Source organism: Streptomyces sp. NPDC005962, assembly GCF_040629205.1.
Lineage (GTDB): Bacteria > Actinomycetota > Actinomycetes > Streptomycetales > Streptomycetaceae > Streptomyces.
The window spans coordinates 171190-228860 of the sequence record NZ_JBEXVE010000009.1 but is presented as its reverse complement, the minus strand read 5'-3'; the positions used below and the strand labels follow the sequence as shown (position 1 = coordinate 228860).

49 protein-coding genes and 1 pseudogene (2 of these 50 only partly in view) are annotated in these 57671 nt (G+C 70.8%); 37 read left to right on the top strand and 13 right to left on the bottom strand.

What is annotated here, in order from left to right:
* From ABZ370_RS17800 to ABZ370_RS17775, 6 genes are all read left to right on the top strand, one after another.
* On the top strand, positions 1–727 hold the 3' portion of the coding sequence (locus tag ABZ370_RS17800; protein ID WP_358621386.1) for an ABC transporter permease. It extends 272 nt beyond the left edge of the window; 727 of the gene's 999 nt are visible here — the last part of the coding sequence; the start codon falls outside the window, past its left edge; its stop codon occupies positions 725–727.
* Positions 724–1845, top strand: a complete 1122-nt coding sequence (locus tag ABZ370_RS17795; RefSeq protein ID WP_358621384.1) for an ABC transporter ATP-binding protein — start codon at positions 724–726, stop codon at positions 1843–1845. Before ABZ370_RS17800 ends, ABZ370_RS17795 begins: the two co-directional genes overlap by 4 nt.
* 77 nt (positions 1846–1922) lie before the next feature.
* Positions 1923–2993, top strand: coding sequence for a dipeptide ABC transporter ATP-binding protein (locus ABZ370_RS17790; protein ID WP_358621382.1), 1071 nt, complete (start codon positions 1923–1925; stop codon positions 2991–2993).
* A 41-nt stretch (positions 2994–3034) separates the two neighbouring features.
* Positions 3035–3694: a trimeric intracellular cation channel family protein gene (locus ABZ370_RS17785; RefSeq protein ID WP_358621380.1), complete on the top strand. Its 660-nt coding sequence runs from the start codon at positions 3035–3037 to the stop codon at positions 3692–3694.
* Between the two features lie 46 nt (positions 3695–3740).
* A complete protein-coding gene (locus ABZ370_RS17780; RefSeq protein ID WP_358621377.1) occupies positions 3741–4061 on the top strand; it encodes a metalloregulator ArsR/SmtB family transcription factor in 321 nt (106 codons plus the stop codon).
* Positions 4058–4933, top strand: a complete 876-nt coding sequence (locus ABZ370_RS17775) for an SRPBCC family protein (RefSeq protein WP_358621375.1) — start codon at positions 4058–4060, stop codon at positions 4931–4933. Before ABZ370_RS17780 ends, ABZ370_RS17775 begins: the two co-directional genes overlap by 4 nt.
* Positions 4934–5321: 388 nt before the next feature.
* Here ABZ370_RS17775 and ABZ370_RS17770 read toward each other — a convergent pair whose 3' ends face one another.
* Entirely contained in the window at positions 5322–6170 is an 849-nt protein-coding gene (locus ABZ370_RS17770) for an alpha/beta fold hydrolase (RefSeq protein WP_358621373.1), read from the bottom strand.
* A gap of 107 nt (positions 6171–6277) precedes the next feature.
* Between ABZ370_RS17770 and ABZ370_RS17765 the strand changes: the two genes are divergently transcribed.
* Both ABZ370_RS17765 and ABZ370_RS17760 read left to right on the top strand, forming a co-directional pair.
* A complete protein-coding gene (locus tag ABZ370_RS17765) occupies positions 6278–7447 on the top strand; it encodes a cysteine desulfurase family protein (protein ID WP_358621371.1) in 1170 nt (389 codons plus the stop codon).
* Positions 7448–7647: 200 nt separating this feature from the next.
* Positions 7648–9000, top strand: coding sequence for a hypothetical protein (locus tag ABZ370_RS17760; protein ID WP_358621368.1), 1353 nt, complete (start codon positions 7648–7650; stop codon positions 8998–9000).
* Positions 9001–9016: 16 nt separating this feature from the next.
* On the opposite strand, the gene ABZ370_RS17755 is transcribed toward ABZ370_RS17760, so the two are convergent.
* Entirely contained in the window at positions 9017–9676 is a 660-nt protein-coding gene (locus ABZ370_RS17755; protein ID WP_358621365.1) for an N-acetylmuramoyl-L-alanine amidase, read from the bottom strand.
* 154 nt (positions 9677–9830) lie between these two features.
* Here ABZ370_RS17755 and ABZ370_RS17750 point away from each other — a divergent pair, with 154 nt between their 5' ends.
* The 3 genes from ABZ370_RS17750 (at position 9831) to ABZ370_RS17740 (ending at position 13799) form a co-directional block, all read left to right on the top strand.
* Positions 9831–10742, top strand: a complete 912-nt coding sequence (locus ABZ370_RS17750) for a TIGR03619 family F420-dependent LLM class oxidoreductase (RefSeq protein ID WP_358621362.1) — start codon at positions 9831–9833, stop codon at positions 10740–10742.
* Between the two features lie 51 nt (positions 10743–10793).
* Positions 10794–11963, top strand: coding sequence for a tRNA 2-thiouridine(34) synthase MnmA (gene mnmA / locus ABZ370_RS17745; RefSeq protein WP_358621359.1), 1170 nt, complete (start codon positions 10794–10796; stop codon positions 11961–11963).
* Between the two features lie 381 nt (positions 11964–12344).
* Positions 12345–13799, top strand: coding sequence for a methyltransferase domain-containing protein (locus ABZ370_RS17740; RefSeq protein WP_358621356.1), 1455 nt, complete (start codon positions 12345–12347; stop codon positions 13797–13799).
* A gap of 77 nt (positions 13800–13876) precedes the next feature.
* Here the strand turns inward: ABZ370_RS17740 and ABZ370_RS17735 are convergent, their stop codons facing one another.
* The 6 genes from ABZ370_RS17735 to ABZ370_RS17710 form a co-directional block, all read right to left on the bottom strand.
* On the bottom strand, positions 13877–14305 hold the full coding sequence (locus tag ABZ370_RS17735) for a type II toxin-antitoxin system VapC family toxin (protein WP_358621354.1): 429 nt from the start codon (positions 14303–14305) through the stop codon (positions 13877–13879).
* The gene (locus ABZ370_RS17730; protein ID WP_358621351.1) at positions 14302–14580 is read right to left on the bottom strand and encodes a hypothetical protein; all 279 of its coding nucleotides are present in this window, start codon (positions 14578–14580) and stop codon (positions 14302–14304) included. Before ABZ370_RS17730 ends, ABZ370_RS17735 begins: the two co-directional genes overlap by 4 nt.
* Positions 14581–14651: 71 nt before the next feature.
* Positions 14652–15476: a hypothetical protein gene (locus tag ABZ370_RS17725; protein ID WP_358621348.1), complete on the bottom strand. Its 825-nt coding sequence runs from the start codon at positions 15474–15476 to the stop codon at positions 14652–14654.
* A gap of 267 nt (positions 15477–15743) precedes the next feature.
* Positions 15744–17180, bottom strand: a complete 1437-nt coding sequence (locus tag ABZ370_RS17720; protein WP_358621345.1) for a WGR domain-containing protein — start codon at positions 17178–17180, stop codon at positions 15744–15746.
* 55 nt (positions 17181–17235) lie between these two features.
* Positions 17236–17499 carry a DUF397 domain-containing protein gene (locus ABZ370_RS17715; protein ID WP_358621342.1) on the bottom strand — a complete coding sequence of 88 codons (264 nt, stop codon included), beginning with the start codon at positions 17497–17499 and terminating at the stop codon, positions 17236–17238.
* Positions 17496–18314: a helix-turn-helix transcriptional regulator gene (locus tag ABZ370_RS17710; protein WP_358621339.1), complete on the bottom strand. Its 819-nt coding sequence runs from the start codon at positions 18312–18314 to the stop codon at positions 17496–17498. Before ABZ370_RS17710 ends, ABZ370_RS17715 begins: the two co-directional genes overlap by 4 nt.
* A 102-nt stretch (positions 18315–18416) precedes the next feature.
* Between ABZ370_RS17710 and ABZ370_RS17705 the strand changes: the two genes are divergently transcribed.
* From ABZ370_RS17705 to ABZ370_RS17685, 5 genes and pseudogenes are all read left to right on the top strand, one after another.
* Positions 18417–18713, top strand: coding sequence for a hypothetical protein (locus ABZ370_RS17705; protein ID WP_358621337.1), 297 nt, complete (start codon positions 18417–18419; stop codon positions 18711–18713).
* A 10-nt stretch (positions 18714–18723) separates the two neighbouring features.
* Positions 18724–19251, top strand: coding sequence for a TIGR00730 family Rossman fold protein (locus ABZ370_RS17700; RefSeq protein WP_358621335.1), 528 nt, complete (start codon positions 18724–18726; stop codon positions 19249–19251).
* 146 nt (positions 19252–19397) lie between these two features.
* The gene (locus ABZ370_RS17695) at positions 19398–20681 is read left to right on the top strand and encodes an ATP-binding protein (protein WP_358621332.1); all 1284 of its coding nucleotides are present in this window, start codon (positions 19398–19400) and stop codon (positions 20679–20681) included.
* Positions 20678–21004: pseudogene (locus ABZ370_RS17690) on the top strand (hypothetical protein); the annotation flags it as partial. The gene ABZ370_RS17695 and the pseudogene ABZ370_RS17690, both read left to right, overlap by 4 nt.
* Positions 21005–21020: 16 nt before the next feature.
* Entirely contained in the window at positions 21021–21212 is a 192-nt protein-coding gene (locus ABZ370_RS17685) for a hypothetical protein (RefSeq protein ID WP_358621614.1), read from the top strand.
* A 42-nt stretch (positions 21213–21254) separates the two neighbouring features.
* Here the strand turns inward: ABZ370_RS17685 and ABZ370_RS17680 are convergent, their stop codons facing one another.
* On the bottom strand, positions 21255–21857 hold the full coding sequence (locus ABZ370_RS17680) for an SRPBCC family protein (RefSeq protein WP_358621329.1): 603 nt from the start codon (positions 21855–21857) through the stop codon (positions 21255–21257).
* A gap of 117 nt (positions 21858–21974) precedes the next feature.
* Between ABZ370_RS17680 and ABZ370_RS17675 the strand changes: the two genes are divergently transcribed.
* From ABZ370_RS17675 to gatB, 8 genes are all read left to right on the top strand, one after another.
* Positions 21975–22664: an SDR family oxidoreductase gene (locus tag ABZ370_RS17675; RefSeq protein WP_358621326.1), complete on the top strand. Its 690-nt coding sequence runs from the start codon at positions 21975–21977 to the stop codon at positions 22662–22664.
* A gap of 26 nt (positions 22665–22690) precedes the next feature.
* Positions 22691–23704, top strand: a complete 1014-nt coding sequence (locus tag ABZ370_RS17670) for a methionine synthase (RefSeq protein ID WP_358621324.1) — start codon at positions 22691–22693, stop codon at positions 23702–23704.
* A gap of 16 nt (positions 23705–23720) precedes the next feature.
* Positions 23721–25955, top strand: a complete 2235-nt coding sequence (gene ligA / locus ABZ370_RS17665; RefSeq protein WP_358621322.1) for an NAD-dependent DNA ligase LigA — start codon at positions 23721–23723, stop codon at positions 25953–25955.
* A 280-nt stretch (positions 25956–26235) separates the two neighbouring features.
* Positions 26236–28329: a bifunctional diguanylate cyclase/phosphodiesterase gene (locus ABZ370_RS17660; protein WP_358621320.1), complete on the top strand. Its 2094-nt coding sequence runs from the start codon at positions 26236–26238 to the stop codon at positions 28327–28329.
* A 206-nt stretch (positions 28330–28535) separates the two neighbouring features.
* Positions 28536–28832: an Asp-tRNA(Asn)/Glu-tRNA(Gln) amidotransferase subunit GatC gene (gatC, locus tag ABZ370_RS17655; protein ID WP_358621318.1), complete on the top strand. Its 297-nt coding sequence runs from the start codon at positions 28536–28538 to the stop codon at positions 28830–28832.
* 5 nt (positions 28833–28837) lie between these two features.
* On the top strand, positions 28838–30331 hold the full coding sequence (gene gatA / locus ABZ370_RS17650) for an Asp-tRNA(Asn)/Glu-tRNA(Gln) amidotransferase subunit GatA (protein ID WP_358621315.1): 1494 nt from the start codon (positions 28838–28840) through the stop codon (positions 30329–30331).
* Positions 30328–30567, top strand: a complete 240-nt coding sequence (locus ABZ370_RS17645) for a hypothetical protein (RefSeq protein ID WP_358621312.1) — start codon at positions 30328–30330, stop codon at positions 30565–30567. The genes gatA and ABZ370_RS17645 overlap by 4 nt, the downstream gene beginning before the upstream one ends.
* A gap of 14 nt (positions 30568–30581) precedes the next feature.
* Entirely contained in the window at positions 30582–32087 is a 1506-nt protein-coding gene (gatB, locus tag ABZ370_RS17640) for an Asp-tRNA(Asn)/Glu-tRNA(Gln) amidotransferase subunit GatB (RefSeq protein ID WP_358621309.1), read from the top strand.
* Between the two features lie 395 nt (positions 32088–32482).
* Here the strand turns inward: gatB and ABZ370_RS17635 are convergent, their stop codons facing one another.
* Positions 32483–33967 carry a M81 family metallopeptidase gene (locus ABZ370_RS17635; protein ID WP_358621306.1) on the bottom strand — a complete coding sequence of 495 codons (1485 nt, stop codon included), beginning with the start codon at positions 33965–33967 and terminating at the stop codon, positions 32483–32485.
* 196 nt (positions 33968–34163) lie between these two features.
* Here ABZ370_RS17635 and ABZ370_RS17630 point away from each other — a divergent pair, with 196 nt between their 5' ends.
* The 6 genes from ABZ370_RS17630 to ABZ370_RS17605 all read left to right on the top strand — a co-directional run bounded on the left by ABZ370_RS17630 (position 34164) and on the right by ABZ370_RS17605 (position 44548).
* Complete coding sequence (locus ABZ370_RS17630; RefSeq protein WP_358621304.1) at positions 34164–35936, top strand: peptide ABC transporter substrate-binding protein; 1773 nt, start codon at positions 34164–34166, stop codon at positions 35934–35936.
* Positions 35933–36883, top strand: coding sequence for an ABC transporter permease (locus ABZ370_RS17625; RefSeq protein ID WP_358621302.1), 951 nt, complete (start codon positions 35933–35935; stop codon positions 36881–36883). Before ABZ370_RS17630 ends, ABZ370_RS17625 begins: the two co-directional genes overlap by 4 nt.
* 32 nt (positions 36884–36915) lie before the next feature.
* A complete protein-coding gene (locus tag ABZ370_RS17620; protein WP_358621597.1) occupies positions 36916–37815 on the top strand; it encodes an ABC transporter permease in 900 nt (299 codons plus the stop codon).
* Entirely contained in the window at positions 37815–39896 is a 2082-nt protein-coding gene (locus ABZ370_RS17615) for an ABC transporter ATP-binding protein (RefSeq protein ID WP_358621299.1), read from the top strand. Before ABZ370_RS17620 ends, ABZ370_RS17615 begins: the two co-directional genes overlap by 1 nt.
* A gap of 138 nt (positions 39897–40034) precedes the next feature.
* Positions 40035–42152 (top strand): phosphocholine-specific phospholipase C, encoded by a 2118-nt coding sequence (locus ABZ370_RS17610; RefSeq protein WP_358621296.1) that lies wholly within the window; start codon positions 40035–40037, stop codon positions 42150–42152.
* Positions 42153–42313: 161 nt separating this feature from the next.
* Positions 42314–44548, top strand: coding sequence for an MMPL family transporter (locus ABZ370_RS17605; RefSeq protein WP_358621294.1), 2235 nt, complete (start codon positions 42314–42316; stop codon positions 44546–44548).
* Between the two features lie 67 nt (positions 44549–44615).
* Here the strand turns inward: ABZ370_RS17605 and ABZ370_RS17600 are convergent, their stop codons facing one another.
* The 3 genes from ABZ370_RS17600 to ABZ370_RS17590 all read right to left on the bottom strand — a co-directional run bounded on the left by ABZ370_RS17600 (position 44616) and on the right by ABZ370_RS17590 (position 47161).
* Positions 44616–44780 (bottom strand): DUF6191 domain-containing protein, encoded by a 165-nt coding sequence (locus ABZ370_RS17600; RefSeq protein WP_358621291.1) that lies wholly within the window; start codon positions 44778–44780, stop codon positions 44616–44618.
* 73 nt (positions 44781–44853) lie between these two features.
* The gene (locus tag ABZ370_RS17595) at positions 44854–46044 is read right to left on the bottom strand and encodes a PQQ-dependent sugar dehydrogenase (protein ID WP_358621289.1); all 1191 of its coding nucleotides are present in this window, start codon (positions 46042–46044) and stop codon (positions 44854–44856) included.
* Between the two features lie 118 nt (positions 46045–46162).
* Positions 46163–47161 (bottom strand): aldo/keto reductase, encoded by a 999-nt coding sequence (locus ABZ370_RS17590; protein WP_358621287.1) that lies wholly within the window; start codon positions 47159–47161, stop codon positions 46163–46165.
* A gap of 73 nt (positions 47162–47234) precedes the next feature.
* On the opposite strand from ABZ370_RS17590, the gene ABZ370_RS17585 reads away from it, so the two are divergent.
* The 7 genes from ABZ370_RS17585 to ABZ370_RS17555 form a co-directional block, all read left to right on the top strand.
* Complete coding sequence (locus tag ABZ370_RS17585) at positions 47235–48239, top strand: 2-hydroxyacid dehydrogenase (RefSeq protein WP_358621285.1); 1005 nt, start codon at positions 47235–47237, stop codon at positions 48237–48239.
* Positions 48240–48581: 342 nt separating this feature from the next.
* Entirely contained in the window at positions 48582–51503 is a 2922-nt protein-coding gene (locus ABZ370_RS17580; RefSeq protein ID WP_358621283.1) for an EAL domain-containing protein, read from the top strand.
* A 215-nt stretch (positions 51504–51718) separates the two neighbouring features.
* Entirely contained in the window at positions 51719–53572 is a 1854-nt protein-coding gene (locus ABZ370_RS17575; RefSeq protein ID WP_358621281.1) for an acetolactate synthase large subunit, read from the top strand.
* 36 nt (positions 53573–53608) lie between these two features.
* Complete coding sequence (gene ilvN / locus ABZ370_RS17570) at positions 53609–54133, top strand: acetolactate synthase small subunit (RefSeq protein WP_358621278.1); 525 nt, start codon at positions 53609–53611, stop codon at positions 54131–54133.
* Between the two features lie 75 nt (positions 54134–54208).
* On the top strand, positions 54209–55207 hold the full coding sequence (gene ilvC / locus ABZ370_RS17565) for a ketol-acid reductoisomerase (RefSeq protein WP_358621276.1): 999 nt from the start codon (positions 54209–54211) through the stop codon (positions 55205–55207).
* Between the two features lie 273 nt (positions 55208–55480).
* Positions 55481–57082: a phosphoglycerate dehydrogenase gene (gene serA, locus ABZ370_RS17560; RefSeq protein ID WP_358621274.1), complete on the top strand. Its 1602-nt coding sequence runs from the start codon at positions 55481–55483 to the stop codon at positions 57080–57082.
* A gap of 196 nt (positions 57083–57278) precedes the next feature.
* Positions 57279–57671, top strand: partial view of a helix-turn-helix domain-containing protein gene (locus ABZ370_RS17555; RefSeq protein ID WP_358621272.1) — the 5' portion only. It continues 351 nt past the right edge of the window; only the first 393 of its 744 coding nucleotides appear in the window; the start codon lies at positions 57279–57281; the stop codon falls past the right edge of the window.

Below are 57671 nucleotides of genomic sequence, written 5' to 3'. Positions count from 1 at the left end.
CGCGAGGCCCTGCTTCGGCTACTCCTTCCGCACCGAGCAGGCGGTGTGGCCGCAGCTGACCGACGCCATGCCGGTCACCCTCTCGCTCGCCGCGGGCGCGTGCGTGCTGTGGCTGGTCGGCGGCATCGCCACCGGCGTCGTCTCCGCGCTGCGCCGGGGCACCCTGTGGGACCGTACGGCGATGACCGCCGCGCTCGCCGGTGTCTCGCTGCCGATCTACTTCACCGGTCTGCTCTCGCTGGCCATCTTCAGTTACCAGCTGAAGTGGGTCGACGTGGACTACAAGGGGCTCGGCGACGACCCCGCCAAGTGGTTCGAGAGCCTGATCCTGCCGTGGATCACGCTCGCGTTCCTCTACGCCGCCATGTACGCCCGGCTCACCCGCGCCACCATGCTGGAGATCATGGGCGAGGACTACATCCGCACCGCCCGCGCCAAGGGGCTGCGCGAACGGGTCGTCATCGGGCGGCACGCGATGCGCTCGACCTGGACCCCGATCCTCACCCTGCTCGGGCTGGACCTGGGCGCGCTGCTCGGCGGCGCGGTGCTCACCGAGAGCACGTACAACCTGCCCGGCCTCGGCCGGCTCGCGGTCAACGCGATCAGCGACAAGGACCTCCCGGTCATCCTGGGCGTCACATTGATCGCCGCGTTGTGCATCGTGCTCGCCAACCTCGTCGTGGACCTCCTGTACGCCGTCATCGACCCACGAGTGAGGCTCGGATGACCGATCTGAACAAGCCCGGGACCGCCGCGGTGGAGACCGCGGTGGGCGAGGTGGCCGTGGCCGGTTCGCCCGCGCCGACGGCCTTCCTCGAAGTACGCGACCTGCGGGTCCACTTCCCGACCGACGACGGCCTGGTGAAGTCCGTGGACGGGCTCAGCTTCCGGCTGGAGAAGGGCAAGACCCTCGGCATCGTCGGCGAGTCCGGCTCCGGGAAGTCCGTCACCTCGCTGGGCATCATGGGGCTGCACACCGCCGGGCAGTACGGCCGCCGCAAGGCCCGGCTCTCCGGGGAGATCTGGCTGAACGGGCAGGAGCTGCTGGGCGCCGACCCCGACGAGGTGCGCAAGCTGCGCGGCCGCGAGATGTCGATGATCTTCCAGGACCCGCTGTCGGCGCTGCATCCGTACTACACGATCGGCCGCCAGATCACCGAGGCGTACCAGGTCCACCACGACGTCGCCAAGGACGTCGCCCGCAAGCGCGCGGTCGAGATGCTCGACCGGGTGGGCATCCCGCAGCCGGACAAGCGAGCGGACAGCTATCCGCACGAGTTCTCCGGCGGGATGCGCCAGCGCGCGATGATCGCGATGGCGCTGGTCAACAACCCCGAGCTGCTGATCGCCGACGAGCCGACCACCGCCCTCGACGTCACCGTCCAGGCGCAGATCCTCGACCTCATCCGGGATCTGCAGAAGGAGTTCGGCTCGGCGGTCATCGTCATCACCCACGACCTGGGGGTGGTCGCCGAACTCGCCGACGACCTGCTGGTGATGTACGCGGGCCGGTGCGTCGAGCGGGGACCCGCCGAGAAGGTCTTCTACGAGCCCCAGCACCCCTACACCTGGGGGCTGCTCGGCTCGATGCCCCGTATCGACCGCGACCAGACCGAGCGGCTGATCCCGGTCAAGGGCTCCCCGCCCAGCCTGATCAACGTCCCGTCCGGCTGCGCCTTCCACCCGCGCTGCCCGTACGCCGACGTCCCCGAGGGCGGGGTCACCCGCACCGAGCGGCCGGAGCTGCGCGAAGTTCCGGGCGGGGCCGGGCACTTCTCCGCCTGTCATATGGCGCAGGAGGACCGTACGCGGATCTGGACCGAAGAGATTGCGCCGAAGCTGTGACGACGGACTCCCAGGGCACGAAGACTCCTCAGGGCACGAAGACTCCTCAGGACGTGAAGGACGTGAAGGATCCGAAGATGACGGTCCCGGAGCAGGCGGCCACCACGCCCGAGCCGCTGCTCACGGTGTCCGGCCTGGTCAAGCACTTCCCCCTCAAGAAGGGGCTGCTGGGGCGGCAGAGCGGGGCGGTGCAGGCGGTCGACGGCCTCGACTTCGACGTGCGCCAGGGGGAGACCCTGGGCGTGGTCGGCGAGTCGGGCTGCGGCAAGTCCACCATGGGACGGCTGATCACCCGGCTGCTCGAACCCACCGCCGGGAAGATCGAGTTCCAGGGCAAGGACATCACGCATCTGGGCACCGCGCAGATGCGGCCGATGCGCCGCGACGTCCAGATGATCTTCCAGGACCCGTACTCCTCGCTGAACCCCCGGCACACCGTCGGCGCGATCATCAGCGCGCCGTTCCGGCTCCAGGGCGTCACCCCGGAGGGCGGCATCAAGGCGGAGGTGCAGCGGCTGCTGGAGCTGGTCGGCCTCAACCCCGAGCACTACAACCGCTATCCGCACGAGTTCTCCGGCGGCCAGCGGCAGCGCATCGGCATCGCCCGGGCGCTCGCCCTCAAGCCCAAGCTGGTCGTCGCCGACGAACCGGTCTCCGCGCTGGACGTCTCGATCCAGGCCCAGGTGGTCAACCTGCTGGACGACCTCCAGGACGAGCTGGGGCTGACGTACGTGATCATCGCGCACGACCTGTCCGTCATCCGGCACGTCTCGGACCGGATCGCGGTGATGTACCTCGGGAAGATCGTCGAGCTGGCCGATCGCCGGGCCCTGTACGAGACCCCGATGCACCCGTACACCACGGCGCTGCTCTCCGCGGTGCCGGTGCCGGACCCCCGGCGGCGCGCCCGGCGCGAGCGGATTCTGCTCAAGGGCGATGTGCCCTCGCCGATCTCGCCGCCGTCCGGCTGCCGCTTCCACACCCGGTGCTGGAAGGCGACCGAGGTGTGCAAGCGGGAGGAGCCGCCGCTGGTGGCGCTCGCCACCGGCCACCAGGTGGCCTGCCACCACCCGGAGAACGCCCCGGGCCAGGCGCCCGGTCAGGTCGCCGGGCCGGTGCGGAGCGCGACGAAGAAGACCGAGAGCTGAGACGGGGCGGGCGCGGCGGGCCCGTCGTTTAACAATGTCGGGTGCTCATCGAACTGGTCACCCCGTCCGTCCAGCACGCGCTCGAGGTCGTCGGGATCTTCGTCTTCGCGATATCCGGTGCGCTGCTCGCGGTGCGCAAGAACTTCGATGTCTTCGGCATGGCGGTGCTCGCCGAGGTCACCGCGCTGGGCGGCGGGGTGTTCCGGGACCTGGTGATCGGCGCGGTGCCGCCCGCCGCCTTCGTCGACCTCGGCTACTTCTTCACCCCGCTGATCGCCACCGTCATCGTCTTCTTCCTGCATCCGCAGGTCGAGCGGATCACCCGCGCGGTGGGCGTCTTCGACGCGGCCGGGCTCGGGCTGTTCTGCGTCGAGGGCACCGTCAAGGCGCATCAGCACGGGCTCGGCCTCACCTCGTCCGTCACCCTCGGCATGGCGACCGCGGTCGGCGGCGGCGTACTGCGCGACGTCCTCGCGAACGAGGTGCCCTCGCTGCTGCGCTGGGACCGGGACCTGTACGCCGTACCGGCCATCGTGGGCGCGTCCATAGCGGCGCTGCTCATCCACTTCGACGCGCTCACCGGGGCCACCAGCGCGCTCGCGGCCGTGGTGGCGTTCGCCGTGCGGCTGCTGGCGATGCGGTACGGATGGCGGGCGCCGAGGGCGTGGAACCGGCGCAGCACGGCGACGGAGGAACCCTAGCTATATCCCGTTGCGGCTATATAACCGCAGGGATATATTCAGGGACATGCCCATACCGTTCGACGTGCTCGCCGAGCCGAGTCGGCGCCAGATCCTGGACCTCCTCCTGGAGCGCCCCCGCCTGGTCGGCGAGCTGACCGATCAGCTGGGGCTGACCCAGCCCGGCACCTCCAAGCACCTGCGCGTGCTGCGCGAGGCCGGACTGGTACGGGTGCGCCGGGACGCCCAGCGGCGGTGGTACGAGCTGTGCCCCGAGCCGCTGGCCGAACTCGACGCCTGGCTGGCCCCGTACCGGCGGCTGTGGACGGACCGCCTGGACGCCCTGGAACGCCACCTAGACACCAGCGCCATGAAGGACACGCCATGAAGGACACCCTGAGCCAATCCGGCGGCGGCCGCTCCGCCCTGCGCCTGGAGCGGCGGATCGCCCACCCCCCGGAGAAGGTCTGGCAGGCCCTGACCGACCCGGCCGAGCTGGCCCACTGGTTCCCTTCCGAGGTCCGGGTGGACCTCAAGGTCGGGGGTCGCATGGGCTTCGTCTTCCCCGGCCGGGAGGCCCCCGACATGGAGGGCGTGGTCACCGAGCTGGACCCGCCGCACGTCTTCGCCTTCACCTGGGGTGACGACCAGCTCCGCTGGGAACTGCACCCCGACGGCGATGGCTGTCTGCTGACCCTCACCCACACCTTCGGCGACCGCTTCGGCGCCGCGAGCTTCGCCTCCGGCTGGCACGCCTGTGTGACGGCCCTGGCCGCGCGGCTCGATGGCGAGAAGGCCGCCCCGGGTGACATGGCCGAGCTGCACGAGTCGTACATCGAGGCGTTCGGCCTGGCCGAGGGCGCGGTGGAGACCACCGAGGACGGCGGCTGGCGGCTGCGCTTCGAGCGCCAGCTCGTCCGCCCCGCCGAGACGGTGTGGCAGGCCCTGGCGGGCCAGACCGGCGCGGCGGGCCTCGCACCCGGAAACCCCGTCCCTTTCGGCTTCCGCACGGACGGCGTCCCGGCGGGCCCGATCGCCGAGGTCGAGGCCCCCCGCACGCTGGCCTACGACTGGGAGCGCGCCGGACACCCCGCGGGCCGGGTCCGCTGGGAACTGTCCCAGGGCACGGGCCACGGCGCCCGCCTCATCCTCACCCAAACCGGCCCCCCGAACACCGACCCGGACCGCGCCCAATCCCTCACCGCCTGGCGCCGCCACATCGCCCTCCTGGCCGCCAAACTCCTACGAATGCGCGGCTGACGCCCACGCCGCGTGAGCCCGGACTCGGCTGCGGCGGCAGCGAGATTCCCCCACCCCGCCCCTTCCCGAAACCGGGGGCCAGCCCCCGGCCCCCACCGGCGCTCCGCCCCGGCCCCCACTGGGGCTCCGCCCCTGGGCCCAGTCGGGGTTGAGCCCCGGGGCTCTCACCGGGGTTGTGCCCCGGGTTCCTGCTGGGGTTCCGCGCCGGGGCCCTGCCGGGTCTTCGCCCCAGCCTGTCCGCACCACCCAGCCCGTCCGGCGTTTGAGGACCGGGGTCCGGGGGCGGAGCCCCGAAACTGGGGTCTGGGGCGGAGCCCCGGTGGGGGGCCGGGGGCTCCGCCCCCGGTTTCGGGAAGGGGCGGGGTGGGGGGCCCGCCGCAGGCGCACCTCACGGCTCCGCGAGGAACCCGGCCAGCGCCGCCGCCAGCTCCGCAGGAGCGTCCTCCTGCACCAGATGTCCGGCCCCCTCGATCAGCCGCAACCCCGCCGCCGGAATCCGGGCGGCCAGCTCATGCGCACGCTCGACCGGAATCCACGCGTCATCGGCGCCCCAGCAAACCAGCACCGGCAGCGTGATCTCCCCGTACCGCCCCTCGATCTCATCGGTGAAGCGCTGATCGTTCTGCGCGATTTGCCGATAGAACGCGGGCTGCTCGTCCGCCCCGCACCAGCCGTCGACGATCCTCTCCAGCACGTCCGGGTGCAGCCCCGGCGCACTGCCGGAGCGGATGTACTCGCGCACCAGTCCCCGGTGCACCTCCGGTGCCAGCCGCTCGAAGACCTCGTGGTGCGCGCCGATCAACCGATACGTGGGGGAGCCCCACGGCGCGAGCGCGACCGGATCGACCAGCGCCAGCCGCCGGTACCGCACCCCGCCCAGCAGATACGCCCGCAGCGCGACACAGCCACCGAAGTCATGCGCGACGACGGCCGGTTCCGTCCCGCCACCCGCCAGCCCCCAGTGGTCGAGCAGCTCGGCGAAGACCCGCCCCTGGGCGGCGAGCGAGACGTCCTGCCCGGCGCGCTTCTCCGACGCCCCATACCCCGGCATGTCCCAGACGAACACCCGATGGCGGTCGGCGAGCGCGCGGGCGAAGGCCCGCCAGACGTACGAGGAGAACGGCGTGCCGTGCAGCAGAACGACCGGAGGGGCGTCCGGCGCGCCGAACACGGCCCAGCGGACCTCACCGGAGGTGCTGTGGAAGGTGCGGTTCAGTTCCCAGTCGGAGTGTGTCATGAGTAAAACCGTAGACACTCCTTACCGAAGAAAAAAGGGGCCGTGCGGACTCCACACCCCCGCACCCGCTACACCGCCGCCCCACGGCTCGTAGAATCGGGCCCACCATGGTTTATCTCGACCACGCCGCCACCACCCCGATGCTTCCGGAGGCGGTGCAGGCGATGACCGCCCAGCTCGCCGTCACCGGCAACGCCTCCTCGCTGCACGCCGCCGGCCGGCGAGCCCGCCGTACCGTCGAGGAGTCCCGCGAATCCCTCGCGGACTCCCTCGGCGCGCGCCCGAGCGAGGTCGTCTTCACCTCGGGCGGGACCGAGGCGGACAACCTCGCCGTCAAGGGGCTCTACTGGGCCCGCCGCGACGCCGACCCGGCCCGTACCCGGGTGCTCGCCAGCCCCGTCGAACACCACGCCGTGCTCGACGCGGTCGACTGGCTCGCCGAGCACGAGGGCGCGCGGGTCGAGTGGCTGCCGGTGGACGCGTACGGGCGCGTCCACGCCGACGCGCTGCGCGAGGCGATCGCCCGCGACCCCGCGGACGTCGCCCTCGCGACCGTCATGTGGGCCAACAATGAGATCGGTACCATCCAGCCGGTGCGCGAACTCGCCGACGTAGCGGCGGAGTTCGACGTTCCGCTGCATGCCGACGCGGTCCAGGCGATCGGCCAGCTCGACGTCGGCTTCGCCGCCTCGGGCCTGTCCGCGATGACCGTCAGCGCCCACAAGATCGGCGGCCCGTACGGCACCGGCGCGCTGCTGCTGGGCCGCGAATACGCCCCCGTGCCCGTCCTGCACGGCGGCGGCCAGGAGCGCCAGGTGCGCTCCGGCACCCTCGACGTCCCCGCCATAGCGTCGTTCGCCGTGGCCGGTGCCCACGCCGCCCGGCACCGCGAGGAGTTCGCGCGCGAGATCGGCGTCCTGCGGGACGCGCTGATCACCGCCGTCCGCACCGCCGTCCCCGACGCGGTCCTCGGCGGCGACCCCGATCCGGCCGGGCGCCTCCCGGCCAACGCCCACTTCTCCTTCCCCGGCTGCGAGGGCGACTCGCTGCTCCTGCTGCTGGACGCGCGGGGCATCGAGTGCTCGACGGGCTCGGCCTGCACCGCCGGCGTCGCCCAGCCCAGCCATGTGGTGCTGGCCACCGGCACCGATACGGACCTGGCGCGCGGCACCCTGCGCTTCTCGCTCGGCCATACGTCGACCAAGGCCGATATCGAGGCGGTGGCCGAGGCGATCGGCCCGGCCGTGGAACGCGCACGCTGCGCGGGCCTCAGCTGACCGAAAGACAACCGAACAATAACTGAAGAATTCCCGCTGTCCTCCCGCCCATTTCAAATAACCCACGGAACACCAAGCTCCGCTTGAAATCGCAAAGAGCGGTCGGCAAGGATCTACCCCGTCAACAGGCCCGGCATGCGCATAAAAACGCAACCGCACGGGCCGCTTAACGGGGAAAACGGGGAAACGGGAGACATTTGATGTCGCAGCGTTCTGGCCGAGTGGTCATGGCGGCCGTGGCGGTGGGCGGTTTGGTGTTCCTTTCCGGATGCGGGGACAGTGACGACGGGGGGAAGGACGGCGGATCGTCCTCCGGGGCCGCCGAAGCGAAGACTCTCGGCAAGGTCGACATGCCGAAAGTCACCAAGGACACCAATGCCATGGGCATGTGGGTGACCGGTAAGAATTTCGTGAAGGGTGATATCGACAAGCTCGTCGGCTATTCCCCGGACGGCGCCAAGGCCCAGTGGACGATAGACCTCGGCGGGGAAATCTGCTGGGCCTCGCCGCACACCACCGAGGACGGCCGCACCGCCGTGCTGTTCAAGGACGGCAAGGGCAGCGACGCCGAATGCACCCAGGTCGGCCTGGTCGATCTGAACAAGGGCGAACTGGTCTGGCAGAAGGAAGGCACGGACACCGAGGGCAACGAGGGCGTCGACTTCGACGAGGTCACGATCAGCGGGAACACCGTCGCAGCCGGAGGCACCAGCGGCGGCGGCGCCTGGTCGCTCGACGGCAAGCCGCTCTGGAAGCCGGAATACATCGCGGACTGCGACGACGACGGCTACGCGGGCGGCGACGGCAAGCTCGTCGCGCTGCACGGCTGCAGCAGCGCGGACTCCAGCACCGAGAAGCTGGAGCTCCAGACCGTCGACCCCACCACGCGGAAGGTGCTGTCGTCGTACAAGCTCGACGGCGAGTTCGAGCGCGCGCACATCCTGTCCACCGCACCCCTCGTCGTGGCCGCCGACACCGGCGACTCCGACGGCGGTTCGGGGGTCACCGACATCCTGACCATCGACGACAGCGCCAAGCAGGGCAAGCTGGTCAACTCGATCGACGTCCTGGCCAAGGGCTTCCAGCCCGACTGCCCGGCGGTCAACGTGGAGGGCTGCAAGGACCTGGCCCTCGACAAGAAGTCGAGCACCGTCTACCTCTCCTCCGAGGTGGAGGTGGACGACGGCGGCCCCGGCGAGAAGATCACCGGCGTGAACTTCAAGACCGGCAAGCAGACCGGCCGGACGAAGATGGCCGAGAGCAGGTCGCTCACCCCCATCGGCACCGAGAAGGACGGCTCACTGCTCGCCTACCAGGGCAGCACCTACAGCGAGCCCGGCGGGGTCGTGCGCATCGACCCCACGTCCTTCGAGATCAAGGAGATTCAGCGGCACCCCGCCGCCATGAAGGACGTGGAGTCGGACATCGAAACCTACGGCGACGCCAGGATGCTCTTCACCGACGGCAAGCTCTACATCGGTGACGACACGGCCACCAGGCCCTCCAGCGACAGCAAGGGCCGCCCGCTCGCCGTCGTCCTCGGCACGGCGTAAGCGGTAACCACCGCGCTCACTTAGCGACCCGCACCGCCCGCACCAGCTCCAGATAGCGGTCCCAGTCCCAGTGGCGGCCGGGGTCGGTGTGGTCGGTGCCCGGCACCTCCGAGTGGGCCACGATGTGTTCGCGGTCCCGCGCCATCCCGTAGCGCTCGCAGATCGCGGCGGTCAGCCGGGCCGAGGACCGGTACATGGCGTCCGTGAAGTCTTGGGGCCGGGTGACGAACCCCTCGTGCTCGATGCCGACGCTGCGCTCGTTGTACGAGCGGTTGCCCGCGTGGAACGCCACGTCCAGCTCGCGGACCGTCTGCGCTATATGCCCGTCGCGGCGCACCACATAGTGCGCCGCGGCTTGGTGTCCGGGGTCCCGGAAGACCTTCAGCGCGTCCTCGTACGAGCCCTGCACGACATGGATCACCACCCGGTCCACCGTGTAGTCGTACGGCCGGTCGGCGCGCCGGTAGTTGGCCCCGGAGGCCGCCACCCAGTCCGCGCCCGGGTGGTCGACCGCGCCCTCCTCGCGCGGCTGCTGCGCCCCGGGTGCCCGCCACCACAGATGCTTCAGCTCGTCCCGCGCGGCGTATCCGGCCGCGCCCAGCCCGGCCGCGGTACCGCCCAGCAGCAGCGTGCGCCGGCTCACAGGGCGGCGCACGCCGCCGTTGGTTTCGCTCACGCAGGCTCAACGCACGGACCTACGCGCACGGTTCCGCCGCACGCGGATCATGGCGCGAACCGTACGCCGACGGGTAGCTGAATATTGAACTAACGGCGAGGATGCCCGCACCCCGAGGACGACGAGGACCACGGGAACCACGAGGAGCCGCCGTATGCGCATCGGGTTCACCCTTCCCCAGTTCGGTGAGCTGGCCCACCACCCGCAGCACGTCACCCACTTCGCCCGGCAGGCCGAAGCGCTCGGCGCGGACAGCCTGTGGGTCGGCGACCGGCTGCTCGCCCCGGTCGACCCGAAGGTCGGTTACGCCGGTACGGATGTGATCCCGCCGGAATTCCGGTCAGCCCTGGACCCGTTCGCCCTGCTCACCGCCGCCGCCGCGGTCACCGAACGCGTCCAGCTCGGCAGCAACGTCATCAACGCGCCCTGGTACCCGCCCGCGGTGCTCGCCCGCGCCCTCACCAGCATCGACCTGCTGAGCGCGGGACGGCTGCTGGTCGGCCTCGGCACCGGCTGGTCACCCGAGGAGTACGAGACGACGGGCATCCCCATGGCCGAGCGCGGCCGTCGGCTCGACGAATGCCTGGACGTCCTCACCGCCTGGTGGACGCAGAACCCCGTCGAGTACCGCGGCGCACACTGGACCGTGCCCGCCAGCCATATCGACCTCAAGCCCGCCGCCCGCCCCCGCCCGCCGGTCTACCTGGGCGCCTTCGCCCCCGCCGCGCTCGCCCGGGCCGCCCGGCGCGCCGACGGCTGGCTGCCCATCGCGCCCGTCGGCCGGAAGTACGCCGGGAGCGACCCCATCGCCGCCCTCACCTCGACCCTGGCCGGGCTGCGGGAGACGGCCGAGCGGGAGGGGCGTGATCCGGCCCGCTTCGACGCGATCCTCCGCGTCAACCCCGACGCCGACGCCTCGGTCGAGGACATCGCGGCCACGATCGTGCGCGCGGAGAGCGAGGCGGGCCTCGGGCACTGCTTCGTCGAGCTGTCCTATCTCACCAAGGACGTCGAGCACTCCCTCGACCTGGCCGGACGCGTGCTGGAGAGCGCCCGCGCGCGCTGAACGGCATACCCATTATTCGTTGCACCGATGGCGAATTATGCTGGCTGGGTTATGACTGACTTCCCCGGTGCGCCCACAGGTCCCCGCGACGGCCGTCGCCTGCGCGTCCTCGCCGCCATGTCCGGCGGTGTGGACTCGGCGGTCGCCGCCGCGCGGGCCGCCGAGGCGGGCCACGATGTGACCGGCGTCCACCTCGCCCTCTCCGCCAACCCGCAGTCCTTCCGCACCGGAGCGCGTGGCTGCTGCACGATCGAGGACTCGCGGGACGCCCGCCGTGCCGCCGACGTGATCGGCATCCCGTTCTACGTGTGGGACCTGGCCGAGCGGTTCCGCGAGGACGTGGTCGACGACTTCATCGCCGAATACGAGGCGGGCCGCACCCCCAACCCGTGCCTGCGCTGCAACGAGAAGATCAAGTTCGCCGCGCTGCTGGACAAGGCGCTCGCGCTCGGCTTCGACGCGGTGTGCACCGGCCACTACGCCACGGTCGTACGCGACGACAACGGCGCGCTGGAGCTGCACCGCGCCAGCGACATGGCCAAGGACCAGTCGTACGTCCTCGGCGTCCTCGACGAGCGGCAGCTCGCCCACGCCATGTTCCCCCTCGGCGACACCCTCACCACCAAGGACGAGATCCGGGCCGAGGCCGAGCGGCGCGGCCTGGCCGTCGCCAAGAAGCCCGACAGCCATGACATCTGCTTCATCGCGGACGGCGACACCCAGGGCTTCCTCGCCCGCCACCTCGGCACCGCCGAGGGCGACATCGTGGACGAGGGCGGCCATAAGCTCGGCACCCACGAGGGCGCGTTCGGCTTCACGATCGGCCAGCGCAAGGGGTTGCGTATCGGCCATCCGGCGGCGGACGGCAAGCCGCGCTACGTGCTGGACATCTCCCCGGTGGACAACACGGTCACCGTCGGCCCCGTCGAGGCCCTGGACGTCTCGGCGCTCGTCGCCATCAAGCCCCGCTGGTGCGGCGCCGCCCCCACCGGCCCCGGCACGTACACCGCCCAGCTCCGCGCCCACGGCGGCGAAACCGAGGTCAGGGCCGAGCCGGTGGGCGGCGCCGAGGGCGGCGGCGAACTGCGGGTAACCTTCGCCGAACCGGTCCGCGGAGTGGCCCCGGGCCAGGCCATCGTGCTGTACGACGGCACCCGCGTCGTAGGCTCGGCGACCATCGCGGCGACGGAGCGCTCCCGCCCGGCCGTACAGCAGGCATAACGGGGCCAAAGGGCCAAAAACCCGAATAACTCTCATTAAACGGTGTATTCCGGATTCGCCGGTCTGTGTCACTTTGTATTTACATACAATTTGGCATCACAGGTGGCATAGATCACGGGAGTTCGGGGAGGCGAACATCCGGACACGGGTGCCGTTGTCCGCTGTCTCAGCACCGGAGGTTTCGTTATTTCTGCGCGAGCGGTCCAGAAATTCGGAGACAATCCATTCGAGGTCAGGGACACAGATCACTACACCGAGGAGTATGTACCAAGCTTCGTTGAAAAATGGGATTCGCTCATCGACTGGGAAAAGCGATCAGATAGTGAGGGTACGTTCTTCATTGACCTCCTACGGGAGCGTGGCGTAAAAACGGTCCTCGATGTGGCCACGGGGACCGGTTTTCATTCGGTACGGCTACTGGAAGCCGGGTTCGAGACGGCGAGCGCTGACGGAAGCGCCGAAATGCTCGCCCAGGCGTTCGACAACGGACTCAAGCACGGCGAGCACATCCTCCGCGTCGTCCAGGCCGACTGGCGCTGGCTCAACCGGGATGTGCACGGTCCGTACGACGCCATCGTCTGCCTCGGCAATTCCTTCACGCACCTCTTCTCGGAGCGTGACCGGCGCAAGGCCCTCGCCGAGTTCTACGCGCTGTTGAAGCACGACGGCGTCCTCATCCTCGACCACCGCAACTACGACGCGATGCTCGATAGCGGCTACACCAGCAAGCACGTGTACTACTACTGCGGAGAGGACGTCGCCGTCGAGCCGGAGCACGTCGACGAGGGGCTGTGCCGTATGCGCTACAGCTTCGCCGACGAATCCGTCTACCACCTCAACATGTTTCCGCTGCGCAAGGACTACACGCGCCGGCTCATGCAGGAGGTCGGCTTCCAGCAGATCGAGACGTACGGCGACTTCCAGCACACCTACCGGGAGGAGCAGCCCGACTTCTTCATCCACGTCGCGGAGAAGGCGTACATCGCGACGGACGAGGCGGCTGCGGAATACTCCTCGGCCGTCGGCACCGCCCGCGACTACTACAACTCCACGGACGCCGATGAGTTCTACTGGCGTGTCTGGGGCGGCGAAGACATCCACATCGGTGTCTACGACCGGAAGGACGAGCCGATCCCCGAGGCCAGCAGGCGCACCGTCGCCCGCATGGCGGGTCGCCTCGACCTCAAGCCGGACTCCCGCGTCCTCGACCTCGGAGCGGGCTTCGGCGGCTCGGCGCGCTACCTCGCCGAGACCTACGGCTGCCACGTCACCGCGCTCAACCTGAGCGAGGTGGAGAACGAGCGGCACCGGGCGATCAACGCCGAGCGCGGGCTCAGCGAGACCATCGACGTGCTGGACGGCTCCTTCGAGTCCATCCCGCTGCCGGACAACAGCGTCGACGTCATCTGGTCCCAGGACGCGTTCCTGCACAGCGGCAACCGCCGCCGCCCCCTGGAGGAGGCCGCCCGCGTCCTGCGCCCCGGCGGCCAGATCATCTTCACCGACCCCATGGCGGCGGACGGCTGCCCGTCCGAGACCCTGCGTCCCATCCTGGACCGCATCCACCTCGACACCATGGGTTCTCCCGACTTCTACCGCCACGAACTGGCCCGCCTCGGCTTCACCGAGGTCGGCGGCGGTTTCGAAGAGCACCGGGAGCACCTGATCACGCACTACGCCCGGGTCCTGGAGGAGACCCGCCGCCAGGAGGCCGAAGGCCTGGCGGAACACGTCAGCGCCGACTACCTCGCCCACATGAAGAAGGGCCTCACCAACTGGGTCGAGGGCGGCAGGAAGAACCACGTGACGTGGGGCATCTTCCACTTCACCCGGTAGCCCGGTTCATCCGGTAACCCGGTACGGCCGGTGGCAGGCCCAGCCCGCCACCGGCCGCCCACATGGCGGGGGCTGGGCTATTCCAGCCCCTCCCAAGGATTGATGAGCAGAGCGCCGGTGCGCTTCAGGTGCTTGGTGTTGCGGCTGGCCACGGTCCAGCCGTTGGCGAGGGCAGTCGCAGCGATGAGGGCGTCCGGCGGGTCGATGCAGGTTCCGTTGGCCTTGAGCGACTTGTGTAAGGCGAGGTAGGCAGTCGCCTCCCGTTCGCCGATCTCGGCGACCCGGCCGTGATATTCGCTTCGCAGGTCTGCCAATGCCTGTGCGTACCGGGCTTGCCGTGCAGGGTCAGAGGCGGCTTCGACGCCCGCTTGGACTTCAGCCAACGTCATGACGCTGAGGTAGAGGCTGTGGGCTTGGAGCGACCGAGCCCACGCGACCACACTCGGGTCGGGCTTGGGCCTGACGCTGATTTCAGCGACGACATTGGTGTCGAGCAAGTAGATCACTCGTTGTCTGCCTGTTCATCGTAGGAGCGACCCCCGAACTCCAGTCCTTCGAACGGGGCCGATAGCAGGAAATCGAGGAACCCGTCGGTCCCGAGCGTCGCCCATCGGGTCAGCAACGCGGGCAACTCGTCGATGTCGGTTTCGGCGAGTTCCCTGTCGAAGTGGCCCAGTTGTTCCTCTGGCAGAGAACTGCGGATATCGCGGATCGTGCGTAGCGGATGCCTGCCCTGTTCTGTGGCAGTCGCTTGCGAGGCGTCGTCGGGTGGAGATGCCATGATCAACCCCTCTGCTGCTAGGCATGCCCTATGCATTCCTGCTCCTTTCCAGGCTAGAGGTTCTGTCGTGGTCAAGCGGCGAGCGGCGCCGGGTCGGCCGCTTCTCTCCGGCAGTCGCGGCAGCGGCCCGGGCGGGGGGCTCGCAAGGGGCGGTCGCAGCCGTCGCAGTCCTGGAACGGGATCGGACGGGTCGGCGTCGGGGCGTCGGCAGGCACGGGCGGGCGCAGGGCGGCCAAGCGGTAGGCGAGCAGCCGGGCCGGGCGGCGGTCGATGGGGTTGGGGAGCCCGGACGTCAGCGCCTCGGCGATCTCGTGCGGCCCGACCCCACGGTCGAGCCACTCCGCGACGGCCGGTGCCAGCGTGGCGGTCTCCCGCTCGGACAGGACCAGGCGGCGGTCACGGTGGCGCAGGGACCCGAGGACGGCGGCGGCCCGGGGATCGGGCGCGGTGCCGGGCCCGGGGCCCGGCTTCGGCTCCGGTTCTGGCTTCGGCTCAACCTCCCGGGCGGCAGGCACCTCGGCCGGGTGCCGCGCCTCGCGCTCCGCACCGCCCGGCGCGTCGTACACGAACGTCCGGGTGACGATCCGCCCGCCCGGCCCCCGCTCGACCCGCCGTTCCAGCCATCCCTCCGCCTCCAGCTCGTTGAGCGCGGCGGAGATCCGGGCCCGGCCCTCCTTGAAGTGGGCGCAGAGCGCGTCGATGCGGATGGATGCGCCGTCGGGCAGGGACAGGACGTACGCGGCGACGCCGACGGTCACCGCACTGCCCGCCCGCTGGGCGAGCCGGTTGGAGAGCACGGTGAAGTTGGCGGTGTGCCGGGTGCGGACGTGGATGACGCCGGACGCGGGAGCGTCGGCGTGAGCGCGCAGGGGCGCACTAGACTGCGAGTCAGCCATCGGGAAGGGGCAACTTCCTAGTTGGTCAGGCCCTCGTCTCGGGATGGCAGTCCCGGCGGGGGCCGACGTCTGTGTGCGGTTGTTGCGGCGAGACTAACCTGACCTTTGGCATATTCGCGCCCAAGTCACCCGATGGGGTGATGAGTTGGGTGGGGTGGGTGGGTGGGAGTTCTTTTCCAGGGTTCTTGGTTAGGGCGCGGCCCCACCGCCTGTCGGCCACCCGACACCTGGCCCCACCCCACCGGCAGTCGGCCCCCCGGCCTCCGGTCAGATCAGCCGTCGGATGTCGCCGCGGACGCGGTAGAACCCGCCCGCGGCCGCGTGCAGGGTCTCCACGACATAGCGCGCCCCGGGCTCCCGTATCGCGCGCGGGAATTGGACCTTCCAGGACGGCTCGTAGCCCTCCGACACCACGCGCACCCGGACGCGGCCACCGTCCTGGACGCACTCGACGACGACCGACCCGGCGGGGGCCTGGGCGACGGTGGTCACCGCGTCCACGGCCGTGGCGGGCACGTAGGTCGGCAGGGCGGCGGCGAGCTTGACGTCCCGCACGGCGGGCACCGTGCCCTGGTGCGCCGCCGAGATGGCCGCCTCGCTCGCGTCGACGCACACCAGTGAGCCGTCCGTGGTCACCAGGTACAGCCGGCTCTCGTGGTACTGCATGGACAGCGCCGACCCGCTGCCCGTGCCGAGCTTCCACAGGCGCGTGCCGTCCCGGTCGAAGCAGTACACGGATGACGCCGAGTCACCGGCGAAGACGAACCGCCCGCCGGGCGAGGTGGCGCACGAGTACACCGCGTTGTCGCAGGCGTAGGTGGCCTCGATCGCGCCGGTCGCCTTCGACAGCCGCTGGACCACGTGGCGCCCCGTTCCCGCGTACACGGTGTCGTCCTCCTGCCAGCCGAACAGGACGCCGCCCGTGGTGCGCGTGTGCCACAGCTCGCCGCTGCCGTCGGGCGCGTAGGCGGTGACGCCCTGGGAGTGGCCGTGGTAGGCGGCCCGGTCGTCGGCGCGGACCATCCAGCCGCCCCCGCCCTGGCTGCGGCGGGCCCACTGGTGCTCGTCCTCGTGGTCGATGACGGTGAGCCCCCCTTGCCCGTCCGAGACGTTCAGGACGCCCTCATGGATGTCCAGCCAGTAGATGTCGACGTTCGCCGCGATGTCGTACGCCGCGAACGGCAGCTTCGAGGACAGGTCGTAGACCTTGCCGTCGTCACAGCCCGCGTAGATCCAGAAGTCGTCGGCGACCAGGCACTTCACCCCGTCCGGGAGGCTGAAGCGGGCGAGGACTTCACCGTCGTGGCCCAGGTTGTAGACGTCCCCCGCCTGGTTGCCGACCCAGCACCGGTCGTCGTCGATGTGGATGCCGAACGCGGAGGAGCCGGTGCGGAACCGCCACAGCACGGGGGCGACGGCCCGCGCGGTGGAGGGGGCGGAGGTCACCTGGCGCCGCGTCACCCGGCGCGGGGCCCGCTGCCCGGGGACGGCCGGGGCGTACCCCTTGCGGACCTTCTCGCCGACCTTCTTCGCGGCGGCGGCCTTCGCCTTCTCCGCCGTGGCGAACGTCGACACCTGCGTCTGCCCGGCGGCGCCGATCCGCCCGTACCGCACCGTCACCACCAGGGCGTCGACAGCCACCTCGTAGAACTTGTGCGCGCCTTCGCCATCCTGCGACAGCTCCAGATACGTCGTCGTCGACACGACAGACCCCTCCCCAAGGGCGGACCCGCGGCCTTGTCCGCCGGGTCCCACTGCCTCAGACCGTAGGAGGGGCCACTGACAATCGGGCGGCGAAGCCGACGAAGGCGGCCCAGGCGGGGGCGGCGACGGTGAGGGCCGGTATCGCGGTGTCCTTGGAGTCGCGGACGTGCACGGCACCGGGGCACGCGGCGACCTCGACGCATGCGTTGCCTTCTGCGCCGCTGTAGTTGGACTTGCGCCATTCGACGGCGACTTCGACGCATGCGTTGCCCGAGCCGCCGCTGTAGCTGCTCTTGAACCAGGTCAGTTCGGTGCTCATTGCTCTCCTGTCAGGAGTCGTTCGATGAAGGCGACCGACGCTTCGGGGTCCAGGGCTTGCGACTGGATCGTGCCATACACGTGGTTCAGCTGGCTGATGTCTTCAGGGTCCGAGAGGAAGTAGCTGCCCCGCTGCCCCTCGACGTACCCGACAACGCAGTGGTTCGGAGTCTCCAGCAAGACCATGGGGCCGTCGACGCCAGCGTTGGTCTCACGGGAGGTTGGCATGACTTGTAGCTGCACATTGTGCAGGGCCGCGCACTTGAGGAGGTGGCGCAGCTGGCCCTCCCACACCTCCCGGCCGCCGATCATCTTCCGTAGTACGGCCTCTTCAAGGACGAACGCCAGCCTGGGGGCGGGCTTGCGGCAGAGGAGCTGCTGAGTCGCCAAGCGCCTTTGCACCGCTCGCTCCACCTCTTCCTCGTCCAAGCTGGGACGCAGCGACCGGAAGACCGCTCGGGCGAAGTCCTCGGTCTGGAGCAGTCCGTGCAGGATGTGGGTCGAGTACACATGCAGGGCCAGGGCTTCGGCCTCAAGCTCCAGATACTCCTGCGTCCACTCCGGCGGTCCGTCCTCCCACAGCAGCTTCGCCGCCTCCATCAGCAGCCCCTGAGCCGCAAGCGCCTCGTCCACCGCCACCACATACGGCGGCTTCGGCACCCTTTCCGCACGCTCGACCTTGGCGATCATCGATTCGGTGTAGGGGACCCGCTTCTCCAGGTCCTTCATCGTCCATCCGAGCCGTTCCCGCATCATGCGGGACTGCGCACCGAACACCTTCGCGGCCGGTGACGGCTTCTTCTTCCGCTGGGTCAACGCTGCCCCCTCGCATCGCACAGATCGCACAGTCGCGACGATGTCACGCACCGTCACGTCGATTCTGTGACCAGGCTAGACGTGACCTGTGACAGTAGGCACATGTCACGCGAAGTCACCTCACCGACCGGTCTCCGCTTGCTACCCTGGTCGACTCCCGACGGCCGTCCCTGCTATCTCTCCACCGACGGCGACGGCCCCGTGGCCGCCCTGGCGGACGAGGTCGAGGACATGCAGCTCTCCACCGGAGACGAGCTACTGACCCACGCCCGCGCGATGCTGGCCGATCCGAAGATCCCGCTCGGCGAGTTTCGTTTTCTCTCCGCCCGCCTCACCGAGGCGCTGCACGACGCGATCCGCGTGGCGCGGAGCCGTGAATGTCTCCGACCCGGCTCGTAGGGTGACCGCCATGAACATCTGCGTCTTCTGCTCTGCCGCCGACCTCGACGACCGCTACACCGCCCCCGCGCGGGAGTTCGCCGAGCTGATCGGCAAGGGCGGGCACACCCTGGTCTGGGGCGGGTCGGACGTCGGGCTGATGAAGGTCATGGCCGACGGGGTCCAGGAGCACGGCGGGCGGCTGGTGGGGATCTCGGTGGAGTTCCTGGCGAGCCGGGCCCGGGAGAACGCCGACGAGATGGTGATCGCCAAGGATCTCGCCGAGCGCAAGGCGCAGCTGCTCGCCCGGGCCGACGCGGTCGTGGTCATGGTGGGCGGGACCGGGACGCTGGACGAGGCGACCGAGATCCTGGAGCTGAAGAAGCACGGGCTGCACATCAAGCCGGTCGTGCTGCTGAACGCGGAGGGGTTCTACGACGGGCTGAAGCTCCAGTTCCAGCGGATGGAGGAAGAGGGCTTCCTGCCGCGCCCGCTGAGCGAGCTGGTGCACTTCGCGGAGAACGGCGCGGAGGCGATGGCGTACCTGGAATCGGTCTGATCCGGCTGTCGACGGCAGGTGCGTCAAGCCTGGCTGACGTTGTTCTGGCACATCCAGTAGTCGCGTCATAGGCTGTCTCATGCGGGTTTTCCGCACCAGAGAGCGTAAGGCGGCGATCTGGGCACCGCCTCACGAGGAGGATGGCCGTGCTGCTCAGCTTCCGGGTGGCCAATCACCGGTCGATTCGCGACGAGCAAGAGCTGTCGCTGGTGGCGACTGAGTTCAACGACGGTACGGGCCGAGAGACGAGCGCCCGGTTCGAGGGCAAGCCCGTGTCGGTGCTGCCCGCGATCGCGATCTTCGGAGCCAACGCTTCGGGCAAGTCGAACGCGCTGGAGGCCCTGCGATTCATGAGGAGGGCTGTACTCGAGTCCTTCGCCGACTGGGGCAAGGAGCCGGATGCTGTTCCCCGCGAACCGTTCGCGCTCGACCCCGCGGCCCGCGAGGAAACCAGTCTCTTCGAGGTCGAGCTGCTCCTGGGCCGCACCCCGACCCGTTATACCTACGGGTTCGAGGTATCCGACGAGCGCGTAGAAGCGGAATGGCTCCACGCCTATCCCTCCGGGCGTCGTCAGGTCTGGTTCGACCGGGAGGCAGGGAGGCCGGAGGACGAGGGCGGCGAATTCAAGTTCCCCGGCAGCGGGCTCCGCGGCCGTAAGGATGAAGCCACGGCCCTCACCAGGCCCAACGCCCTCTTCCTTACGGTCGCGGCCACCCTCAACCATCCGCAGCTCTCCGCAGTTCATCACTGGTTCGTCGACAACCTGTGGCTGGTCACTCCTCAGGATGATGTGCCCGTGCGCACCCACTGGACACGCAGAGAGCTCAGCCGCTCCGACGAGGAAGGGAAGAAGCTGCGGGAACGGCTGACAAGACTGCTCGCCGTGGCGGACCTCGGCATCACCGGGATGGACCGCGACCCCGAGAGTGGTGAAGTGCGCCTGCTGCACCGGACCCCGGACGGCGGCACGGCACCCTTGGACTTCTGGGAGCAGGAATCCCTGGGAACCCACGCCTGGTTCGCCTTTCTCGGCCCGCTCTTCCACATCCTGGACCAAGGCGGCTCTCTCCTCGCCGATGAGCTGGACTCCAGCCTGCACCCGCTGCTCGCGGCCGAGGTGATCCGACTCTTCCACGACGAGCAAGCCAATCCACGGGCCGCACAGCTCATCTTCACCACCCATGACGCGACCCTGCTCGGTAACGCGACCGCCCAGCGTCCGCTCGACCGGGATCAGGTGTGGATCACGGTCAAGAGCCGGGGTGGGGAGACCGAGCTGTATCCGCTGACCGCGGCGAAGGCCCGCAAGGAGGAGCCCCTTGAACGCCGTTATCTCCGGGGGCACTACGGGGGGATTCCTCAACTGATCACCGGAGAGATCGCGCATGAGCTGGCCCGGGTGGAGAAAGAGCTGAAGGCGACAGCGTGAGCAGGGGGCGGAGAGGTCAGCAGGACAGTGGCGGGCGGCGCAAGCGGAGGCGTGAACTGGGGGAGCCTCCCCGGTCTCCTCGCGGGCCGGTCGGCGCGTACGGGGACAGAGCCCAGCGGGTCGTCTACATCGCGCACGAGGGCGAAAAGACCGAGAAGGACTACCTTCAGATGCTGGAGCGCACCTACCGCGCCCGTGAGGGCAAACCGCCCTTCAGGCTTGCGCTGGTAGGAGAGGCGGGCGGCCTGCGGCCGATGGCGACCGTCGACCGGGTGCTGGAAGAGGCCGGGCCGCACGACGAGAAATGGGTCCTCTTCGACCGGGACGTCGCGGACAACCGTGACGCCGAGATCCCGCGAGGCCGAGGTCTCCGACGACAGCGGCCCCCTCGATGGGGAGCAGCCCCAGTCGTACGAGGAATGGACGAAGCACAGCGGCCATGTCGGCGGGTGCGATCCCCTCAAGCGTGACCCGTCCTCCGATGTGTGGCGGCTGCTCGCCGCGCTGGAGATCGACGGCGAAGACGACTGACGTCGGTGGTGGGTCGCTGAAGAAACACGGCCGGTCCGACGTTCAGCGGGCCTCGGCGGTGGCCTTCAGGTCGCGCAGCCACTGTTCGAGGCCCGCGCCGAGGGCCGCAGTCGCCGTGGGGGCGTCGGATTCGACCTGGGCGCCGGTCCACGTCTCGTCGGTGTGTACGCGCACGCCTCCCTTGGCCTTGGTGAACGTCCACAGGTGGACGCCCTCGTCGATGCGCAGCCCGTCACCGACCGCAGGCCCCTTCCACAGGATGCAGGAGCCGCGCCGGAGTTGGCGGACGGTGGACGTGATGTTCAGGGTGGTGGCGGGCGTCGTGGGGGTGGCCTGCGCCGGGGTGGTCCAGCGGAACCGCGAACCCTTCCGCAGGGGGCCCGGGTCGAGGCGCTTCATGGTGAGGACGGGCGGCTGCCAGGCGGGCCAGCGCTCCACATCGGTCTGCAGCTTCCAGATGGTGCTCAGCGGCGCCTTGATGACGGTGTCGGTCCGGTGGCGGATGAGCGCGCCGGGGTCGACGCCTTCGCCGCGGCAGGTGGACGGAGCGCCCGGGCTCGCGGCCTGCGCATGGGCGGGGGCGGCGATCCCGAAGACGCAGGCGACGGCGATGGCGGCGCGCGTTAACGGACGAATGCTCGGCATGAGACTCTCCAGAACGGTGAGGACTTCTTGTGTTCGTTAGAAGTTCTAACGCGAAGTCGGCCGGAGCGTCAAGAGGGTGATGCCGTGCGGCCGGAGAAGGTGCGGCAAGCTGGGGGCATGGGAACGCATCTGATCACTGGGGCAGGCTCGGGCATCGGCGCGGCGGTCACCGGGCGGCTGGCCGAGCGGGGCGACGAGCTGTGGCTGCTGGCGCGGGACGCCGGGCGGGCGAAGGAGCTGGCCGGGCGGTTCCCGGGGGCGCGTACGGTCGTCGGCGACCTGGGCGATCCGGAGAAGCTGTCGTGGGCGCTGAGCCACCAGTCGCTGCCCGACCGGCTCGACTCGCTGCTGCACATCGCGGGCGTGGTCGACCTCGGCGAGATCGGTGAGCTGACCCCCAAGGCGTGGAACCGGCAGCTCGCCGCCAACCTCGTCGCGCCCGCCGAGCTGACCCGCCTGCTGCTGCCCCAACTCCGGCTGGCGCAGGGCCATGTCATCTTCCTCAACTCCGGCGCGGGCCTGCGCGCCAACGCCCAGTGGGGCGCGTACGCGGCCAGCAAGCACGGGCTGAAGGCCCTCGCGGACGCGCTGCGCTGGGAGGAGAGCGGCAACGGCCTGCGGGTGACGACCGTCTACCCGGGGCGCACCGCGACGCCGATGCAGGTGAAGGTGCATCAGCAGGAGGGCAAGGAGTACGAGGCGGAGCGCTGGATCGCCCCGGAGACCGTCGCGACGAGCGTGCTCACCGCGCTCGACCTGCCGCGCGACGCGGAGATCACGGACCTCCAGATCCGCCCCCGCGGCTGATGACCGTCACCCCATAGGCTTTCGGGGTGAGCGAGAAGACCAACAAGCACAGCTGGGGCGCGGGAGCCGCGACCGGTATCGGGTCGATGCCGGGGGGCGACGCGCGGGAGGCCGCGAAGACCGTCACCGGGTCGCTGGAGGGCCTGCCGTATCTGCCGGAGCTGCCCGCGCGGGGGCCCGGCGCGGACATGATCGGGCGGACCGCCGGGATGCTCGTCGAGGTGTACGCCCATGTGGAGCCGAGCGGCTGGCGGATCAGTGACCGGCCGGGGCGGGACACCCGGCGGGGGCGGTCCTGGCTCGGCGAGGACCTGGACGCGCTGGAGGAGTACACCCAGGGGCACCGCGGGGCGCTGAAGGTGTCGGCCGTCGGGCCGTGGAGCCTGGCCGCGAGCCTGGAGCTGCGGAACGGGGAGGCCGCGCTGAGCGACCCGGGGGCCTGCCGCGACCTGACGGCCTCGCTGGCCGAGGGCGTACGCGCGCATCTGGCGGAGGTCCGCCGCAGGGTGCCCGGCGCCGAGGTGGTGCTGCAGCTGGACGAGCCGTCGCTGACGTCCGTGCTGACCGGGAGCGTCCGCAGCGCCAGCGGCTACCGCACCCACGCCGCCGTGGACCGGGGCGTGGTCGAGGGCGCGCTGCGGGATCTGGTGGCGGCCGCGGAGGCGCCGGTGGTGGTGCACTCGTGCGCGCCGAACGTGCCGTTCGGGCTGCTGCGGCGCGCCGGGGCGAGCGGGGTCTCGTTCGACTTCTCGCTGCTCACGGAGCGTGAGGAGGAGGCGATCGGGGAGGCCGTGGAGGGAGGAACGGCGCTGTTCGTCGGCGCCGTCCCCGGCACGGACGCCGCGTTGTCGGACCCTGCCGGTAGCGTCAGTGGTGTCAGGACGCTGTGGCGCAGGCTGGGGCTGTCACCGGGGACTCTCGCGGAGTCCGTGGTGATCACGCCGTCGTGCGGGCTCGCGGGCGCTTCGCCCGCGTACGCGCGCGCCGCGCTGGCCCACTGTGTCCGGGCGGCGAGATCGCTCGCGGACAACCCTGAGTAACTGGGAGGACGACACGGTGGCCGGCGAACAGCAGTCGACAGTGCCCGCAGAGGCACGGGATGAGCACGCCAAGCTCGCTGAGCAGGTCGAGGAGCACCGCTTCCGGTACTACGTGAAGGACTCCCCGATCGTCAGCGACGCGGAGTTCGACAGGCTCCTGCGCAGGCTGGAGGCGCTGGAGGAGGAGCACGCCGAGCTGCGGACCCCCGATTCGCCCACCCAGAAGGTGGCGGGGGCGTACGAGACGGAGTTCACCGAGGTCGAGCACCGCGAGCGGATGCTCAGCCTGGACAACGCGTTCGACGATGACGAGCTGGGGGCGTGGGCCGACCGCATCGCCAAGGAGCTGGGCACCGGCGCGTACCACTTCCTGTGCGAGCTGAAGGTGGACGGCCTCGCGGTCAACCTCACCTATGAGCACGGGCGGCTGACCCGCGCCGCGACCCGTGGCGACGGGCGCACCGGCGAGGACATCACGCCCAACGTGCGCACCATCGCCAAGATCCCCAACCGGCTGACGGGCGACCGCGTCCCGGCGCTGGTGGAGGTGCGCGGCGAGGTCTTCCTGCCCCGGAAGGCGTTCGAGGAGCTGAACGCGCGGCTGGTGGAGGCGGAGAAGCCGCCGTTCGCCAACCCGAGGAACGCGGCGGCGGGTTCGCTGCGCCAGAAGGACCCGAAGATCACCGCGAGCCGTCCGCTGGACATGGTGGTCCACGGGATCGGCGCGCGCGACGGCTTCGCCATCGAGCGGCTGTCGCAGGCCTACGAGCTGCTGCACGAGTGGGGGCTGCCGACCGCCGCCCACTTCCAAGTGGTGGACACGATCGAGAGCGTGCGCGAGTTCATCGCGCACTACGGGGTCAGCGAGCACCGCCATTCGGTGGAGCACGAGATCGACGGCGCGGTCGTCAAGCTGGACGAGATCTCGCTGCAGGGGCGGCTCGGCTCCACCTCGCGGGCGCCGCGCTGGGCGATCGCCTGGAAGTTCCCGCCCGAGGAGGTCAACACCAAGCTGGTCGACATCCGGGTGGGCGTGGGGCGCACGGGGCGGGTGACGCCTTATGCGGTGGTTGAACCGATCACAGTCGCGGGCTCGGAGGTCGAATTCGCGACACTGCACAACCAGGACGTAGTCAAGGCCAAAGGTGTGCTGATCGGTGACACCGTGGTGCTGCGAAAAGCGGGCGATGTCATTCCGGAGATCCTGGGTCCGGTCGCCGATCTGCGGGACGGCAGCGAGCGTGAATTCGTGATGCCCGCCGCGTGCCCGGAGTGCGGGACGGCGCTGCAGCCTGCCAAGGAGGGCGATGTCGATCTGCGGTGTCCCAACAGCCGGTCCTGCCCGGCGCAGCTGCGCGAGCGGATTTTCTATCTCGCGGGGCGGAAATCCCTGGACATCGAGAACCTCGGATATGTCGCCGCGGCCGCCCTCACCCAGCCGCTGGAACCCGCCGAGCCGCCGCTGCGGGACGAGGGCGATCTGTTCGACCTGAAGATCGAACAACTGTTGCCCATCCGCTCGTATGTACTGGACTCGGACAGCGGGCTGCCCAAGCGCGATCCGGAGACGGGCGAGGAGAAGGTCGTCACCTTCTTCGCCACCCAGAAGGGCGAGGCGAAGAAGAACGCCCTGGCGATGCTGGCCAATATCGAGGCCGCCAAGCAGCGCCCGCTGGCCCGGATCATCACCGGCCTTTCGATCCGTCATGTCGGCCCGGTCGCGGCCACCGCGCTGGCCCGGGAATTCCGCTCGCTGGACCGGATCGCCGAGGCCGGTGAGGAGGAGCTGGCGGCCACCGAGGGCGTCGGCGGAATCATCGCCACCTCGGTGAAGGAGTGGTTCGCCGTGGACTGGCACCGCGAGATCGTGGAGAAGTGGCGGCGCGCCGGAGTGCGCCTGGAGGAGGAAGCGGCGGAGGACGCGGGCCCGCTGCCGCTCAAGGGGATGACCGTGGTGGTCACGGGCACCCTGGAATCGCACACCCGGGACGGTGCCAAGGAGGCGCTGCAGAACCGTGGTGCGAAAGTCACTGGCTCTGTTTCGAAAAAGACCGATTTCGTGGTCGTCGGCGACAATCCCGGTTCGAAGTACGACAAGGCCATGCAGTTGAAGGTGCCCGTGCTCGATGACGACGGATTTGCCGTCCTCCTCGAACAGGGCCCCGACGCCGCACGCGAGGTCGCCGTCACACCTCCGGAGGAGTCCGAAGAGGAGACCAAGGAGAAGACCAAGGAGGAGTCCGAGGAGTAGTCAAGTCGCTCACGAGGAGTAGTCCGGACACCCGTCCGGCGCAGTAGTCCGGCCATCTTCGGTGCCGGAGCGCCGTAAAGCTGGCCGGAATACGACTGGGAGCACTTCCCGGGCACAGCCAGCGGGCATCACCCTTACAGCGCATACCAGAAGGCTATGGATCGTCGGGCGGCATTCGGGCAACCGCTGCCGATCGCCGCCCGCCATGCCCTTCTGCGGCCTACTGTTGAGGTGTGCGCCTGCCGTGGCGCTGGCACCGCCGGCTGTGAGAGGGACGGGTATGAAACCGACCGAAAGCGCCGCACCGGCGTCGCGGCTTCGCCGGGTTGTCCTGCCCGCACTGCCCGCCGCCGCGGTCGCCATGGCCGCTTTCGCACTCGGCATCGGAGTATTCCGAGTGCTCGACGCGGGCCATGCGCTCTTTCCCGACGGCACCGTGGGCTGGTCGCTCGCGGTCCTCACCGGAATCATCGTCGGCCATCTCGTCGCCCTCGGCCGGGACCGCTGGTGGGGCGGCACCGGCTCGGGCGCGGCGTTAACCCTGGCCGCGCTCCTGCTGTACGGCTGGATGCCCGCGATGCTCGTCAGCCTCGCCGTCGTGGTCCTGGTCGGCGCCGCCCGGCGGCACCGCTGGCGGCAGGCCGCCCTGCACGGCGCGGTCGACATCCTCGGCGTCGGCGCGGCCGCCCTCACCCTCGCCGCCTTCGGCACCACGCCGTCCGTCGAAGAGCCCTGGCACACCGACACCTGGCACGTCTCCGCCATCCCCCAGACGGTCCTGGCCGCCTTCGTCTACCTCGCGGTGACCCGCTCCCTGCTGTGGTACTCCCTCGCGCCGCCCGGCGCCGGCCTGCCCACCGTCGCCCGCACCGCCCTCTTCCGGCAGGCCCTCGTCGGCCTCGCGCTCCTCGGCATCGCCCCGCTCATCGTCGTCGTCGCCGGGGACACCCCGCTGCTGCTCCCGCTGTTCGCCGTGCCGCTGGTCGCCCTCGACTCCACGCTGTGGATCGCCCGGGTGCGCGCCGAGGAGCAGCTGCGCGACCCGCTCACCGGGCTGCCCAACCGCCAGTGGCTGCTGGAGCGCACCTGGACCGCGCTGGACGAGGCCGAGCGGGCCGGAGCCCGCACCGCGCTCGTCCTGCTGGACCTCGACCGCTTCCGCTCGGTCAACGACACCCTCGGCCACCTCGCGGGAGACCGGCTGCTGCTCCAGATCGCCGAGCGGCTGCGGCTGGCGCTGCCCCGAGGGGCCGAGGTGGCACGGCTCGGCGGCGACGAGTTCGCCGTCCTGCTGCCCACCACCGACTCGCTCACCAGCGCCCAGCGCAGCGCCCGCGTCCTGGTCGGCGACCTCGGCAACCCGCTCGACCTGGACGGGCTGACCCTGGTGCTGGAGGCCAGCGCCGGGGTCGCCGTCTACCCCGACCACGCGCTCGACGCCGAGGGGCTGCTGCGCCGCGCCGACGTGGCCATGTACCAGGCGAAGCGGGACCGCAGCGGCGTCGAGCTGTACGAGGCGCGGCGCGACGGCAACACCCCCGACCGGCTCGGCCTGCTGGGCGATCTGCGGCGCGCGCTGGACGCGGGCGACGTCGAGCTGCACTACCAGCCCAAGGTCGGCTTCGACGGACATGTCGCCGGTCTTGAGGCGCTGGTCCGCTGGGTGCACCCGGAGCGGGGGAAGGTGCCGCCGGACGAGTTCATCTCCATGGCCGAGAGCTCCGGGCTGATGCCCCGGCTGACCGAGTACGTCCTGGAGACCGCGCTCGGCCAGGTCGCGCGCTGGCGCGCCGACGGCCTGATGGTGCCGGTCGCCGTCAACGTCTCGCCGCGCGATGTGCACACCCCCGGCTTCGCCGGAGCCGTCGCCGGGCGTCTCGCCCGGCACGGGGTCCCGGCCGGGGCGCTCCAGCTGGAGATAACGGAGCACGTGCTGCTGGAGGACCCGCAGCGGGCCGCCGACACCCTCGCCGGGCTGACCGGGCACGGGGTGAAGATGTCCCTGGACGACTTCGGCACCGGGTATTCGTCGCTGGTCCATCTGCGGCGGCTGCCGGTGAGCGAGCTGAAGATCGACCGCTCGTTCGTGGCCCGGCTCGCCGTGGACAACGAGGACGCGGAGATCGTGCGCTGCACGGTCGATCTCGCGCATTCGCTGGGGCTGCTCGTCGTCGCGGAGGGTGTCGAGGACGACGAGACGTGGGAGCGGCTGCGGGATCTGGGCTGTGACGCGGTGCAGGGGTGGCTGGTGGCGGCCGCGATGCCGCCGGACGAGGCGACGGCGTGGCTGCGGGCGCGGGGGGAGAGCGGGTGGCACCGCGAGGAGCGGACGCCCGCTCCCGAGGAGAAGGACGCGGATCAGCCGGTGACGTAGGGCCCGTGCCCCTTGGGGTTTCGGGGCCGGGTGCGGGCCGGTGGGTGGGTTGTGCCCACCCGTCCCGCCCCCAGCTACCGCTGGGAGGTGCCCCCGGCGGAACGATGCCCACAACGCGTATGCGTCAAAGCGTTTCGCGCCTCGTGGTGGCGGCGCCATAGGATTGGGGCCGGAAAACACTTCACACTCACCCTGAGGATCGCTGCATGCCTGGCATCACGCGCGAGGAGGTCGCCCACCTCGCACGGCTGGCGCGTCTGGAGCTGAAGGCGGAAGAGCTAGACCACTTCGCCGGACAGCTGGACGACATCATCGGCGCGGTGGCCCGCGTCTCCGAGGTCGCCGACCAAGACGTACCGCCGACCTCCCACCCGCTGCCCCTGACCAACGTCATGCGGCCGGACGAGGTCCGTCCGTCGCTGACCCCGCAGGAGGCGCTCTCCGGCGCCCCGGCCCAGGAGCAGCAGCGTTTCAAGGTGCCGCAGATCCTGGGGGAGGACTGACCCGCATGACTGACTTGATCAGGCTCACCGCGGCGGAGATCGCCGCCAAGGTCGCTTCCGGCGAGCTCACCGCCGTCGAGGTCACCGAAGCCCATCTGGCCCGTATCGAGGCCGTCGACGAGAAGGTGCACGCCTTCCTGCACGTGGACCGCGAGGGCGCGCTCGCGCAAGCCCGCGCCGTCGACGAGAAGCGGGCGCGCGGCGAGGAACTGGGCCCGCTGGCCGGGGTTCCGCTCGCGCTCAAGGACATCTTCACCACCAAGGGGATTCCGACCACCGTCGGTTCCAAGATCCTCGAAGGGTGGATTCCGCCGTACGACGCGACCGTGACCCAGCGGCTGCGGGACGCGGACGTGATCGTCCTCGGCAAGACCAACATGGACGAGTTCGCCATGGGGTCCTCGACCGAGAACAGCGCGTACGGGCCCACCGGCAACCCGTGGGACCTCACCCGCATCCCCGGCGGCTCCGGAGGCGGCTCCTCCGCCTCCCTCGCGTCCTTCCAGGCGCCGCTGGCCATCGGCACCGACACCGGCGGCTCCATCCGCCAGCCCGCCGCCGTCACCGGCACGGTCGGCGTCAAGCCGACGTACGGGGGGGTCTCCCGGTACGGCATGGTCGCGTTCTCGTCCTCGCTGGACCAGGGCGGCCCCTGCGCCCGTACCGTGCTGGACGCGGCCCTGCTGCACGAGGTGATCGCCGGGCACGATCCGCTCGACTCGACCTCGATCGACGCTCCGGTTCCGGCGGTCGTCGAGGCCGCCCGCAACGGCAGCGTGCGCGGCATGCGCGTCGGCGTGGTCAAGGAGTTCGCGGGCGAGGGCTACCAGGCCGGTGTCATGCAGCGCTTCGCCGAGTCGGTGGAGCTGCTGCGCGAGCTGGGCGCCGAGATCGTCGAGATCTCCTGTCCGTCCTTCGACAAGGCCCTGGCCGCGTACTACCTGATCGCGCCGTCGGAGTGCTCGTCCAACCTGGCCCGCTTCGACGCCATGCGCTACGGGCTGCGGGCGGGCGACGACGGCACCAAGTCCGCCGAGGAGGTCACCGCGCTCACCCGTGCGGAGGGCTTCGGCGCGGAGGTCAAGCGCCGGATCATGCTCGGCACGTACGCGCTCAGCTCCGGCTACTACGACGCGTACTACGGCTCGGCGCAGAAGGTCCGCACCCTGATCACCCAGGACTTCGAGAAGGCGTTCGAGCAGGTCGACGTGTTGATCTCGCCGACCACGCCGACCACCGCCTTCCCGATCGGCGAGCGCGCCGACGACCCGATGGCGATGTACCTCGCCGACCTGTGCACGATTCCTTCGAACCTGGCGGGGAACGCGGCCATGTCACTGCCCTGCGGTCTGGCGCCGGAGGACGGTCTGCCGGTCGGACTGCAGATCATCGCTCCCGCCATGGCCGACGACCGGCTCTACCGGGTCGGTGCCGCGGTCGAGGCCGCGCTCACCGAGCGGTGGGGCCACCCGCTGATCGAGGAGGCACCGTCGCTATGAGTGCGATCAAGAAGGCCAAGGGCTTCAAGAAGTCCAAGCCCGGCACCTATCTGACCATCGCGACCTCGCTGTTCGGCGCGGTCAGCGTGTTCAAGCAGGCCAAGAAGGCCCGCTTCGAGAACGACAAGCTGCAGCTGGCCGACGCGGTGGTCTCCGCCGCCGCCATCGCCACCGGCGTCGCCCTGCTCGTCCGCGAGCTCAAGCGCATGGGCGACGACGACGTCCTCGCGGGTTGAGAGGTTAGTTTTCCGTGACCGTCACTGAACTGGTGTCGTACGAGGACGCCCTGGCCGCCTACGACCCCGTGATGGGGCTCGAGGTCCATGTCGAGCTCGGCACCAAGACCAAGATGTTCTGCGGGTGTTCGACGACGCTGGGCGCCGACGCCAACGCGCAGACCTGCCCCACCTGCCTCGGCCTGCCCGGCTCGCTGCCCGTCGTCAACGCGATCGGCGTCGAGTCCGCCATCAAGATCGGTCTCGCGCTGAACTGCGAGATCGCCGAATGGTGCCGCTTCGCCCGGAAGAACTACTTCTATCCGGACATGCCGAAGAACTTCCAGACCTCGCAGTACGACGAGCCGATCGCCTTCAACGGCTACCTGGACGTCGAGGTCGACGGCGAGATCTTCCGCGTCGAGATCGAGCGCGCCCACATGGAGGAGGACACCGGCAAGTCCACCCACGTGGGCGGCGCGACGGGCCGTATCCACGGCGCCTCGCACTCCCTCCTGGACTACAACCGGGCCGGGATTCCGCTCATCGAGATCGTCACCAAGCCGATCGTCGGGGCGGGGGAGCGGGCCCCCGAGATCGCGCGGGCGTACGTCGCCGAGCTGCGCGAGCTCATCAAAGCGCTCGGGGTCTCCGACGCGCGTATGGAAATGGGCCAGATGCGGTGCGACGTGAACCTGTCGCTGCGGCCGCACGGTGCCGACAAGTTCGGCACCCGCTCCGAGACGAAGAACGTCAACTCGCTGCGGTCCGTCGAGCGGGCCGCCCGCTTCGAGATCCAGCGGCACGCGGCGGTGCTCGGCGACGGCGGGACGATCATCCAGGAGACCCGTCACTTCCACGAGGAGGACGGCTCCACGACGTCCGGCCGGATCAAGGAAGAGGCCGAGGACTACCGGTACTTCCCCGAGCCGGACCTCGTGCCCGTCGCGCCCTCGCGCGAGTGGGTCGAGGAGCTGCGCGGCACGCTGCCGGAGCTGCCGCGGGTGCGGCGGACCCGGCTGCGGGAGGACTGGGGCATCTCGCACCACGAGATGCAGTCCGTCCTCAACGCGGGTGCGATCGATCTGATCACCGCGACGATCGACGCGGGCGCGGATGCGGGTGCCGCGCGCAAGTGGTGGATGGGCGAGCTGGCCCGCCGCGCCAACGAGGAGGGCACCGAGCTGGCCGCCCTCCCCATCACCCCGGCCCAGGTCGCCCGGGTGTGCGCCCTGGTCGAGGAGGGCTCCCTCAACGACAAGCTGGCCCGTCAGACGATCGAGGGCGTGCTGGCCGGTGAGGGCGACCCGGACGCGGTTGTCGCCGCGCGCGGCCTGAAGGTCGTCTCCGACGAGGGCGCGCTGGGTACGGCGGTGGACGAGGCGATCGCCGCCAATGCCGCTATCGCGGACAAGATCCGTGGGGGCAAGGTCGCGGCGGCCGGTGCCTTGGTCGGGGCCGTCATGAAGGCCACCCGCGGCCAGGCGGACGCGGCGCGCGTGCGCGAGCTGATCCTGCAGAGGCTGGGCGTCGAGGGCTAGCGGTTTCCGCTGGGTGCGGTCCGGCGGCGGGGTGCGTGGGTGCGCCCCGCCGCCGGTGTGTTTGCGGGGTGTGGTGCGCGGCTGCGGGTTTCGTTTCCGGATGCGGGCCGGTGGGTGTGCGGGGTGCGCTGCGGGCCCCGCGGGTCTCGTTGCCGGGTGCGGGCCGGTGGCCGGGTTGTGCCCACCCGTTCCTCCCCCAGCTACCGCTGGGAGGTGCCCCCCGGCGGAACGATTGCCCACAACCGGGGGCGGGGGGAGATGCTCCAACCCCCTAGCCCCTCCGGCGTTTGAGGAGCGGGGGTGTGGGGGGCGGAGCCCCCACCACGGGGGCCGGGGGCTTGCCCCCGGTTTCGGGAAGGGGCGGGGTGGGGGACTCCGCGCCGCAGGCGCCCCGGCTACAGCAGCACGGGGGTCAGGTCCGGCTCGGACATCTCCGTGTCGAACGGGTACAGCGGGCGCTCGACCCGGTGGTGGCCCAGCCGCAGAAGGTCCTGATCGACGCCGCCCGGCGTCAGGGCGAGGCGCCAGTCGGCCGCCATCTCGTACAGCTCCGGCTCCAGGTAGCCGATCTTCACCACGACCAAGTCGTACGTCCGCGGGTCCAGCGACCCGAAGTCGGCCAGCCGATGGAACGGCTTGCGGCGGCTGGTCAGCACCACGGTGACCCCGCCGCACCGCACCGCCGCGACATCCCCGCCCGCCTCGTCGTCCCGGCACACGGAGACCACCTCGCCGACCAGGTCGTACGGGCCACCGTGGGCCGTGGGCCCGCTGATGTGCCCGCCGACCGGGAGGGACACCGTCGCGCCGAGCCCCGCGGCGAGGCACCGCGCGACCGCCGCCGGATCGGTGATGCCGGGGTGGAGGGCGGTGGCGCGGCCCGAGGCCAGTTCCTCGTGGGCGAGCAGGCGGCGCAGCATGTACGCGAGGTCACCGGCGCCGCCCGCCGTCGGGTTGTCGCCGGAGTCGCTGATGAGGAAGGGGCGTTCGGGCGAGGCGAGGGCGTCGGCGACGCATTCGTCGGCGCCGCCGGTGGGGCCGACGAAGGCGAAGTCGCGGCGCACCTCCCAGTACTCGCGGGCCAGCGACCGCGCCTGGTCGACGACGAGCGCGGGATCGTCGCCGGTGACGACCACGGTGGCCCGGCAGCGCGGCTCGTCGGCCCAGGCGTAACCGACCCAGATCGCCGCGTCCACGACTCCGTCGAGCGCCTCGACGGCGGCCAGCCGCCCGTAGAGCGAGGCGGCGGGCTCCAGCCGGGTGCTGGTCTTCTCGCCGGGCAGCAGCACGGGGATCTGCACCCAGGCGACATGCGGGCGGCCCTTCCCGGAGGCGAGGCGTTCGACGAGCTTGCGGGCGGCGCGCTCACGCGTCTCCCAGGCGTCCTCGTGCGGGGCGAGCCGGTGCGCGGTGAGCAGGTCGAGGCGATCGGCGAAGCGGCGTGAGACGTTGCCGTGGAGATCCATGGCGGCGGAGATCAGCGCGTCGGGCCCGAGAGCGTCGCGTACCGCGTCGGTGAGGTCGGCCTCGGCGTCCTCCATGCCGACGACACTCATCGCGCCGTGGATGTCGTACAGCAGCCCGTCGAGGGGACCGGCCGCCCGGATACGGTCGGTGAGTTCGGCCTTGAGCCGGGCGTAGACGGCGGGCTCGACGGGCCCGCCGGGAAGCGCGACGGCGTGCACCAGCGGCACCCATTCGACGAGCCCGCCGAGGTCGCCGTCCGGCCGGGTCCAGCCGTAGCGGGCCAGCAGGTCAGCGCCGCGGGTGACGCGGAAGTCGTCGTATCCGGCGCGGTGCGGGCTGAAGGTGCTGGATTCGATGTGCATGCCGCCGATGCCGATCCGCAGACGGCGGCCTCGGGAGGTGGTGGGTGCCATGCTGCCTCGCTTCCGGTCGGTCCGCGCTCACCCTATGCGTGTGCCGGCGTGCGTTGGCCGAATGAAGACGATGTCACGGCGGGCCTTGGTGGTTACCATCCGTAAGTTGTCGCACCAGACGCGCCAGACGTACCAGAGAGCCCGTTGACCTCATGGAGGCGGTATGGGGCTGTCCGGCATACGCATACGCAGACGCTTGAGCAGACGCACCGTCATACCCGTCCTGCTCGCGGCCCTGCTGACCGGCGGCTGTTCGGCCGGTTCCGGGCGGGTCACGGACATCGGCGCGACCGGCGGGACCAGGGTCGAGGGCGGTACGGCGACCATGGCGCTGCCGCCCGCCGCCGGGCCCAACTGGATCTTCCCGATCGGCGCCCCCGGCTATCTGGCCTCGTACAACGGCGCCCTGCAGGGCCTGCTGTATCCGCCGCTGTACCAGCCGGTGCGCAGCGGCGGGAAGCTCACCATGGACAACCCGCGCAACCTCGCCGAGCCACCCCGCTACGGCGACGGCGACACGACCGTGACCGTCACCCTGAAGCGGGGCTACACCTGGTCCGACGGAACCCCCGTGACCACGGGAGACGTCAAGTTCTGGTTCGATCTGATCAAGGACAACAAGAAGGAGTGGGGCGGCTATTCGCCCGGCCTCCTGCCCGACAACGTCAAACGGTTCGAGACGGTCGACGACCGCACCTTCCGGCTCCGGCTCGTCCGTGCGTACAACCCCGCCTGGTTCACCGCCAACCAGCTCGGCCAGAACATCGTCCCGCTGCCGCGCCACGCGTGGAACCCGCGGAACGAAAGCCCCCGGAAGGCCTTCGCCCGGCTGATCCGGCACGCCAAACGGCTCTCGGCGTTCGCCACCGATCCGCTGTGGAAGACCGTCTCCGGACCCTGGACGATCGACCGGTGGAGCACCTCCGGTCAGGTCTCGCTCGTCCCCAACCGCCATTACACCGGCCCCGACAAACCCCACCTCGACCGCGTCGTCTTCAAGCCGTTCACCACCGCCGACTCCGAATTCAACGTGCTGCGCTCCGGCGGCGTCGACTACGGCTACATCCCGCCCTCGGTCATGGCCCAGGCCGGACGGTTCAAGGAGCTGGGCTATCGCGTCGACCCGTGGGAGGGCTGGGCGATCACGTACATCGTCCTCAACCTCAACCACCCCACCGCGGGCCCGCTGCTGCGCCAGACCTATCTGCGCCGGGCCCTCCAGTACCTGATCGACCAGCGCTCCCTCGCCCGGGTCGTCTGGCACGGCACCGCCGCCCCCACTCGCGGCCCGGTCCCGGACAGCCTGCTGGCCCGCGACCCGTACCCGTACGACCCGGCCAGGGCGCGGCGGCTGCTGGCCGCACACGGCTGGCGCGAGCGCGGCGGGGCGCTGCGGTGCGTACGGCCCGGGGCGGGGCCGGACGCCTGCGGGAGGGGGATCGGGGCGGGGCAGCGGCTGAAGCTGTCGCTGCTGTCCCAGTCCGGCTCGACCGAGACCTCCAACCAGATGCAGGAGATCAAGTCCTCGTACGACCGGGCCGGGATCGCCCTCGACATCCGGCAGCAGCCGCTCAACACCGTCCTCGGCACGACCGTCCCCTGCCGGCGGACCGAACCGCTGTGCTCGGCGTGGGAGCTGGGGTTCTTCGGCACGGCGGGCAGCTGGTACTTCCCGCCCGCCCCCAGCGGGGAACAGCTCTTCGCCACCGGCGCCCCCTCCAACATGGGCAACTGGACCGATCCGCGCGCCGATGAGCTGATCAAGGCCACCGAGTACTCCGGCGATCCGGCCGCCATGCGGCGCTACGGGGAGTACGTCGCCCGGCAGGTCCCCGTCCTGTGGACCCCCAACCCCGCCTACCAGGTCTCCGTCATCCGCAACGACCTGCGCGGCATCGACCAGAATCCGACGCTCACCCTGGCGCCCCAGGACTGGTACTTCGTCAAGGACGCGAAGGGGCGCCGATGATCCGGTTCCTGGCGCAGCGGACCGCGCAGGCGGCCGTCGTCCTGCTCCTCGTCTCCGTCATCGTCTTCGTGCTGCTGCATCAGCTCCCCGGCGGCCCGGCCCGCGCGATCCTCGGCCCCCGGGCCACCCCGCAGGCCGTCGAGCACTTCGACCACCAGCAGGGCTACGACCTCTCGCTTCCCCTCCAGTACGTCCGCTACCTGGGCCGACTGCTCACCGGCGACCTCGGCGAGTCGTACAAGCTCAACCAGACCGTCACCGCCCTGCTGGCCGACCGGCTCCCCAAGACCCTGGTGCTGACCGGGCTGTCGATCGCGCTCGCGGCCGTCCTCGCCGTTCCGCTCGGCGTCCTCCAGGCCGTACGCCGGGGCGGGATCGCCGACCATCTGCTCACCGGGGTCGCGTTCCTCGCGTACGCCACGCCGGTCTTCTTCCTCGGCCTCGTCCTCATCCTCGTCTTCAGCCAGCGGCTCCAGCTCTTCCCGGCCGAGGCCCCGCAGGCGGACACGGTCGGCGGCATCCTGTCCGCCCCGTCCGCGCTGGTGCTGCCGGTGGTCACGCTGGCGCTCGGCATCGTCGCCGCGTTCAGCCGCTACACGCGCTCGGCGGTGCTGGACAACCTGAGCGAGGACTACGTCCGCACCGCGCGCGCCAAGGGCCAGTCCAACGCCCGGATCATGGCCCGGCACGTGCTGCGCAACGCGCTCATCCCGCTCGCGGGCCTCCTCGGCCTCTACCTGCCGACGCTCTTCAGCGGCGCGCTCGTCGTGGAGTCGATGTTCAACTACCCGGGGATGGGGCTGCTGTTCTGGAACGCGGCCCAGGGCTCGGACTTCCCGGTGCTGCTCGGGGTGACGCTCCTCGTCGGCGTCGCCACCGTCCTCGGCTCGCTGCTCACCGACATCGCGTACGCCGCCCTCGACCCCCGGATCAGGAGCGTCTCGTGACCGCCGCGGGCTCCGTGAACGCAAGCGACTCCGTGAACGCAAGCGACTCCGTGAGCGCCGCGGCCGCCACCCCCGGCCTCGCCCGCCGCGCGCTGTCCGTCTTCACCCGCGACAAACCGGCCCTGACCGGCGCGGTGGTGCTGGTGGGGCTGATGGCGTTCTGCTTCCTCGGCCCGCTGATCCGCCCCACCGACCAGGTGCACACGGACCTGAGCCGGGCCAACCTCCCGCCCGGCAGCCCCGGCCATCCGCTCGGCACCACCGATCTCGGCTACGACATGCTGGGCCGGTTGATGACCGGCGGCCAGACCTCCCTGGAGGTCGGCCTCGCGGCGGGGCTGTTGGCCACCCTCATCGGCACCGTGTACGGCGCGGTCGCGGGTTACTTCGGCGGCTGGCTGGATGCCGTGATGATGCGGATCACGGATGCCGCGCTCGCCATCCCGGCGCTGTTCCTACTGGTCGTCGTGGCCACGATCGTCACCCCGAGCAAAGCCGTGCTGATCCTGATCATCGCCTCCGTCGCCTGGCTGTCCCCGGCCCGCCTCCTGCGCGGCGAGGCGCTGGCCCTGCGCGGCCGCGACTACGTCCACGCCATGCGGCTCATGGGCGGCGGCGGTGCCCGGGCCGTCTTCCGGCACATCGTGCCGAACGCCATCGGCACGGTGATCGTCAACGCCACGTTCCAGATCGCCGACGCGATCCTGTACGTCGCCTATCTGTCGTTCCTCGGGCTGTCCATCCCCCCGCCCGCCGCCGACTGGGGCTCCATGCTCAGCACCGGCATCACCTACACCCAGGTCGGCTACTGGTGGCTGATCTTCCCGCCCGGCATCGCGATCGTGCTCGTCGTCGCCGCGTTCACCTTCATCGGCGACGGCCTGCGGGACGCCTTCGACGTGCGGCTCCAGCGGCTCGGGAGGAACGGCTGATGACCGACTCCCTGTTGTGCGTCGACGACCTCCACGTCGAGATCCCGGACCGCGACGGCGACCGCCGCCGCACCGCGCACGCCCTCGACGGGGTCTCCCTCGACCTCGCCCCGGGCGAGGCGCTGGGCCTCGTCGGCGAGTCCGGCTGCGGCAAGACGATGACCGCGCTGAGCGTGCTGGGCCTGCTGCCGGGCGGAGCCCGTATCACCGGCGGTTCCCTCACCTTCGCCGGTACGGACCTGGGATGCGCGCCCGAACCGGTGCTGCGGGGCGTACGCGGCAACACCATCGGCATGGTCTTCCAGGACCCGCTCACCTCCCTCAACCCCACCATGACCATCGGCGCCCAGGTCGCCGAACCGCTGCTGCTGCACAAGGGCGTGGCGCGGGCGGAGGCGTGGCGGCGGGCCGAGGAGATGCTGCGGCTGGTCGGCCTGCCGCAGCCCGGGGAGCGGCTGCGGACCTATCCGCACCAGCTCAGCGGCGGTATGCGGCAGCGGGTCGCCATCGCCATGGCGCTGATCTGCGAACCCCGGCTGCTGATCGCCGACGAGCCGACGACGGCGCTGGACGTCACCACGCAGGCCCAGATCCTGGAGCTGATCGACGCGTTGCGGGCGCGGCTGGGCATGGCGCTGATCCTGGTGACCCACGACCTCGGGGTGATCGCCCGGCGGGTGGACCGGGTGGCGGTGATGTACGCGGGCCGGACGGTGGAACGGGCCGGTGTGCGCGCCCTGTTCGCCGCTCCGCGCCACCGCTACACCCAGGCGCTCTTCGCCGCCCTCCCGGAACGCGCCGCCGACGCGTCCCAGCCGCTGGCCACGATCCCGGGCCTCCCGCCGTCGCCCACGGCCCGGCTCACGGGCTGCCGGTTCGCGCCGAGGTGCGGGTTCGCGAGCGAGCGGTGCGAGACGGCTGATCCGCCGCTGGAGGGGGCGGACGGGGGCGCGCGTCGCGAGGCGCACGCCTTCGCCTGCTTCCATCCCGTAGCGGCCGATGCCGATGCCCATGCCGATGCCGATGCTCTTGCCGATCCCGTCGCCGAGGTGGTTCCGGCGGCTCCGGTCCGTGCCCCGGCCTCGGTTCGTACCGATGACGTCCTGCTGCGGGTCACCGGCCTGACCAAGGACTATCCCCTGCGCGGCGGCCCGTTCGCCCGCCGCCGGGGCGCGGTGGTGAGCGCGGTGGCGGGGGTGTCGCTCTCCGTGCGGAGGGGGGAGACGTTCGGGATCGTGGGGGAGTCCGGCTGCGGGAAATCCACCCTCGGCAGGCTCGTCGTCGGTATGGAGCCCCCGACCGCCGGTTCCGTCCGGTTCGGCGAGCGCGACCCCGCCACGCTGGACCGGCGCGCCCGCAAGGCGCACCGCCGCGAGGTGCAGCTGATGTTCCAGGACTCGTACGCCTCGATGGACCCGCGGATGCGGGTGGCGGCGATCCTGCGCGAGCCGCTGGTCATCCAGGGCATCGGGGACCCGGCCGGGCAGCGCGCGCGGATCGCGCGGCTGCTGGACGACGTGGGTCTGGAGCGGGGCGCGGTGGACCGCTATCCGCATGAGTTCTCCGGCGGTCAGCGGCAGCGGCTCGGGCTGGCCCGGGCGCTCGCGCTCGCGCCGTCGCTCGTCGTGGCGGACGAACCGGTCTCCGCGCTGGACGTCTCGGTACAGGCGCAGATCCTCAACCTGATGCGGGAGTTGCAGCGCGAGAAGGGCATGGCGTATCTGTTCATCTCGCACGACCTCGCCGTGGTCCGGTATCTCGCGGACCGGGTCGGTGTGATGTACCTGGGCAAGCTGGTGGAAACCGGGCCCGCCGCGACCGTGTTCGCCTCGCCCCTCCACCCGTACACCCGTGGGCTGCTGGACACGGCGGACCATGCCGATCCGGGCGTACGGCCGTCGGCCGCGCCACTCGGCGGGGAGACCCCGTCGGCCGCCGATCCGCCCTCCGGCTGCCGGTTCCGCACCCGCTGCCCGCACGCCCGGGACCTCTGCGCGCGCGAGGAGCCGCTGCCCGCCGAACCGGCCGCCCCGGGGCACACGGTGGCCTGCCACTTTCCCCTGACCCCGTCCTCTTCCTGACCCCGCTTGTTCCCTGGCTTCTTCCTGGCCCCGGCTTTCCACTGATCTTGGCCGTCATGCCGTAACGCCGCCGACGTTCACCGGCCATCTGCCCTCACTAGCGTCCCGAAGGGAGGCTCACGGACAGGGGAGAGACAGGTGGCATCGGACATCGCACGCCGGAGGCTGGTCGCACTCGGTGCCGGAGCGACGGGCGCGGCCGCGGCGGGTTCGCTGCTGCCGCCGTCGCTCCAAGCCGCCCTCGCCGCGCACCCGGCCCCGCCGCCCGGCGGTCTCGACGCCATCGAGCATGTGGTTCTGCTGATGCAGGAGAACCGTTCCTTCGATCACTACTTCGGCACGCTCCGGGGCGTCCGCGGCTACGCCGACCCCAACGCCGTCACCCTGCCCGGCGGGCAGAGCGTCTTCGCGCAGCCGAAGCCGGGCGGCGGCCATGTGCTGCCCTTCGGGGCGCGCGAGGCCGCCGAGGCGCAGCGCGAGGACCTCCGCTTCGTGGGCCAGCTCGACCACTCCTGGGACGGCGGCGCGGCGGCCTGGCACGGCGGCTGGATGGACAACTGGATCGCCGCCAAGTCCCCGGCCACCATGGTCCACTTCGACCGTGCGGACATCCCGTTCCACTACGAGCTGGCCGACACGTTCACCATCTGCGACGCGTACCACTCCGCCATCCACTCCTCCACCAGCCCCAACCGCAACTACTGGGTCAGCGGCACCACCGGCTACGAGCCGGGGCCGGGCGGAGGGCGTGCGGTCGGCAACGACGCGTACGAGGAGGACAGCCACCCCGGCTACGACTGGACCACCACCGCCGAGGTGCTGGAGCGCGCCGGGGTGAGCTGGAAGGTCTACCAGGAGTGGGACAACTTCCAGGACAACAACATCGAGTTCTACCGGCCGTTCAAGGACGTGGCCCGCAAGGCGCTGGCCGGGCTGGGCTTCACCAGCACGAACGCGTTCTACACCAAGGTGCTGGAGGCGTCCGGCGATGAGCGGCGGCGGCTTCTCGACGGTCTGGAAGCGGGCCTGGACAAGCTGACGGACGACGAGCGGCGGCTGTTCGAGCGGGGCCTGCGCCGGGCCCCGGAGGGCGGCTTCGAGGAGGCGTTCCGCGCCGACGTGGCGGCCGGGCGGCTGCCCGCGGTGTCGTATCTGGTGCCGTCCCCGCTGGACTCCGAGCACCCCGATGTCTCCACCCCCGCGCACAGCGCCACCGTGACGTACGCGGTCCTGGACGCGCTCGCCGCCCACCCCGAGGTGTGGCGCAAGACGGCGGTCTTCCTCACCTACGACGAGAACGACGGCTTCTTCGACCATGTGGTGCCGCCCAACCCGCCCGCCGACGTGGCCGAGGAGTGGTGGCAGGACCGGCCGCTGGGCCTGGGGATGCGGGTGCCGATGCTGGTGATCTCGCCGTGGACGGTCGGTGGCTACGTCTGCTCCGAGCTGTTCGACCACACCTCCGCCACCCGCTTCCTGGAGAAGTGGCTGGGCATCGAGGTGCCGAACGTCTCCGCCTGGCGCCGGAGCGTATGCGGCGATCTGACCGGCGCCTTCGCCTTCGGCAGCGCCGCCGCCCCGCAGCCTCTCGCCCATCCGGGGCCGCCCCCGCCGGACCGCGACCACTGGACGCCGGAGCCGCCCGCCGACCAGCGGATGCCGCTGCAGGAGGAGGGCACGCGCCCGGCCCGCCCGCTGCCGTACCAGCCGGAGGTGTCCGGCGTGTTCGAGCCGGGGGCGGGGGTGATGCGGCTGGCGCTGGCCAACGCGGGGGTGCGCGGCGCGCACGCCATCCTCTTCCCGTACGCGGACGAGTACGAGGCGCCCCAGCACCGCGACCTGGCGCCCGGGACCCTGTCCACCTGGGACGTCCCGGTGCGGGACGGGCGTTACGACTTCGTCGTCACCGGGCCGAACGGCTTCCGCCGCGAGTTCCGGGGCACGGCCGAGGGCGCCGCCGCCGGACTGCGGGTGCGCGGCGGCATCGACGGCCGCCGACGGCAGCTCACGCTCACCGTCACCAACAAGGGGGAGCGCACGATCGGGCTCACCGTGCGCCCGCGCGCCTATGTGGCCGACGCGGACGCGCGGCAGCGGACGGTCAGCGTGCGCGCGGGCTCGACGAAGGTCGTGGAGTTCTCGGCGCGGGAGGGCCACGGCTGGTACGACCTGGTGCTGACGGCCGAGGGCGACTCCTCCTTCCACCGCCGTCTCACCGGGCACATCGAGAACGGGCGCCCCTCGGTCAGCGGCTGACCGAACGGCTGGCGGATCTGCTGGTTCCGGATGTGGTGGTTCCGGATGTGGGGAAGCCCACAAAGGGGACAAAGGATCTCTTCCGGCTGACACAGTGCTTTGGTCACGAGGACATCACGAGCACATCACGACGCACTCGGTGCACAGACCGGAAAGCAGCCATGGCCGCACTCGCACGATGGTGTATCAGGCGCAGTGCCCTCGTGATCGTGCTCTGGCTGGCCGCCTTCGCCGGGGTCGCCGCCGCGGCGGCCGTGACCGGCTCCGCGTACTCGAACAACTACGACATCCCCGGCACCGAATCCTCCACGGTCTCGCGGCTGCTGGCGCAGCGGTTCCCGGACCGGGCGGGGGACACCGACACCATCGTCTGGCACACCGCCGACCGCGCCGGAACCGTGCGCTCGGGGGACGTCGAGCAGCGGATGAGCGCGGCCCTGCGGCGCGTCGCCGAACTGCCCGGCGTCGTCTCCGTCACCGGCCCGTACGGCACCGACGACACCAGCCGCGTCAGCGCCGACCAGCACACCGCCTACGCCACCGTCGTCTTCCGCGAACCCGCTGCCGACCTGGGCAAGGACGAGGTGCGCCGGGTCCTGGACACCGCGCGCTCCGCCGCCGCCCCCGGGCTGCGGATCGAGATGGGCGGCGTGGGCGCCGGGCTCACCGAGACGGCCGGGTCCGCCCATCTCAGCGAGGCCATCGGCGTCGCCGTGGCCGCCGTCGTCCTCTTCCTGGCCTTCGGTTCGCTCGCGGCGGCCCTGCTGCCGATCGCCACCGCGCTCGTCGGCGTCGGCACCGCGTACGCGGCGATCGGGCTGCTCGGCCACGTCATGACCGTCGCCGACTTCGCGCCCATGCTCGGCATGCTGATCGGGCTCGGCGTCGGCATCGACTACGCGCTGTTCATCGTCACCCGCCACCGCCGGGGTCTGCGGCAGGGGCTGCCGGTCGCCGAGGCCGCACAGCGCGCGGTGACCACCTCGGGCCGCGCGGTGATCTTCGCGGGCGCGACGGTATGCCTGGCCCTGCTCGGCATGCTGGTGCTGCGGCTGAGCTTCCTCAACGGCGTCGCGGTCGCCGCCGCGCTGACGGTCGCGCTCACCGTCGCCGCCTCCATCACCCTGCTGCCCGCGCTGCTCGGGCTGATGGGGAGGAGAGCCCTGAGCCGCCGCGAACGCCGACGGCTGGCCGAGCACGGGCCACGGCCCCAGGCAGTGCCCGGACTCGCCACCCGCTGGGCGTCGTTCGTGGAACGCCACCCCAAGGTGCTGGGCGCGGTCGCCGTCGCCGTCATGCTGACTCTCGCCCTGCCCACCCTCTCGCTCCGGCTCGGCACCTCCGACCAGGGCAACAACCCCCAGACCTCGACCACCAGGCAGGCGTACGACCTGCTCGCGGAAGGGTTCGGGCCCGGCTTCAACGGACCGCTGACGCTCATCGGCAGCATCGACGGCGCCGAGGACCGGATGGCCTTCACCCGGCTGACCACCACCCTGCGCATCGCCGAGGGCGTCGCCTCGGTGAGCGCGGCGGAGCTCGGCGGCGGGGGCGACACCGGCGTGATCACCGTCGTGCCCACCACCGCCCCGCAGTCGCCTGACACCTCACGGCTCGTGGAGCGCCTGCGCGCCGAGGTGCTGCCGAAGGCCGAGGAGGGCACCTCGCTGCGGGTGTACGTCGGCGGACTGACCGCCGGGTATGACGACTTCGCGGCGGTGATCATCTCCAAGCTGCCGCTGTTCGTCGGGGTGGTGGTGGCGCTGGGCTGTGTGCTGCTGCTGCTCGCGTTCCGCAGCATCGGCATCCCGGTCAAGGCGGCGGTCATGAATGTGGCCGCCGTCGCGTCGTCTTTCGGTGTCGTCGTCGCGGTCTTCCAGTGGGGGTGGGGGAGCGAACCGCTGGGGCTCGGCAGAGCGGGCCCGATCGAGCCGTTCCTGCCAGTGATCATGGTGTCGGTGCTCTTCGGACTCTCCATGGACTATCAGGTGTTCCTGGTCAGCCGGATGTACGAGGAGTGGCAGCACACCCGCGACAACCGGCTCGCGGTCCGGGTGGGTCTCGCCGAGACCAGCCGGGTCATCAACTCCGCGGCCGTCATCATGATCGCCGTCTTCTCGGCGTTCGTGCTCAGCGGCGACCGGATCATCGCCATGTTCGGTATCGGGCTGGCGGCCGCGGTCGCCCTGGACGCCTTCGTCCTCCGTACGCTGCTGGTCCCCGCCCTGATGCATCTGCTCGGCGGCGCCAACTGGTGGCTGCCGGGCTGGCTGGACCGGAGGCTGCCGCGCATCAGCATCGAGGCGCCGGACCCGGACCCGGATCAGCGGCCGCTGCCCGTGCCCGGACCGCGCAAGCCCGCGGAGGAAGCGGCGGCCCGCACGCCCGTGCCGTAAGGCGCGCGCTGCGAGGTCGTCCCTGCGCCGTCCTCGCGGGGTTGTCCCTCCGAGGCTGTCCGCGTGGTCAGCCCTCGCGGGGGCGGATCACCACCTGGCCGGAGTCGAGATCTATCGGACCCTTGCCCGGGTCGCTGTCGCCGATGTCCTCCAGCGTGAACTCCAGCCGGTTGCGCTCCTCTTCGGTGTGCTTGCGACCGGGCGCGAACAACTCGTCGATGAGGTTGAACATGGCGACCCCCGTAGGTGAGCGGCTACGGCCAGTGTAAGCAGACCGCCCGAAAAGGGACCGGAACCGCCCGCCGTCAGCTGATCTCCAGCCGCAGAATCCGGTCGTCCTGCTTGGCCGGATCACCCCGCCCGTCCGTATTGCTCGTGACCACCCACAGCCCGCCGTCGTCCGTGGCGACCACACTGCGCAGCCGCCCGTACTTCTTGGTGAGGAACGCCTGCGGCTCGGCCACCGGCTTGGTCCCCCGCAGCGGAATCCGCCACAGCCGCTCACCGCGCAGCCCCGCCATCCAGATGGAGCCCTTGGCGAACGCGATACCGCTCGGTGAGGCCTCCGCGGTCTTCCACTGCTCGACCGGATCGACGAACCCCTTCTTTCCGGCCTTGCCCTCCGCCTCCGGCCAGCCGTAGTTCTTGCCCGGGCGGATCAGATTCAGCTCGTCCCAGGTGTCCTGGCCGAATTCCGATGCCCACAGCCGCTTCTGGGCGTCCCAGGCCAGCCCCTGCACATTGCGGTGGCCGGGGGAGTAGATGACCGAATCGGCCGACGGATTGCCGTGCGCCGGTTCACCGTCCGGGGTCATCCGCAGGATCTTGCCGCCGAACGAGTCCATGTCCTGGGCGAGCCCCTTCTCCCCGCTCTCGCCCGTGCCCGCGTACAGCATCTTGTCCGGGCCGAAGGCGATCCGGCCGCCGTTGTGGATCGTGCCCTTGGGGATGCCCTTGAAGATCGTGTCCGGGGCGCCCAGCTGATCGCCCGAGGGGCGCTTGTCGTTGTACACCATCCGGACGATGCGGTTGTCCGAGTCGGTGGTGAGATACGCGTACACCATGTGGTCCGAGCCGAAGTCGGAGGAGACCGCCAGCCCCAGCAGGCCGCCCTCGCCCGCGGGGGAGACGCCGGGCACGGACCCCAGCTCGGTCTGCTTCCCGCTGTCCGCCGTGATCTTGAAGATCCTCCCGGTGTCCCGGGAGGACACCAGCAGATCCCCGCCCGGCAGCGGGGCCACCCCCCAGGGCGAATTCAGATTGGTGGTGAGCAGGCTCACCACCTTCGCCGAACCCTTCTTCGGCGCCGCCGACTCACCGGCCGAGGGCGCCGCCGACGACGGGGAGCCGCCCTTGGACCCCTCCTTCCCGGGCGCGGACGAGCCCGACCGCTCGAACGGGGACTGCCCGTCCCCGGTCGAGCATCCGGTGAGCAGCAGCAGGGCGGCACTGGCGGCGAGGGCGGGGGCGGCGAGGGTGAGGCGAGGACATCGCACGGTCGGGTTCCTCTCGGTGGGGCGCGTGTGCCGCGGCACGGCACTGTTTCTTATACACCGCAGCTCCGCGGCGGGTTCCCTTCGCCGAACCGGAACCCACCCGCCCCACAACACACCCCTAGTCCCACGACCCCCGGGCGGGCGGCAGGGTCGCGATCTCGGCGAGGTCCTCGGCCGTCAGCATCACGCGCGCCGCCGCGGCGTTCTCCGCCGCCCAGTCCTCCCGCTTGGTCCCCGGCACCGGCACCACGTGCGGTCCCTGGGCCAGCAGCCACGCCAGGGCCACCTGGGCCGCCGTCACCGACTCCCCGTGCCGCCGCGCGACCCGCCGCAGCCCGGCCACGATGGGCTGGTTCGCCGCCATCATCTCGGCCGTGAAGCGCGGGTGCCGGGCGCGCATGTCCTCCGGCTCGAACCCCTGCCCCGGCGTCAGCGTCCCGCTCAGGAAGCCATTGCCCAGCGGCATCGCCGCCAGGAAGCCCACCCCGCGCGAGGCGCACCACGGCACCAGCGCCTCCAGTGCCTCGGGTGACCACACCGACAGCTCCGCCTGCACACAGCTCACCGGGAAGACCTGCTGCACCCGCTCCAGCTGCCGCACCGTCGCGTCGTGTATCCGGGCGCCGGACCGCCGCTGTGCCCGCGCCCCCACCGCGCACAGCCCCAGCGCCCGTACCTTTCCCGCCGCGACCAGCTCCGCCATCGCGCCCCAGGTCTCCTCTATCGGCACCTCGGGATCGGCCCGGTGCAGCTGGTAGAGGTCGATCACATCGGTCTGCAGCCGCCGCAGCGAGGCGTCGCACGCCCGCTTCACATAGCCGGGCCGCCCGTTGGCCACGATGTGCTGCTCACCGACCAGCAGTCCGCACTTGGTGGACACGAAGGCGTCCGCGCGCCGCTCCTTGAGTGCCCGTCCCACCAGCAGTTCATTGGTGAAGGGGCCGTACATGTCGGCGGTGTCGAGCAGGTTCGCGCCCGCGTCGAGCGCGGTGTGCACGGCGCGCAGCGAGTGCTCGCCGTTGCGCTGTGAAGCGGTGTACGCCCAGCTCATGGGCATGCACCCCAGGCCGATCGCACCCACTTCGAGCGCCGCCGCTCCGATTGTCCTGCGCTCCACCTGGCCTGACCCCTCCCGTTACTCGCACCAAACTAACCTCTGCGGAGAGCCTCACTTCGCATAGCCTCCTGGCATGAGTGCAGATGACAGCGATACGTTCCGGCACCACGATTCGTCTCATGCCGCGTCCGGCGGCCCGGCCCGCCCCCTCGTCTGGGTGCCCATCGCGCCCGACGAGATCGAGGGCCTGCCCGAGAGCCTGGACTACGCCCACTGGGACGGCGGCCCCGACTACCCCACCGACCCCTCCCGCGTCGCTTTCTACTGTGCGCCGTACATGAAGAGCCCCGAGGTGCTGACCCGTCCGCTGGAGGCCATGACGGGCCTGCGGGTGATCCAGACGCTCACCGCGGGCATAGACGGCCTGCTGCCCGCCATGTCACGCGTCGTCCCCGGCGTCCAGCTGTGCAACGCCCGGGGGCTGCACGACGCGAGCACCGCCGAGCTGGCCCTGACCCTGATCCTCGCCTCGCTGCGTGACATCCCCGGTTTCGTCCGCGCCCAGGACGCCGAGGAGTGGACCTCCGGCTTCCGTCCCGCGCTCGCCGACAAGTCCGTTCTGATCGTCGGGTACGGCTCGATCGGCAGCGCGATCGAGGCCCGGCTCGAACCCTTTGAGTGCGAGCGGGTGGCGCGCGTCGCGCGCTCCCCGCGTACGACCGAGCGCGGTCCGGTGCACCCGATCGACGCCTTGCCTCAACTGCTTCCGGAGGCCGACGTCGTTGTCCTGGTGACCCCGCTGACCGAGGAGACCCGGGGCCTGGCCGGAGCCGACTTCCTGGCGAAGATGAAGGACGGAGCGCTGTTGGTGAACGTCGCACGGGGCGGGGTGGTGGACACCAAGGCGCTCCTCGCCGAGGTGGAGAGCGGCCGGCTGCGCGCCGCGCTGGATGTGACCGACCCCGAACCACTGCCCGCCGGGCATCCGCTGTGGCACGCTCCAGGAGTGCTCATCACCCCGCATGTGGGCGGCCCCTCGTCGGCCTTCCTGCCCCGCGCCAAGCGGCTGTTGCGCGCTCAGCTGCACCGGTTCGCCGCGGGCGAGCCGATGGAACATCTCATGATGACCACGGGGTAGACGAGGGGGCAACATGCCCCTGGCAGTACATACAGGCATCGATTGACTGCACTCCGTATACACAACGCCGTAGTCCGTTACGGTGAGTAGATGGCCTATGTCCCTGAGTGACCAGTCTGGTGTATCGTCCCGAGCGGGGGCTGCGCCAATGACCTGACGGCGTCAGCGATGGACCGGAACTCGAGGGGGGCGACGGGCGATGTGTGGCCAATGGACCAACAACCCGACGCAGCTCAGGCGTCGACCGCGACAATTCCGCGCAGCCGCGCGGCTCTCGATGACGAAGCTCACGGGGATACGGCTCGCGGAGCCGTGCCCCTTCGCGCGACGGGCGGCAGTGCGGTGAGCGCCACCGGAGCGGTGCTGGCCCGACCGGCGGTCTCCGGCGGCGCCCGGCTGCTGCCCCAGGTCGTCCTCGCCCTCGTCTGCGGCGGGTACGCGGTGGGCGCGGTGCTCGGCTGGGGATCAGCCGAACTGGCCGTCTTCATGGGCGACTTCGGGCTGGCCGCGGCCGCCCTCGCCGCCGCCGTCTCCTGTCTGTGGCACGGGCGCGGGAATGCCGGGCGGATGCGCCCGGCCTGGCTGCTGTTCGCGGCCTCCTCCGCCATGGCCGCGCTGGGCAACGGCACTTGGGGGTGGTACGAGGTGGTGCTGGGCCGACCCGTGCCCACCCCCTCGTTCGCCGATGTCTGCTTCCTCCTCTTCGCGCCACCGGCGATCGTGGGCATGCTGGTGCTCGCCAAGCGCCCGCGGAACCGGGCCGGATGGATCTGCCTGGGGCTGGATGCCTGGCTGATCGCCGGATCGCTGATGACCCTGTCGTGGAGCCTCGCGCTCGCCCACACCGGCGAGTTCGGCGAGGATGCCGCGAGCGTCGCCCGCAGGGCCTTCTCGCTCGCCTACCCGCTGCTGGACATCGTGCTGGTCAGCATGGTGATCGTGCTGCACTTCCGGCGCTCGTCGTCGGCCAGCCGGCCGGCGGTCAACACCGCGATCGGCGCGTTCGCCCTGACCGTGCTGTGCGACGCGCTGTTCACCTCGCCGCTGCTCCACGACCACTACCGCTCCGGCCAGATCCTGGACGCGGGCTGGTTCGCCGGTTCGATGCTGCTCGCCTACGCGCCCTGGGTGGCCCGGCGGGACGCCGCCGAGACCCCGCCGCCCGCCGCGCGCCGCAGCGAGCGGCCGAGCCGTCCCTCGGCGGGCGCGTTCGCCGCCCTGGCGCCGTATCTCGCCGCCGCCGTGTGCACGCTGGGCATCCTGTTCAACGTGATGGACGGCCGCCCGGTCGACGGGGTGGTGCTCTTCACTGCTTGCGCGGTCGTGCTCGCCCTCCTCGTCCGGCAGGCGATCATGCTGATGGACAACATCGCGCTCACCCAGGAGCTGGCGCAGAAGGAGAACCACTTCCGCTCCCTGGTGCAGAGCTCCAGCGATGTGATCATGATCGCCGCGCCCACCGGCATCCTGCGGTACGTCAGCCCCGCCGCCTCCGGCGTCTACGGGCGGGACGCGGAGGAGCTGACGGACTCCGAGCTGGCCTCGCTCATCCACCCCGAGGACCTGGGCGCGGTGGTCCACGAGATCCGCCGGTTCCTGGCCGCCTCGCCGGGCGAGGAGCCCACCACCCGCATCGAGTGCCGCTTCCGCTCCGGCACCGGCGACTGGCTCAACGTGGAGTCGACGGTCAACCGCCACCACGGCGGCCTGATCTTCAACAGCCGCGATGTCACCGAGCGCGTCCGGCTCCAGGCCCAGCTGCAGCACAGCGCCGAGCACGACCCGCTCACCGACCTGCCCAACCGCGCCCTGTTCACCAAGCGGGTCCGGCACGCGGTCGGCGGCCGCCGCCGTACCGACGCGGGCACCGCCGTGCTCTTCATCGACCTCGACGGCTTCAAGGCCGTCAACGACACCGTCGGCCACCAGGCGGGGGACGAGCTGCTGGTCCAGGCCGCCCGCCGGCTCCAGGAGTCCGTGCGGTCCGGCTCCGGCGACTGCGCCGCCCGGCTCGGGGGCGACGAGTTCGCCGCCCTCATCGTGGGCGACGGCGACGGGGACATCAGCACCCGCGAATGCCGCATCCTGGAGATCGCCGACCGGCTGCGGGCCCGGCTCTCCCAGCCCTACCGGGTGGAGGGCGGCACCGAGGTGCGGGTCGCGGCCAGCATCGGCGTCGCCTTCGCCGAGTCCGGCACCAGCCCCGGCGCCCTGATGCGCAACGCCGACCTGGCCATGTACCGGGCCAAGGCCGCCGGAAAGAACCGGGTCGAGCTGTACGCCCCGCAGATGCAGGCCGAGGTGGCGCGCCGCGCCGAGGTCGCGACACGGCTGCGCGCCGCCCTCCACGACGGCGAGTTCGTGCTGCTGCACCAGCCCGTCGTGGAGCTGGCGAGCGGCCGGGTCACCGCCGTCGCGGCGCAGCCCCGCTGGCGCTCGGCCCAGGGCATCCTGTTCACCCCGGCAGAGTTCCTGAGGGTCGCCGACAACGGGCGCGGCGGCGACCACGGCCGCGCCGGTGAGGAAGGCGCCCGCACCGCCGAGCTGGCCCGCTGGACGCTGGAGGCCGCCGTCGAGCAGGCCGCCCAGCGCCGCCGCGACGGCCATATGGTCCCCGTCTGCGTACGGCTGCCCGCGGGCCGCCTGGTCGACAAGTCGATGCCGCCCAAGGCCGTCGAGACCCTGCTCGCCCGGCACGGGCTGCCGTCCGGGGCGCTGATCCTGGAGCTGACCGACAGCGACCCACGGGTGCCGCTGGACGAGCTGGAGCACCGGCTCGGCGCGCTGCGGCGGCTGGGGGTGCGGATCGCGCTCGACGGTTTCGGCAGCGGCTACGGCGCCATCAGGGCGCTGCGCAGGCTCCCCATCGACGTACTCAAGCTGGACCAGGGGCTGGTCGAGGGGGTGGTCGAGTCCTCCCGGCTGCACAAGATCACCTCAGGGCTGCTGCGGATCGGCGGCGATCTCGGGATGCAGTCCATCGCGGAGGGCGTGGACATGCCCGAACAGCTGGTGACCCTGCGCGGCATGGGGTGCACCCACGCCCAGGGCATGGCCTTCAGCGGTCCGCTGGACGAGCACCGGCTGCGCCGGGCGCTGACCCGCGGCAGCTATCCGGTGCCACGCTCGGACGCTCCGATGCTGGTCGGCGGCGGGCTGCCGGTGCGGCACGGCGGATTCGGCGGGCATGGCCCCCGGCGCCCGGAGGCGCACACCCACCCACCGACCCGCTCAAATACTGAGACTCCCGTCCCACCCACTTGACACCTGATACGCGCGAGGGGGAGGGTCGGAGCCATGCGCACCCGAATTCTCGTACTTGGACAGCGCGTCGGCTGAGCAGGGCCACGTTGAAGCCCTGCGGACCCTCACCGGCGCGCTCCCCTCGCTTGCCTAACGGCACGAGGGGTTTTTTGTTGCACTGACGCCTGTGCACCGCTTCCTCCCCGCATCACACCTCATTCGAGAAGAGAACGCCGATGACCGAGCAGGCCTCCGGGGCCCATCATCCCCAGCCGCGGGCCCGTAACGGCGGACCCCAGTCCGCCACCGTCGAGCACGTCACGGGTGCGCAGTCCCTCATCCGTTCGCTCGAGGAGGTGGGCGCCGACACCGTCTTCGGAATCCCCGGCGGTGCGATCCTCCCCGCGTACGACCCGATGATGGACTCCGCGAAGGTCAGGCACGTACTCGTCCGCCACGAGCAGGGTGCGGGCCACGCCGCCACCGGTTACGCCCAGGCCACCGGCAAGGTCGGCGTCTGCATGGCGACCTCGGGCCCCGGCGCCACCAACCTGGTCACCCCGATCGCCGACGCCCACATGGACTCGGTCCCGATCGTCGCGATCACCGGCCAGGTGGCGTCCAAGGCGATCGGCACGGACGCCTTCCAGGAGGCGGACATCTGCGGCATCACGATGCCGATCACCAAGCACAACTTCCTGGTCACCAAGGCCGCGGACATCCCGCGGACGATCGCCGAGGCGTTCCACATCGCGTCCACCGGCCGCCCCGGCCCGGTCCTGGTCGACATCGCGAAGGACGCGCTGCAGGCCAGGACCACCTTCTCCTGGCCGCCGCAGACCGACCTGCCCGGCTACCGCCCGGTGACCAAGCCGCACACCAAGCAGATCCGCGAGGCCGCCCGGCTGATCAGCCAGGCCGAGCGCCCGGTGCTGTACGTGGGCGGCGGCGTCCTCAAGGCGCACGCCACCGCCGAGCTGAGGGTGCTGGCCGAGCTGACCGGGGCGCCGGTCACCACCACGCTGATGGGCCTCGGCGCGTTCCCCGACAGCCACCGCCAGCACCTCGGCATGCCGGGCATGCACGGCACCGTCGCCGCCGTCACCAGCCTGCAGAAGGCGGACCTGCTCGTGGCGCTCGGCACGCGCTTCGACGACCGCGTCACCGGCAAGCTCGACTCGTTCGCCCCGTTCGCCAAGATCGTGCACGCGGACATCGACCCGGCGGAGATCGGCAAGAACCGCGCCGCCGACGTGCCGATCGTCGGTGACGCCCGCGAGGTCATCGCGGATCTGGTCGTCGCGGTTCAGGCCGAGCACGACGCGGGCCGCACCGGCGACTACAGCGGCTGGTGGGAGGACCTGAACCGCTGGCGCGAGACCTACCCGCTCGGCTACGACCTGCCCGAGGACGGCAGCCTGTCGCCGCAGCAGGTCATCCAGCGGGTCGGCGAGCTGGCCCCGGAGGGCACGATCTTCGCCGCGGGCGTCGGCCAGCACCAGATGTGGTCCGCCCACTTCATCACCTACGACAAGCCCGCGACCTGGCTGAACTCGGGCGGCGCCGGGACCATGGGCTACGCCGTCCCGGCCGCCATGGGCGCCAAGGCCGGTATGGAGGACCGTACGGTCTGGGCGATCGACGGTGACGGCTGCTTCCAGATGACCAACCAGGAGCTGGTCACCTGCGCGCTGAACAACATCCCGATCAAGGTCGCGATCATCAACAACGGCGCGCTGGGCATGGTCCGCCAGTGGCAGACCCTGTTCTACAACCAGCGCTACTCCAACACCGTGCTGCACTCCGGCCCCGGGGCTGACACCGCCCAGCCCGGCGCGGGCACCCGGGTCCCGGACTTCGTGAAGCTCGCCGAGGCCATGGGCTGCATCGGCATCCGCTGCGAGGACCCGGCCGACCTCGACGCCGTGATCGAGAAGGCCAACGCGATCAACGACCGCCCGGTGGTCGTGGACTTCATCGTCCACGAGGACGCCATGGTCTGGCCGATGGTCGCGGCCGGCACCTCCAACGACGAGATCCTGGCGGCGCGTGACACCCGCCCGGACTTCGGCGACAGCGAAGACGACTGAGGCCGGGACCGAGAGAGAAGAAGAGAGACGCACCGCATGTCCAAGCACACGCTCTCCGTCCTGGTGGAGAACACCCCCGGCATCCTCGCCCGGATCGCCGCCCTGTTCTCCCGCCGCGGCTTCAACATCGACTCGCTCGCCGTGGGCGTCACCGAGCACCCCGACATCTCCCGCATCACCATCGTGGTCAATGTCGAGGAACTGCCGCTTGAGCAGGTCACCAAGCAGCTCAACAAGCTCGTCAACGTCCTCAAGATCGTCGAGCTGGAGGACGGCTCGGCCATTCAGCGGGAACTCGTTCTCGTGAAGGTCCGCGCCGACAACGAGACCCGCTCCCAGATCGTCGAGATCGTCCAGCTGTTCCGCGCCAAGACCGTGGACGTCTCCCCGGAGGCCGTGACCATCGAGGCCACCGGGGGCAGCGACAAGCTCGAAGCCATGCTCAAGATGCTGGAACCGTACGGCATCAAGGAGCTGGTGCAGTCCGGCACGATCGCCATAGGGCGCGGCGCCCGCTCCATCACCGACCGGAGTCTGCGCTCGCTCGACCGGTCCGCCTGACGAGACCCCCGAACCTTCACCCGCCCGCCCGTCATACGGTGGGACGCACAACCCACACGCTAGGAGAATCCCGAAGTGGCCGAGCTGTTCTACGACGACGACGCCGACCTGTCCATCATCCAGGGCCGCAAGGTCGCGATCCTTGGGTACGGCAGCCAGGGCCACGCCCACGCGCTGTCGCTGCGCGACTCGGGCGTCGACGTCCGCGTCGGCCTGCACGAGGGCTCCAAGTCCAAGGCCAAGGCCGAGGAGCAGGGCCTGCGCGTGGTGACCCCCGCCGAGGCGTCCGCCGAGGCCGACGTCATCATGATCCTGGTCCCGGACCCGATCCAGGCCAAGGTCTACGAGGAGTCCGTGAAGGACAACCTGAAGGACGGCGACGCGCTGTTCTTCGGCCACGGCCTCAACATCCGGTACGGCTTCATCAAGCCGTCCGCCAATGTCGACGTCTGCATGGTCGCCCCCAAGGGCCCGGGCCACCTGGTCCGCCGCCAGTACGAGGAGGGCCGCGGCGTGCCGTGCATCGCGGCCGTCGAGCAGGACGCCACGGGCAAGGCCTTCCCGCTCGCCCTCTCGTACGCCAAGGGCATCGGCGGCACCCGCGCCGGCGTCATCAAGACCACCTTCACCGAGGAGACCGAGACCGACCTCTTCGGCGAGCAGGCGGTGCTGTGCGGTGGCACCGCGGCGCTGGTCAAGGCCGGGTTCGAGACCCTGACCGAGGCCGGTTACCAGCCGGAGATCGCGTACTTCGAGTGCCTCCACGAGCTGAAGCTGATCGTGGACCTCATGTACGAGGGCGGCCTGGAGAAGATGCGCTGGTCGATCTCCGAGACCGCCGAGTGGGGCGACTACGTCTCCGGCCCGCGGATCATCAACGACTCCACCAAGGCCGAGATGAAGAAGATCCTCGGTGAGATCCAGGACGGCACCTTCGCCAAGAACTGGATGGCGGAGTACAACGCCGGTCTGCCGAAGTACAACGAGCTGAAGAAGGCGGACGAGGACCACCTCCTGGAGACCACCGGCAAGGAGCTGCGCAAGCTCATGAGCTGGGTCGACGACGAGGCGTAAGCACTCGGACGGCGCGGTGGACCGTGCCCCGGGGGTGGCGGGGGTTCTGTGGAACCCCCGCCACACCCGGTTCGGCTTTGTCCATCGCGCATCACCACGTGCGGGTGATCCTGCCGCATTGGCGCATTACACAGGCCCGAGCGCTACTACACTTTCCTGCAACAAACGCGTCAGGCTCACAGCGTCGTGCGTCTTCCACGCGGCTGGAACCCTTCACCGCCTGCGGCCGTCGGGACGGCCGTCCGCTGAGGACTAGTGAGGACTGAAGACCACGTGAGCACTGCTTCCCCCGGTAAACCTGTCGTACTCATCGCCGAAGAGCTGTCGCCCGCCACGGTCGACGCCCTGGGCCCGGATTTCGAGATCCGCAGCTGCAATGGCGCCAACCGAGACGAACTGCTTCCCGCCCTCGCCGACGTGGACGCGATCCTCGTCCGCAGCGCGACCAAGGTCGACGCGGAAGCCATCGCCGCGGCGAAGAAGCTGAAGGTGGTCGCCCGGGCGGGCGTCGGCCTGGACAATGTGGACGTCTCCGCCGCCACCAAGGCGGGCGTCATGGTCGTCAACGCGCCGACGTCCAACATCGTCACCGCCGCCGAGCTGGCCTGCGGCCTGCTGGTCGCCACCGCCCGCAACATCCCGCAGGCGAACGCCGCGCTGAAGAACGGCGAGTGGAAGCGCAGCAAGTACACCGGTGTGGAGCTGAGCGAGAAGACCCTCGGCGTCGTCGGCCTCGGCCGCATCGGCGTCCTGGTGGCCCAGCGCATGTCCGCCTTCGGCATGAAGGTCGTCGCGTACGACCCGTACGTCCAGCCCGCGCGCGCCGCGCAGATGGGCGTGAAGCTGCTCACCCTCGATGAGCTGCTGGAGGTCTCGGACTTCATCACGGTCCACCTGCCCAAGACCCCCGAGACCGTCGGCCTCATCGGCGACGAGGCGCTGCGCAAGGTCAAGCCCGAGGTCCGGATCGTCAACGCCGCCCGTGGCGGGATCGTCGACGAGACGGCGCTGGCCGCGGCCCTCAAGGAGGGCCGGGTGGCCGGTGCCGGTCTGGACGTGTTCTCCAAGGAGCCGTGCACCGACTCCCCGCTGTTCGAGTTCGACAATGTGGTCGCCACCCCGCACCTGGGCGCTTCCACCGGCGAGGCCCAGGAGAAGGCGGGCATCGCGGTCGCGCGCTCGGTGCGGCTGGCCCTGGCGGGCGAGCTGGTCCCGGACGCGGTGAACGTGCAGGGCGGTGTGATCGCCGAGGACGTACGCCCCGGGCTGCCGCTGGCCGAGAAGCTGGGGCGGATCTTCACCGCGCTCGCGGGCGAGGTCGCCGTCCGGCTCGACGTCGAGGTGTACGGCGAGATCACCCAGCACGACGTCAAGGTGCTGGAGCTCTCCGCGCTCAAGGGCGTCTTCGAGGACGTCGTCGACGAGACCGTGAGCTACGTGAACGCCCCGCTGTTCGCGCAGGAGCGCGGCGTCGAGGTGCGGCTGACCACCAGCTCGGAGTCGACCGAGCACCGCAACGTGGTGACCGTGCGCGGCACCCTGGCCGACGGTGACGAGGTCTCGATCTCCGGCACGCTGGCCGGTCCGAAGAACCTCCAGAAGATCGTCGCGGTCGGGGAGTACGACGTCGACCTGGCGCTCGCCGACCACATGGCGTTCCTCCGCTACACGGACCGTCCGGGCATCGTCGGCACGCTCGGCCGCATCCTGGGCGAGGCGGGCATCAACATCGCGGGCATGCAGGTCTCGCGTGCCGCGGTGGGCGGTGCCGCACTGGTCGCGCTGACCGTGGACGACACGATTCCGCAGACCGTGCTCACCGAGATCGCCGAGGAGATCGGCGCCACGTCGGCCCGTTCGGTCAATCTGGTCTGAGCCGCGTAACGCCTACGCGCCCGAAGGGCCCGGCCCCCGCTTCACGCGGGGGCCGGGCCTTTTTGGTGTGCCCGCACGGACTTTTTCATCAGGCGTTGAATAAAGTGGCGGGAAGGGCTACGCTCTGACTATGTGGAGAAAAATTCTCCACATAGCTCCGTATGTGCCCAGGTGTGCCCTCCGCAGGAGATCCGCCGTGTCCGAAGACACTCCCCGCATGCGCGCCGACGCGCGCCGCAACCGCGAGCAGATCCTGCGCGCGGCCCGCGAGGTCTTCGCCGATCAGGGGCCGGACGCCCCGCTCGACGAGATCGCCCGGCGCGCCGGGGTCGGCATCGCCACCCTCTACCGGCGGTTTCCCACCCGCCCCGACCTCTTCCGCGGCGTGGCCGCCGAGGTCTTCACCGCCGTGGCCGGGGCCGCGCGGCGGGCCGCCGACGCGGAGGGCGACCCGGCCGACGCCCTGCGGCGCTTCATGCACGCCGCCCTCGACCTCAAGATCGGATCGGTGGTACCGGCGCTGCTGGGCCACTTCACCGCCGCCGAACTCTTCGACCGGGTACGCGCCGCCGACCCGGCCGACCCGGCC

Coding starts and splice junctions, on each gene's coding strand:
- ABZ370_RS17790 (WP_358621382.1), top strand. CDS start 1,923: ATGACGGTCCCGGAGCAGGCGGCCACCACGCCCGAGCCGCTGCTCACG.
- ABZ370_RS17715 (WP_358621342.1), bottom strand. CDS start 17,499: ATGAGCACCGAACTGACCTGGTTCAAGAGCAGCTACAGCGGCGGCTCG.
- ABZ370_RS17750 (WP_358621362.1), top strand. CDS start 9,831: ATGCGCATCGGGTTCACCCTTCCCCAGTTCGGTGAGCTGGCCCACCAC.
- ABZ370_RS17775 (WP_358621375.1), top strand. CDS start 4,058: ATGAAGGACACCCTGAGCCAATCCGGCGGCGGCCGCTCCGCCCTGCGC.
- mnmA (WP_358621359.1), top strand. CDS start 10,794: ATGACTGACTTCCCCGGTGCGCCCACAGGTCCCCGCGACGGCCGTCGC.
- ABZ370_RS17725 (WP_358621348.1), bottom strand. CDS start 15,476: ATGGCTGACTCGCAGTCTAGTGCGCCCCTGCGCGCTCACGCCGACGCT.
- ABZ370_RS17780 (WP_358621377.1), top strand. CDS start 3,741: ATGCCCATACCGTTCGACGTGCTCGCCGAGCCGAGTCGGCGCCAGATC.
- ABZ370_RS17675 (WP_358621326.1), top strand. CDS start 21,975: ATGGGAACGCATCTGATCACTGGGGCAGGCTCGGGCATCGGCGCGGCG.
- ABZ370_RS17760 (WP_358621368.1), top strand. CDS start 7,648: ATGTCGCAGCGTTCTGGCCGAGTGGTCATGGCGGCCGTGGCGGTGGGC.
- ABZ370_RS17585 (WP_358621285.1), top strand. CDS start 47,235: ATGAGTGCAGATGACAGCGATACGTTCCGGCACCACGATTCGTCTCAT.
- ABZ370_RS17705 (WP_358621337.1), top strand. CDS start 18,417: ATGTCACGCGAAGTCACCTCACCGACCGGTCTCCGCTTGCTACCCTGG.
- ABZ370_RS17730 (WP_358621351.1), bottom strand. CDS start 14,580: ATGGCATCTCCACCCGACGACGCCTCGCAAGCGACTGCCACAGAACAG.
- ABZ370_RS17795 (WP_358621384.1), top strand. CDS start 724: ATGACCGATCTGAACAAGCCCGGGACCGCCGCGGTGGAGACCGCGGTG.
- ABZ370_RS17770 (WP_358621373.1), bottom strand. CDS start 6,170: ATGACACACTCCGACTGGGAACTGAACCGCACCTTCCACAGCACCTCC.
- ABZ370_RS17625 (WP_358621302.1), top strand. CDS start 35,933: ATGATCCGGTTCCTGGCGCAGCGGACCGCGCAGGCGGCCGTCGTCCTG.
- ABZ370_RS17615 (WP_358621299.1), top strand. CDS start 37,815: ATGACCGACTCCCTGTTGTGCGTCGACGACCTCCACGTCGAGATCCCG.
- ABZ370_RS17680 (WP_358621329.1), bottom strand. CDS start 21,857: ATGCCGAGCATTCGTCCGTTAACGCGCGCCGCCATCGCCGTCGCCTGC.
- ABZ370_RS17660 (WP_358621320.1), top strand. CDS start 26,236: ATGAAACCGACCGAAAGCGCCGCACCGGCGTCGCGGCTTCGCCGGGTT.
- ABZ370_RS17575 (WP_358621281.1), top strand. CDS start 51,719: ATGACCGAGCAGGCCTCCGGGGCCCATCATCCCCAGCCGCGGGCCCGT.
- ABZ370_RS17605 (WP_358621294.1), top strand. CDS start 42,314: ATGGCCGCACTCGCACGATGGTGTATCAGGCGCAGTGCCCTCGTGATC.
- ABZ370_RS17645 (WP_358621312.1), top strand. CDS start 30,328: ATGAGTGCGATCAAGAAGGCCAAGGGCTTCAAGAAGTCCAAGCCCGGC.
- gatA (WP_358621315.1), top strand. CDS start 28,838: ATGACTGACTTGATCAGGCTCACCGCGGCGGAGATCGCCGCCAAGGTC.
- ABZ370_RS17600 (WP_358621291.1), bottom strand. CDS start 44,780: ATGTTCAACCTCATCGACGAGTTGTTCGCGCCCGGTCGCAAGCACACC.
- ABZ370_RS17765 (WP_358621371.1), top strand. CDS start 6,278: ATGGTTTATCTCGACCACGCCGCCACCACCCCGATGCTTCCGGAGGCG.
- ABZ370_RS17700 (WP_358621335.1), top strand. CDS start 18,724: ATGAACATCTGCGTCTTCTGCTCTGCCGCCGACCTCGACGACCGCTAC.
- gatC (WP_358621318.1), top strand. CDS start 28,536: ATGCCTGGCATCACGCGCGAGGAGGTCGCCCACCTCGCACGGCTGGCG.
- ilvN (WP_358621278.1), top strand. CDS start 53,609: ATGTCCAAGCACACGCTCTCCGTCCTGGTGGAGAACACCCCCGGCATC.
- ABZ370_RS17635 (WP_358621306.1), bottom strand. CDS start 33,967: ATGGCACCCACCACCTCCCGAGGCCGCCGTCTGCGGATCGGCATCGGC.